Here is a 40515-nt window from a genome sequence, read left to right on the forward strand (position 1 = left end):
CTAAACACGGGGGCTGCGCGGCGGACACGCCGACGTCACCGCAATGCCACGCCATTTTGCAGAACTTGACGCACACAACTCGAAGGATCACCACAGACGGCTTCCATTCTGAACCACAGATGGATTCCAGGGTCTCCGCGATGTCGCTTCGCTCCTGCTCCGCGCTGGATGACGAAGATGAAGTTAGCCCATGGCTAATCGCAGCTCAGAGCATCGACGGCTGCTCCCCAAAAAAAACGGCCCGCCTTTCAGCGGGCCGTTCATATACTAAGTCGGCAGTCTGATCACTGAGCCGGTGCCGGCGCGGGTGCCGGAGCCGGAGCCGGAGCCGGCGCGGGTGCAGGCGCGGGTGCAGGCTCTGCCGGAGCCGGAGCGGGTGTCGCCGGAGCTGGCGCAGGAGCCGGTTCGGCTGGCTTCATCGGCTCGGCAGGTGCTGGGGCCGGAGCCGGTGTGCTGGCTGCGGGCGGTTCGGCAGGCGCAGGTGCCTCGCTACGTCTTCCAAAAACATAATAGGCGACAATTGCCAGGATAACGACGACCAGTGCAATCAGCCAGCCGCTGCCGCCGCCGCGTGGCCGTGCGGTACCCGGTGAGGTGAATGGGTCGTTCGGATTGGGTGTGTTCGCCATAAAAGTGTCCTCCGTGGATGAAAAACATCAAGTAATAGCCATCAACGTACAATCGTTGAATCGGTTTCACATTAGGCGTTGAAAACGCCGAAAACAGGGCAATTCTGATCCGGAATCGCTTGCAGGCATGCATTTCCACCGCAAAATGGGTTTCGATCGAGCCAAACCGAACCTTTTTCAGTTTCTTGGCACGAAGCGCGGCTGGTCCGCCGTCGCGCCACGAGTAAGGGCTGGTCCCGCCTCGGCAATGATTCGGTGTGCAACTCCGCCGTGTCGTTCAGTTGACGGCGGTCACCGTATAGCCGATCTTGCGGAAACCCTCGACCAAGCCTTGCGCTCCGGGAAGGTGCATGGCGCCGACCGCCATGAAGACATTGCCGTGGGCGAGGATCGGCGCTGCACGATCGACCATCACCTTGTTGCGGCTGGTGATCATGGTCTGCTCGAATTCGGCGTAACCCGATTGGTCGTCGACCTGTTCGGGGATGACGGCCCGAAACAGCGGTACATACATGCCAGTGTCGCCACGCCGGTAAAGCACGATCATGGTTTCGTTGACGTCGTTCACCTTGTCGCCAAGCTTCAGCGTATCGACCAGCCCCTTCAGGTGAAAGGCGATCGGCAGCGAAGCCATGGCGCGCAGCTGGTCGGCGATTGTCTCCAGCCCCTCGACCGATTTGCCCGAAGCCTCGGCGTCCTTGGCAAGCTTGACGTCGAGCACCGGCGCACCGCCAGCCTGGCGGGCGACTTCGCATACAGGTAGCGCCACCATCGCCGACAGCAACCAAGGTTTCATCTTGGCGACGGTCGCTGGCGGGATGCCACGCGCATCGAGCGCCTTGTTGACCACCGCCGCATCCTCCGGCGACAGCAGCGACGAAAGCGTCGTCTTGTCGGTGAACATCATCAGATCCGGCTCTTTCAGCAGTGCTGCCATCATCTTCTGCTTGTCGAGCACTTCGGTGGTCTCGATGATGACGGTGCCAGCCGCATCGAATGCCTTCTGCGCGGCGGGTGGCAGCGTGGTGACGCGCGGGTCGGTAACGTGCATGGTGCCGAACAGGAAGGACGGTTTTTCGCCCGATTTTTCGAGCTTCCACAGCAGGCCCTTGCCGTTCGGCGTCGCTGCCGCGTCTGCCTCGATCTTGCGGTAGGCAGCCGGGTCGTCCTTTTGCAGCGCGCTCAGCATATCGCTACCGCCGCAGGCCGAAGTCTCGGCGCGTGCCTTGCCCGCGGCGAGCAGCGCGACGATGAGGAAAGAGAGGAAAAACAGGGCGTTGAGCGCGACGAGCAGCTTCAGCGACATATGGGTCGCGCGGTCGGCGATGGCGATGAGGCGTTTCATGCTGCGCTTCTAGGCGCAAAAAGCGGCAAAACGGTTAACCGGCGCATCAAAATTGTTGCGAGATGGCCACCGACACATGCATCGATCACGCACGAGGATGAGCTGCTTCGTAAATCTCGAGCAGCCTGGCGGTGTCGACGCCGGTGTATATCTGGGTTGTCGACAGGCTGGCGTGGCCGAGCAACTCCTGGATGGTGCGCAGGTCGCCGCCGCGCCCTAGCAGATGCGTGGCGAAGGAATGGCGCAGCGCATGCGGCGTCGCCGTGTCGGGCAGGTTGAGCGCCGAGCGCAGCTTGGCCATGTCGCGCTGGACGATTGCCGGGTTGAGCGGGCCGCCGCGGGCACCGCGAAACAGCAGGCCCTTGGGATCGAGATGCCAGGGACACAAGCGGCGGTATTCGGCAATCGCCCGCAGTGCCACCGGCAGCACCGGCACCAGCCGGGTCTTGCCACCCTTGCCGGTGACGCGCAGCACGGTATCACCAGGTGAGGAAAGATCGGCGCCCGACAGGCCGAGCGTCTCGGAGATCCGCAAGCCGGACCCATAGAGCAGGGTCAGCACGGCGGCGTTGCGCGCGGCAATCCACGGCTCCTCCGCCAGTTGGCCTTCCACCGAGACGACGTGTTTTGCATCGCTTGCGGTCAGCGGCTTGGGCAGCGATTTCGGCTGCCGCGGCGCGCGCAAGGCTGTCGCACCTGCCGCATTGGCGAGGCCGCGCCGTTCCAGGAAACGCAGCAGCGAGCGGATGCCGGCCAGCCCGCGCCCGAGCGTGCGGGCGCCGGCGCCCTCGGCACGGCGGGCAGCGAGAAAGCCGCGCAGATCGGCGGGGCGCAGATCGGCGATGTCGGAAATGCCGGGCGAGCCGCCGCAATGGCCGGTCAGGAAATGCAGGAACTGGCGCGTGTCGCGCTCATAGGCCTCGACGGTTTCGGGCGATAGCCGGCGTTCGCGCGCCAGCATCTTCAGCCAGGCCTCGCGCGCCGCCTGCAGGTCGGGTTTTGCCGGTATGAGGAATTCCTGCATTGCACTCTTCCAGTTCCCCGCCATCTTCCGGCACGCGGGTTAGGAAGCGGTGAAGAGCGGCGTCATTGAAATGACGACGGGCTGGGGTTAGAGCAAGGCAAAGGATTTTCCGCAGATGATCAAGCCGCAAAACCCCGTCCAGATGGCCGTGATCGGTGCCGCGCATGGCATCAAGGGCGAATTGCGCGTCAAGAGCTTTACCGGCGACCCGCTGGCGCTGGCCGATTACGGTCCGCTCTACGCCAGGGATGGCCGCGCCTTCCAGATCGTCGACATCAGGCCCGCCAACACCGTGGTGGTGGTGCGGTTCAAAGGCGTCAACGACCGCAATGCCGCCGAGGCGCTGGCCGGCACCGAATTGTTCGTCGACCGTTCGGTGTTGCCCGATGAGGGCGAAGAGGATGAATTCTACCATGCCGACCTCGTCGGACTGGAGGTCAAGGATGACATCGGTGCCATCATCGGCAAGGTCGTCACCGTGCATAATTTCGGCGGCGGCGACATTCTCGACGTGACGCTGGCGGGGCGCAAAGGCGTGCTCATCCCGTTCACGCAGGCCGCCGTTCCGGAAGTGTCGATCGCCGGCGGCTTTGTCCGCGTTGATCCAGCCGCCGCAGGGTTGGTCGAGGACGAGGACGGCGAGCCTCCCGCTGACGACGGTTTCGACCCCAAGGGCAGGCCGCGCGGGCCGAGGGACGCCGGAGGCAACCGGTGAGTTTTTCGGCTTCGGTGCTGACGCTCTATCCCGACATGTTTCCCGGCGCGCTCGGCCTGTCGCTGGCCGGCCGCGCGCTCGAGACCGGCATTTGGTCGCTCGAAACGATCCAGATCCGCGACTTTGCCAGCGATCGTCACCGTACCGTCGATGACACGCCGGCCGGCGGCGGCGCCGGCATGGTGATGCGGGCAGACGTGCTGGCCAGCGCCATCGACCATGCCTCGCCGGCAGCCGATCCACGTCCGCGCCTGCTGATGAGCCCGCGCGGCAAGCCGCTGACGCAGGCACGGGTGCGCGAGCTCGCCGGCGGGCCGGGTGCGGTGATCGTCTGCGGCCGCTTCGAAGGCGTCGACCAGCGGGTCATTGAATCGCGCGGCCTCGAGGAAGTTTCGATCGGCGACTTCATCCTGTCCGGCGGCGAGCCGGCGGCACTCGTGCTGCTCGACGCCGTGGTGCGCCTGCTGCCCGGCGTCATGGGCAATGCGGTATCGGGCGAGGAAGAGAGCTTTGAAAACGGCCTGCTCGAACATCCGCATTATACGCGGCCGCAGGAGTTCGAGGGCCGGCCGATTCCCGAAGTGCTGATTTCGGGCAATCACAGGAAGATCGCGGCTTGGCGGCGGGCCGAAGCGGAGAGGCTGACGAAGGAGCGACGGCCGGATCTTTCAGCCGCTCAGCCCTTGTCGAAATAGTAGAAAGCCAGGAACAGGCCGACGGCGATGACGAAGCCGCGCACCGCGTTCTGCGGCACGCGCCTAGCGATCCAGACGCCGGCATAGCCGCCCAGCGCGCCACCCGGGATCATGATGATCGCCTGCAGCCAGGCAATGACGCCGCCCGAGACGAAGACGAGGATGGCAACCGCAGCGATGACCACGGCCAGCATGTTCTTCAGTGCGTTCAGCCGGTGATAGTCGCCGGACTGGGTGAGACCGAGCGTCGCCAGCATCATGACGCCCATGCCGGCGCCGAAGAAGCCGCCATAGGCGGCGGTGGCGAACTGCGCCAGCGACCCGACCAGAGAACCCACCGCGGCCTCATGCTCCGGCTTGGGCGCCGGCTTCAGCCATGGCCCGGCAGCAAACAATGCGGTTGCCGCCAGCAGCAGCCACGGCACCAAGGCGCGGAAGGACGGGTTGTCGAGCCCTAGAAGGATGAGCGCGCCAGACAGCGCACCGAGAGCCGAAATGAGGCTGAGCAGCAGTGCGCCGCGCCAGAAATGCTTGATGTCGTGCCAATAGGCGAGCGTCGAGGTGATGTAGCCGGGGAACTGCGTCACCGACGATGTCGCATTGGCGACGATCGGCGGCAGGCCGGCCAGGGTCATGGCGCCAAAGGTTATGAACGTGCCGCCGCCGGCAACGGCATTGACCGCGCCTGATAGAAAGCCGGCGAGAAAGAGCAGGACCGCGTCCAAGATTGGCATGAGGGGTGTCGTCGCTGGAGGAAAATGCTTATCTTCCGGCTTAGGAAGCTTGACGCGCGGGCGCAACCCCCTGGACCACAAGCGATCACGGGATTGCCACAGCGGGCGCCAGCCCAAGAAGCAGCGCAAAAAAGAAACGGCCCAAAAAAGAAACGGCGAAGACGTGACAAAGCGCCGAAATAGCTGTATGTGCGCGCCGAACCGGAAGAAAAATCTGCCAAGAGCGATCTTCTGGCCCGTCAACAATGACGGTGTAGTCGCCCCTGCCCGATGTTCTCGAACAGACGTTCTCGAACGAAGGGCATAGCCGAGCGGTCGATGCGACTGCAAGGCGAGTGTCGGGCGCTCTGACTGTCGGAAGAACAAGAAGTGGATTTTTGAGATGGACATCCTCCGTCAGATCGAGGCCGAGCAGGCCGCCAAGATCGAAGCCAAGCGCAAGCTCCCCGAATTCCAGCCCGGCGATACCGTGCGCGTCCAGGTCCGTGTGACCGAAGGCACCCGCACCCGCGTCCAGGCCTATGAGGGCGTCGTCATCGCCCGCGCCGGCGCCGGCTTCCAGGAAAACTTCACCGTCCGCAAGATCTCCTACGGCGAAGGCGTGGAGCGGGTGTTCCCGGTCTATTCGCCGATGGTCGAGGGCGTCGAGATCGTGCGCCGCGGCAAGGTGCGTCGCGCCAAGCTGTACTATTTGCGAGACCGTCGCGGCAAATCGGCCCGCATTTCGGAAAACACCGGCGTGCGCGCCCGCAAGCTCAACGACGAAGAGCGCGATGCGCTGAACGCCGAGAAGGCGCGCATCGAGGCCGAGAAAGTGGCCGCCGCCCAGGCGCTGGCCGCCGAGAAGGCCGCGCAGGACGCCGCCGAGAAGAAGGCCGCCGACGAGGCCGCCAAGGCCGCGGAAGCAACTGCCGCCGAATAAGGCGTCTTCAAAACTCATGGTTTTGGAAAGGCGGCTTCGGCCGCCTTTTTATTTCACGAGGTGGATTCGATTTTGCCGGTCCGCAATCGATACGGATCGTTCTGTAATTGCCGCCGTTGAAAGCATTGGAATTCATTTTCGTGCCGAGCGGCGCATCAGAGCGGCTTGCAAGGCGCCTGCGGAAAGCTAAAGTCGGCGCCGGATTTCCTGCATGCCTCGGTCGATCGAGGCGGTTCAGTTCCTGGGGAGCATAGTCATGATCAATTCGAAACTGCTGCTGGCCGGCCTGCTGGCTTGCCTTCTCGTGCCGGTCGCGGCTCTGGCGCAGGCGCTGCCCGACCTCGGCGGCAAGAAGGTGGTGGTGGTGACCGAAAACGCCTATCCGCCGCTGCAGTTCATCGATGCCAAGACCGGCAAGCAGATCGGTTGGGAATATGACGCGATGAACGAGATCGCCAAACGGCTGAATTTCAAGGTCGAGTACCAGAATACCTCTTGGGACGCGATGATCCAGGCGGTTTCCGACAATCAGTACAACATCGGCATGACCGGCATCACCATCAAGGACGACCGCAAGCAGAAGGTCGATTTCTCCGATCCGTATATGCGCTCGGAACAGTTCATGCTGGTGCGCGGCGACGAGAAGCGCTTCACCGATGCAAAGACGTTCGCCGCCTTCAAGGACGGGCTGATCGGCGCGCAGGCCGGCACCACGCCCTTCTACACCGCCGTCTACAGCGTGCTCGACGGCAACGAGCAGAACCCGCGCATCAAGCTGTTCGAGACGTTCGGCGCGACGGTGCAGGCACTGAAGGCCGGCGACGTCGACGTCGTGCTCACCGACGGCACTGCCGGCAAGGGCTATGTCGATGCGTCCAATGGCGGCCTTAAGCTGATCGGCGGCCCACTCGGCACCGAGGATTTCGGCTTCATCTTCCCCAAGGGCTCCGACCTGGTGAAGCCGGTCAACGCGGCAATCGCCGCGCTCAAGGCCGACGGTACGCTCGACGCGCTCAACAAGAAGTGGTTCCTTGATTACAAGATGGGGCAGTAGGCCCGCTTGTTGCGCGCATTTCATGACGATTGTGCGCGGGAACTCGCGCTGACTCTGCGCTCGTACACCCCCCTCTGTCCTGCCGGACATCTCCCCCTCAAGGGGGGAGATCGGATTTCGCATCGGCTTTCGCCAATTTTCAGTGTTGCAGAACGGGCCGCGAGGTCAAAGCTGCCGATCTCCCCCCTGGAGGGGGAGATCGCCGGCAGGCCAGAGGGGGGTGTGACAGAACGCTGCCTTCGTGACTCTGTTATCGGTACCGCTTGATGCCGTCGGCGCCTCCCGCCTCAGCCAAATCCGACTTCCCGTGGTGGCTTGCCGTGGCCGTGGCGATCGCCTTGGCCGCCGCCATCTTCATCGCTGCCAGCGACCTCTATGCCCAGGTCTTCGCAACCGTCGCCAAGGGCATCGGCGTCACCATCTTCGTCACGGTGGTCGCCTTCGCGCTGGCTTGCGCGATCGGCCTCGGCGTCGCGCTGATGGGCCTGTCGGGCTCACGCTGGCTCAGCCAGATCGGCCGCTTCTACGTCGAGATCATCCGCGGCGTGCCGATGCTGGTGCTGTTGTTCTGGATCGCCTTTGCCGGGGCGCCGGCCTTCGTCGCGGCATGGAACGCGCTGACGGCGCCGCTGCAAAGCGCCGGCCTCTTCGGTGAGCTGCTGGTACGCGACGTGTCGTTGCTTTGGCGCGCCGTCATGGCGCTGACCATCGGCTATTCCGCCTTCATCTCGGAGGTGTTCCGCGCCGGTATCCAGGCGGTCGAGAAGGGGCAGATCGAGGCGGCCAAGGCGCTCGGGCTGACGCGCACCCAGCGCTTCCGGCTGGTCATCTTTCCGCAGGCGATCCGCACCATCCTGCCGCCGCTCGGCAATGATTTCGTCGCCATGGTCAAGGATTCCTCGCTGGTCTCGGTGCTCGGCGTCGCCGACATCACCCAGATGGGCAAGATCTACGCCGCCGGCTCGTTCCGCTTCTTCGAAACCTATTCGATCGTCGCCTATATCTATCTCATCCTGACCGTCGGCCTGTCGTTGGCCTTGCGGGCGCTGGAGAAGCGGCTCCGCCACCAGCATGGGGAATAGAAGGCAGGCGAAAACGGCGCTACCATCGAGCGGACGCGACCGGGGAGGACCCATGATCATCGACAAGGCCAATGCGGCGCTGGAAGCGGTCTATACGGCCGACACGCCTGAGACGCTCGCCAAGGCCTATGCGCAATGGGCCGCGACCTATGACGGCGAAACCGCGGCGCTCGGCTATCTCCTGCCGTTCCTGATCACCGCCTGGGTGGCGCGCCATGTGCCGCCGGGCGAAGGGCCGCTGCTCGACGCCGGTTGCGGCACCGGCCTGTCGGGGCCGTCCCTGAAGGCACTCGGCTACCACGATATTGCCGGGCTCGACCTGTCGCAGGACATGCTGAAAATCGCCGGCAGCCGGCAGGCCTACAGCGAGCTGAAACAGGCGATGCTCGGCGGGCCATTGCCTTGGGCGGACGGGTATTTCCGCGCCTTTTTCTCGACCGGCGTGTTCACCATCAGCCACGCACCGGCGTCGGGCCTGCATGAACTGGTACGCATCACCAGGACGGGCGGCCACGCCATCTTCACGGTTCGCGACCAGGTGTTTGAAAGCGGCGGGTTTCAAGCCGTGTTTGGCGAACTGGAGCAGGCGAAAAAATGGCAGCCGGTCGAGGAGAGCCCGTGGTTCCGCTGCTACGCAATCGCCGAGCCCGACGCGCTGGTGAAGACCTTCGTGTTCGAGGTGGTTTGAGTGGCGCCTTCTTCCTTCTCCCCTTGTGGGAGAAGGTGGATCGGCGCGCAGTGCCGAGACGGATGAGGGGTGTTGGACGGAATGAGGCGTTGGCGTTCCCTGGAGCACCCCTCATCCGTCGCCTTCGGCGACACCTTCTCCCACAAGGGGAGAAGGGGAAGCCGCGCCACAACCCGCCAATTGCCGAAAAGCCAAAACATTGATATGAGCAGCGCCATGGAAGAGCTTTTTGGCGATCCGGCCTATAAAGGTTTCGTGCTGCAGGACAGGAAACGCCTGCCGTCGCGATTTTCCGCGCGCGTCTGCGGGGCGCTGACCAGCCGACTTAGCTAGGGCAGACTCGCCAGGCTGTTTCGCTGGTCCGACCGGCGTCGTTTTCCCTTTTTAATTCGACGGATTTACGCAAATGAGCGCACCGCGCACCCTCTACGACAAGATTTTCGACGACCATGTTGTCGACCGCCAGGACGACGGCACCTGCCTGCTCTATATCGACCGCCATCTGGTCCACGAAGTCACCAGCCCGCAAGCTTTCGAAGGCCTGCGCATAACCGGCCGCAAGGTTCGGCATCCGGAAAAGACGCTGGCCGTGGTCGACCACAATGTGTCGACCTCGCCCGAGCGCAAGTTCGGCATCAAGAACGAGGAAAGCCGCATCCAGGTCGAGGCGCTGGCCAAGAACGCCAAGGATTTCGGCATCGAGTATTATTCCGAGAAGGATATCCGCCAGGGCATCGTCCACATCATCGGTCCCGAGCAAGGCTTTACGCTGCCCGGCATGACCATCGTCTGCGGCGACAGCCACACCTCGACGCATGGCGCGTTCGGGGCGCTAGCGCATGGCATCGGCACCTCGGAAGTCGAGCATGTGCTGGCGACGCAGACGCTGATCCAGCGCAAGGCCAAGAACATGCTGGTGCGCGTCGACGGCGCACTGCCGGAAGGCGTCACCGCCAAGGACATCATCCTCGCCATCATCGGCGAGATCGGCACGGCCGGCGGCACCGGCTATGTCATCGAATATGCCGGCGAGGCAATCCGTGCGCTGTCGATGGAAGGCCGCATGACGATCTGCAACATGTCGATCGAAGCCGGCGCCCGCGCCGGCCTGATCGCGCCCGACGAGACCACCTTCGCCTATGTCAAGGACAAGCCGCGCGCCCCCAAGGGCGAAGCCTGGGACGCCGCGCTCGCCTACTGGAAGACGCTGCAGTCCGACGAAGGCGCGCATTTCGACAAGGTGGTCGTGCTCGACGCGGCAAAGCTGCCGCCGATCGTCTCCTGGGGCTCCTCGCCCGAGGACGTGGTCTCGGTGCAAGGCATCGTGCCGAACCCGGACGACATCACTGATGAGAACAAGCGCACCTCCAAGCAGCGCGCACTCGACTATATGGGCCTGAAGCCGGGCACCAAGATCACCGATATCGAACTCGATCGCGTCTTCATCGGCTCCTGCACCAATGGCCGCATCGAGGATCTGCGCGCCGCCGCCAAGGTGATCGAGGGCAGACAAGTCAATCCGCGGGTCAGTGCGATGATCGTGCCGGGCTCCGGCCTGGTCAAGGAACAGGCAGAGGCCGAAGGCCTCGACAAGATCTTTGTCGCCGCCGGCTTTGACTGGCGTGAGCCGGGCTGCTCGATGTGCCTTGCCATGAACGACGACCGGCTGAAGCCGCATGAGCGCTGCGCCTCGACCTCGAATCGCAATTTCGAGGGGCGCCAAGGCTTCAAGGGCCGGACGCATCTGGTGTCGCCGGCAATGGCCGCGGCGGCGGCGATCGCCGGCCATTTCGTCGACATCCGCGAGTGGAAATAGGGCAGGCGCGCGCAGTCGGATATGAGGAGCCCGAGCCGCAATGCGGTTCGGGCATTCTTCAGTCGGGCCGCCTGACGAATTCGTGGAATCCCTCACGGCGGCCGGGTTGGTCCTTTGCGACGACCAGCGCCAGTTGGCGCTCGTCGAAGAGTTTGAACCATTCGTCCCATTCGACCAGTTCGTAGCCGCCGGCATTGACCGGGCGTTCGGCCTCATCCTGGTCCTGGTAGGCATGCTGGCCGAAGACCAGCCTCAGCATGGGCTGCGTTCCGGCTTCGGGCGACACGTCGACGATCGCCGGAAAGCCGGCGCGTGCCGCGGCCCATGAGCGAATTGCATCGTGATCGGTCAGCATGATCGTGTCGGCCATCGGAGCGTCTCCTGGTTGCGGTCGTGAAACGCCGCTCGCCGTTCGCGGTTCCGCCCAGCGGCTTTGTCGACGCACCTGTCGTATATTCGCTTTCGCTTAACCGCTTGTTTGGGCTTCCGCTCTAAGGTCCTCCAAGGGGAAGCGAGGGGAAATTACAGCGCTTGGACACCGGCCTGCTCATAGCGCTGCTCAATCCAGGCATCGCCCTCACACTCGGCGCGGCATTTCTCGTGCTGTGGTTCTATCAGCGCCACCGTCCCTATCTGGGCGTGCTGGCGGCGGGCTACTCGGCCTCGGCCGCAGGCTTCCTGCTCCAGTATTTCACGCTGCCGGTCGGCATGGCACCGACCAAGCTCATCTCGATCCTGTGCTTCACCTTCGCCACCTGCTGTCTCGCCGGCGCGGTCATTGCGCGCTATGGGCGGCGCGTGCCTTACCCGGCGGTCGGCATTCTGGCCTGCGGCGGCCTGGCCGCGTTTTCGTGGTTTCTTTTTGCCCGGCCGGATCTCACCTGGCGCATCCTTGCCATCAATTTCAGCTTCGGCGGCATCAGCCTGGCTGTCGCCGCCGAGTTGCGCGTGGTGCGCAACAACGGCCCGACAGAAATGATCCTGTTCGTGCTGTCGCTGCTTTCCGGCCTGAACTTCCTGGCGCGGACGCTTGCCGTCGTCATCGCGCATGGGCCGTTCACCAGCTATGAAGGGCTTTACTCCTCGTCCTACTGGACGACGGCTCTGCTATCGCATGCATTGCTGTCGCTGCTTATTGCGCTTTGCCTGTTCGGCGCCGCCGCGCTCGATGTGATGAAGGCCCTGAAGACCGAAACCCTGACAGACCCGCTGTCGGGCCTGCTCAACCGCCGCGGCTTCGAGGAGCGCGCCATGCTTGTCCTGCAGCACTGTGCCACGGCGCAATTGCCGGTTGCGCTGGTGCTTGCCGATCTCGATCATTTCAAGGCGCTCAACGATCAGCATGGCCACGCGGCCGGCGATCGCGTCATCGCCGACTTCGCTGCCAAGCTTCTGTCGGCTGCAGGTACGCGCGGCGTTGCCGGCCGTATCGGCGGCGAAGAGTTCGCCGTGCTGTTGCCGCTCAGCGACCTTGGCGCGGCAAGACTGTTTGCCGAAGCCATTCGCACGGTCTATTCGGCGGGCAGAATCGACGGACTTCCGCCCGACACGAGAGTGACCGCGAGCTTCGGGGTGGCCGCCCGCACCAGCGACGAAGGGCTGGACCCGCTGATGCGCCGCGCCGACGAAGCGCTCTACAAAGCCAAAAGGAGTGGCCGCGACAGCGTATGCCTGTCCTATCCGCGGCCTGAAACGGTCGTCCTTCCCAATCGGACCAGTGCTGGCTGAGCGTCAGCGGCGGCTTCGAATTAACGTCTTTTTCGCGCGTTGGTGATTTGCTGTTCGGGGGGAAGTGCCAAAACGCCATGGGCAGCGCTAATTTCATCCTGCTGATCAACCTGTTCGTTGCCGGGCTGCTGGCGGCGGCCTTCATGACGATCGCGGTCTATGACGCCGGCCGGGTGTCGGCACGCTGGCTGGCGTTCGGCTATGTGCTCGGCACGGCTTATTTTGCGATCGAGTTCAGCATTCCTGCCTTCGACAATGCGCGCCCCGTGGTTGTCGCCGCCTTTGCCGCCTTCCTTGGCGCTACCGTCGCCTTCAATGGCGGGCTTGCCCATAAATACCGCGTTTCGCCGCCTTGGCCGCCGATGCTGTTCTTCCTGGTCTTCGCCACCCTCGCGGTCCACTTCGTGCAGGACCTGCCACGCCAATCCTTTGTGCGAATGGCGGCCTACCAGCTTCCCTATGCGGCTATGCAGTTCACCGGGCTGGCGATCGTCTTGTCGTCCAGGCAAAGACGCGAGCGGCTCGACTATATGCTGATGGCTGTCCTGGCGGCCAGCACCTTGCAGTTCGCCAGCAAACCCTTCATCGCCCATGCGCTTGGTGGCTGGGGCGCCAATCCGCAATCTTATGCGCAGACCAGCTATGCGTTGGTGTCGCAGTCGGTCGGCACCGTGTTCGGCCTGGCGCTTGCGCTGGTGACATTGGCTATCCTGGTCCGCGACGTGCTCGCCGAGGCGACGTCGAAATCGGAAACCGACACGCTTTCGCGGCTGCTCAACCGTGGCGGCTTCGAGCGCCATGCCGAGATCGCGCTGCGTGACGCCATGCGGCGCGCCGTTCCAGCGGCACTGGTCATTGCCGATCTCGACCATTTCAAGCGCATCAACGATACTTACGGCCACGCGTCGGGCGATCGGGTCATCGAGACCTTTGCCGGGTTTCTCCGCGATGCCGCGGCCGACCATCATGTCGCCGGCCGCATCGGCGGCGAGGAATTCGCTATTTTCCTGCCGGGGACCAATCTAGCCGCCGCCCGGCTCTTTGCCGAGGGCACGCGTAGCGCCTTCGGTGCCACGCCGATCGACTGCCTGCCCGCGGATCACCGCTGCAGCGCCAGCTTCGGCATTGCCGAGCTTGGTCCGGGCGAAAGCTTTTCCGACCTGCTGCGGCGCGCCGACAAAGCGCTCTATCAGGCGAAGGGCAGCGGTCGCGATTGCGTGCGTGTCTCGGCGGGGCCGGCTGTTGCCCTGCCGGCGCCGTCAACCAAGGGCGGCGTGGCCGTCAGCGGCAGGGGCTGAGCTCCGGCATTTCGCCGTCGGAGAGGCCGTACATATAGCTGCGGCCCTTGACGAAAACCGGCGGCCTATAGCAGTCGCCGCCGCGGACATCGTCCGATTCGTTTTCGTAGATCACGTCGGGCTGGCCGGCGCTGGTGTAGTCGGACAATTCCTTGGCCAGCTTGCCCTCGCCAACGAGGATACGCTTGTAGCCGGCGGCGCTGTCGATGACGAGATTGCCGAAGGAATCGGCATAGACGCGGTCATGATGGCGCGTCCCGGCGAATGCCGGTGCGACGACGCCGACGGCGAGCGCCGCCACTAGGAACCAGGGAAGGCGCGATCCTGCTGAATTCGAATGCATGGCGTGCTGCTCCATTGCTGAGAGGCAAGCCTCCTCGAATCAGAAATTAACCTTTTATTAACCTTTGTTAAGAGGGCAACCGCAGCAGGGGCGAGGTCTCGGAAAATATGGTTAATACTCGATCGCCCACCGGCCATCATTCGGCCATGCCTTGTTCCCACCATCCCCAGCATCGGGCGCGACTCGAGAAGCATGAAATCCGGTGGCTTGCCGGAGCATCGCGGCGGGCTCGATACGCGGGGGGAAAGCAGCAAATGAGATTACGCCGCACGTTTCGGATGGCGCTGGCCATTCCGCCGCTGCTGGCTGCCGCCGCCTGCGCGCCGCAGACCAGCGCGCCCAAGCTCGGCAACACGGCCGCCGCTTCCGTGTCGCTTGCTCCCGCCGCTAGCGAACCGACGGCACCGCAGCCGCGCACAGCTACTTACAACTGCGCCGACGGTAGCGTGATAACCATCGAGAATCTCGGCACGTCGGTGCGCGTCCTCGGCCAGAACGGCGCCAGCGCCGAGCTGCCGGCGTCACCGGCCAATCAGACCAGCCGTTACGGCGAGGCGCATGACGCAATCGTGATCGATGGGCGTGAGGCGCTGGTGATGAAGGGCGGTGCATCACCGCTGGCCTGCAAGCGCTGATCCGCCCCTTGCGCCAGCCATATTTTGCAGTGCGGCGACATTGTGCCGGCGCAAGGCGACAGCCCTAATCGATTGAAGCTGAAAGCCTCGCTTTCATCAGACTAAATTACGTTTTCGAAACGGTTTTCCGGCTTTGACGCGGTGCAAAAAGAGCATTAGAAACCGGCTGTCCGAAGTCGCAACCGGAAGCGGTAATGCCGCATTCCCACCTGAGGCTCCAGAGACGCCGAACTGGGGGAGCCATGAGCAAATCACCAGCCACCCGCGAATTTGCCAGACGTGAACGGCCGCTTTCGCCGCATCTGACCGTCTATCGGCCGCCGATCACCATGACGATGTCGATCGTCCACCGCATCACCGGCGGGGCGCTCTATTTCGGCACGCTGCTGGTCGCGCTGTGGCTGATGGCGGCGGCGAGCTCGGAGGCGACCTTCAATGCCGTCAACTGGGCCTTCGGCTCGTGGCTGGGACGGCTGGTGCTGTTCGGCTACAGCTGGGCGCTGATGCACCACATGCTGGGCGGTGTGCGCCATCTTATCTGGGACACTGGGGCAGGGCTGGAAAAGCATACGGCATCGAGGATCGCCTGGGCGACGCTGGCCGGCTCGGTCACGCTGACGCTGCTGATCTGGATTGCCGGCTACATGGCGCGGGGAGCCTGACATGAACGGCAAGAACCCCGACATGCGCACGCCGCTGGCCAAGGTCCGCGGCCTCGGTTCCGCCCGCGAGGGCACCGGCCATTTCTGGCGCCAGCGGCTGACGGCGATCTCCAACATCCCGCTGGTCCTGTTCTTCGTCGGCTTCCTGATCGCACTCAACGGCGCCAGCTATCTCGAGGTGCGCGCCGCACTTGCCAATCCGTTCGTTGCACTGGTGCTGGCGCTGGTGCTGTTGTCGGTGCTCTACCACATGCGGCTCGGCATGCAGGCGATCATCGAAGACTATGTGCATGGCGAAGGCACCAGGCTGGCGCTGCTCGCCCTCAACACATTCTTTCCCGTAGTCGTCGGCGTCGCTTCGGTCTTCGCCCTGCTTAAACTGGCATTTGGAGGCTGATTTTTTGGCCAAGGACGCGAAGAACGCCAACACGGCTTCCGCCTATAGCTATGTCGATCACAAATTCGACGTCGTGGTCGTCGGCGCCGGCGGCGCCGGCCTGCGCGCCGCGCTCGGCATGGCTGAGCAGGGCCTGCGCACCGCCTGCATCACCAAAGTGTTCCCGACGCGCTCGCATACGGTTGCGGCGCAGGGCGGCATCGCCGCCTCGCTCGCCAATATGGGGCCCGACAACTGGCAGTGGCATCTCTTCGACACCGTCAAAGGCTCAGATTGGCTGGGCGACACCGACGCTCAAGAATACATGGTGCGCGAAGCGCCGGCGGCGGTCTACGAGCTCGAGCACTACGGCGTTCCCTTCAGCCGCACCGAGGACGGGAAAATCTACCAGCGGCCGTTCGGCGGCATGATGATGAATTTCGGCGAGGGGCCGCCGGTGCAGCGCACCTGTGCGGCCGCCGACCGCACCGGCCACGCCATGCTGCACACGCTCTACGGCCAGTCGCTGAAGCACAATGCGCAGTTCTTTATCGAGTATTTCGCGCTCGACCTGATCATGGAGCCGGACGGCACCTGCACCGGCGTCGTCGCCTGGAACCTCGACGACGGCACCATCCACCGCTTTTCGGCCAAGATGGTGGTGCTGGCGACCGGCGGCTATGGCCGCGCCTATTTCTCGGCCACCTCGGCGCATACCTGCACCGGCGATGGCGGCGGCATGGCCGCACGCGCAGGCCTGCCGCTGCAGGATATGGAGTTCGTGCAGTTCCACCCGACCGGCATATACGGCGCCGGCTGCCTGATCACCGAGGGCGCGCGCGGCGAGGGCGGCTATCTCGTCAATTCCGAGGGCGAGCGCTTCATGGAGCGCTACGCGCCGTCAGCCAAGGATCTGGCTTCGCGCGACGTGGTTTCGCGCTGCATGACGCTGGAAATCCGCGAGGGCCGCGGCGTCGGCCCGAAGAAGGATCACATTTTCCTGCATCTCGACCATCTCGACCCGGCCGTTCTGCACGAGAGGCTTCCGGGTATTTCGGAATCGGCAAAGATCTTTGCCGGCGTCGACCTGACCAAGGAGCCGATCCCGGTGCTGCCGACGGTCCACTACAATATGGGCGGCGTGCCGACCAATTACTGGGGCGAGGTGCTGAACCCGACGGCGTCGAATCCGGACCAGGTGTCGCCCGGGCTGATGGCGGTCGGCGAAGCCGGCTGCGCCTCGGTGCACGGTGCTAACCGGCTGGGCTCCAACTCGCTGATCGACCTGGTGGTGTTCGGCCGTGCGGCGGCAATCCGGGCCGGCCAGGTGATCGACCGCACATCGGCGATCCCTTCGCCCAACGAGGCCGCCGTCGAAAAGATAATGGACCGCTTCGACCGGCTGCGTCACGCCAACGGCTCGACGCCGACAGCGGTTTTGCGCGAAAAGATGCAGAAGGCGATGCAGGAGGACGCGGCGGTGTTCCGCACCCAGGAATCGCTGGAAAGCGGCTGCAGGCGCATTTCGCAGATCTGGGGTGAACTCGGCGACGTCAAGGTGTTTGACCGCTCGATGATCTGGAACTCCGACCTGGTCGAGACGCTGGAGCTGGAAAACCTGATGGCCAACGCCATCACCACCGTCTACGGCGCCGAGGCGCGCAAGGAAAGCCGCGGCGCGCACGCGCGGGAGGACTTTTCGGCCCGCGACGACGCCAACTGGCGCAAGCATACGCTGGCTCGGCTCAACGAGGCCGGCGAGGTGGCGCTCACCTACCGGCCGGTGCACACCGAAACGCTGCTTAAGGAAGCAGACGGCGGCATCAACCCGGCCAAGATCGCGCCAAAGGCCAGGGTGTATTGAGGTCATGATGAAACATCTGATCGCCTTGGCATTTCTGGTTGGCGTCGGAGTGCACTCGGCGTCTGCCGAGACGGTCTATATCTATGACAACGCTGACAAAATCTCGAAAATGGTGAATGATATTCCCGTTTGGAAAGATGCCGCCACGGCCCAATCGTCAAGTCGAAATTTTTATTCCAAGAACGTCGGGCACATCAGATGTCTGGCAAGGCCTCCGGCCAGTGGCGCACTAAAGCAAATCGGGAAAGCATTTGAAGTGCGCGTATATGCCCGCTGTACCGGCTTCGTGAACGCCCTCTACGTTCATACGGAGAAGTAGAATGGCGTCGGCGGCAGCAGGATATTCCGGCACGCCTCTTCCGGCCAAGCTCGGCCTGAAGGACGGGATGACCGCGGCCTTCATCGCGCTGCCGGCGGAACTGGACGATCTGGCCGACGCCGTCGGTTTTGCCGGTGTCGACCGGCTGGCCGACTGGTCGGCGATTTCTGGCATTCGCCGGAAATATGATGCCGTTCACGCCTTCACCAGGCAGCGTGTCGAGATCGAGGACCGTCTCGGCGACGTCGAAGCGGCGATCAAGCGGGACGGCATGGTCTGGGTGTCATGGCCGAAGAAGGCATCGAAAGTGCCGACCGACGTCACCGAGGACGTTATCCGCACAGAGGCGCTGAAGCTCGACCTCGTCGACGTCAAGGTCGCCGCCGTGAACGAGATCTGGTCCGGGCTGAAGCTCGTCATCCGAAAGGACCTGAGGTAATGGTCGAACTCACGCTTCCGAAAAACTCGAAGATCATGGCCGGAAAAACCTGGCCGAAGCCGGAGGGCGCGACCAATCTGCGCGAATACCGCATCTACCGCTGGTCGCCGGACGATGACGAGAACCCGCGCATGGATACGTATTTCGTCGACATGGACGATTGCGGGCCGATGGTGCTCGACGCGCTGCTCTGGATCAAGAACAAGATCGACCCGACGCTGACGCTGCGCCGCTCCTGCCGCGAAGGCATTTGCGGCTCGTGCGCCATGAACATCGACGGGTCGAACACGCTGGCCTGCACCAAGGGCTGCGACGACATTTCCGGCGCGATCAAGGTCTATCCGCTGCCGCACATGGCTGTGGTCAAGGACCTGGTGCCCGACCTCACCAATTTCTACGCCCAGCACGCCTCGATCGAGCCGTGGCTGAAGACGGTGTCGCCCGAGCCGGCCAAGGAATGGCTGCAGAGCCATGAGGACCGCGAAAAGCTCGACGGGCTCTACGAGTGCATATTGTGCGCCTGCTGCTCGACCTCCTGCCCGAGCTACTGGTGGAACGGCGAGCGCTATCTCGGCCCGGCGACGCTGCTGCAGGCCTATCGCTGGCTGATCGATTCCAGGGACGAGGCGACGGGCGAGCGGCTCGACAATCTCGAAGACCCGTTCCGGCTCTATCGCTGCCACACCATCATGAACTGCGCCCAGACTTGCCCCAAAGGGCTCAACCCGGCCAAGGCGATCGCCGAGATCAAGAAGATGATGGTGGAGCGACGGGTGTAGGCGGCGGGCGAGTTGCAGCCGAGATCGTCTCGTCCGCAGCGATCCTTCGCGCCCCCCTCTGTCCTGCCGGACATCTCCCCCTCAAGGGGGGAGATTAGCAGCTTGGAGGACAGCGCCCTTTCTGCAGCCTTGAAAAGTGGCGAAGCGGTGATGACAGCCAATCTCCCCACTAGAGGGGGAGATGTCCGGCAGGACAGAGGGGGGCGCTGTCCCGCCGAGTTCGAAAGGATAGCAAACTTATGACCGATATCGACCTTCCCATCCTCTCTCCCATCGAAGCCCGCGTGCTCGGCTGCCTTATCGAGAAGAAGGAGCTGACGCCGGACGTCTATCCGCTGACGCTCAATGCGGCACATGCGGCGGCCAACCAGAAGACGGCGCGCGAGCCGGTGATGTCGGTCGAACTTGGCGAGGTCAGAAGAGCGCTTGGCCAGCTCGAGCAGAAGGGCCTGGTCAGGCAGGTGTTCGCGTCGCGCGTCGAGCGCTACGAGCATGTGGTGGCGCAGCGCTTTTCCCTGACCTCGGCGCAGATCGCGCTGCTCGGCCTGTTGCTGCTGCGCGGCCCGCAGACGGCCTATGAATTGCTGGCGCGAAGCGAGCGCATGGCGCGGCTGCCGTCGATCGACGAGCTTCGCGGCAATCTCGATCTGCTGATCGGCCGCCGGCCACCGCTGGTGCAGCAGATCGATCGCGGCCCAGGCCAGCGCGAGGATCGCTATGTCCATCTGCTCAGCGGGTCGCCGCAGCTGTCGGCTGCCGCAGCGCCCCTGCAGTCGTCCTCGCCGGCGTCGGATCTGGAGACGCGCGTGCAGGCCCTCGAGGAAGAGGTCGCGGCATTGCGCGCCCGTCTCGACGCACTGTCCGGCGATGGGCGATAAGGATTTTCGAGACGTCGGGGACGGCCCCTCAGGTAACGTGTTCGTTGCCTACTTTCGATTGGCTGGCGCTGCCCCGCCTGCCGGCGACCTCTCCCGTATAGGGACGAGGAGAGGGACGCTCTTCGACGGTTTCGTCAATCATCAACGTTGCAAGAAGAGTGCCGCAGCTGCGGCCAGCTTCTTTCTCCCCGTCACTTACGGGGAGAAATGCCCGGCAGGGCAATGAGGGGCGGCGCCGACTTCAACAATTGATGGACTCCAACACCAGTTGGAATCTATCAGGCATAAAAGCTCCCTCACCCGAGCCTAGCGTCGAGCGATACTTTGATGGCGCCGAGCGCTTTCGAGACCGGGCATTCGGCCTTGGCCTTCTCGGCCAATTCCTTGAACTTGGCGGCATCGATGCCCGGTACCTTGCCGACCAGGGTGATCGCGCTGCCGGTGATGCCGGTGCCGGGAACCAGCGTTACCACGGCCTTGGCGTCGAGTTCGGCGGCCGGAGTGCCGTTCTCGGCGAGAAAATGCGAAAGCTGCATGGCGTAGCAGCCGGCATGGGCGGCGGCGATCAGCTCTTCCGGGTTGGTGCCGGATTTGCCGCTCTCGTCCTCGAAACGCATCTTGGCGGAATAGGGCGTGCCCTTCAGCGTCCCGCTCTGTGTATCGAGCGTGCCTTTGCCTTCCTTGAAACTGCCTTTCCAAACGGCGTTGGCGGTGCGGTCCATCAATTCCTCCTTGATTGTCGTGATTGAGCCCGTGATCGGCATCCAGTCGACTATAGCGCGCGCCGGAGCGAAGGCCACCCACGCTTTCGTATCGGCGGCAGCGTGACACATCATGTCGAGCGAAAAAAAATTCGAAAAAAATACGCGTGCAAAAATGTCGACTTCCATCTGTCCCGGCCGTCCTGCGGGCGGCCATGGACTTGGTGGCCGGATGGAGGACCACATGAACAACCTGTTTTCTGCTCACTGCACAAGCACCGGCTACAGGGCCGGTGAACAACAAGCCGACTGGTCGCGCCTGCAGCCTTCCGGCTTCGGCCGATTGCTTGCGGCGATTGCCATTATCGGGATTGCGGTATCTCTTCTCGACTATGCTGCGGCCGGTCTCGATTCTGCGGCAGGCAAGGGCTCCGCGGAGATTTCCGTAGCCTCGTCTTCGGCTTCAAGCCAGGAATGGAGATAAAAATGAAGTATGTTTGCCTGGTTTATGGTGAAGAAAAAGATCTCTACGCAATGACGCCCGAGAGGCTGGCCAAGCTCGACGCCGATTCGATGGCCCATGACCGGTCATTGGACCAACGCGGGATGCTGATCATCGCGCAGGCGCTGCAATCGGTGAAAACGTCGAAAACCGTTCGCAGGCGCAAGGGCAAGCGGCTGGTCACCGACGGCCCCTTCGCCGAAACCAAGGAGCAGTTGCTCGGTTTCGTCATGATCGAGGCCGAGAGCCTCGACGAGGCGCTGGAGATCGCGGGCGAGATTCCGCTGGCCGAAATCGGCACGATCGAGGTGCGGGCGATCTATAAGGTGCCCGGGTCATAGAGATGTCTCGATAAGTTCCTCCGCGGAGCGGCGGGGACCAACGACTGGCATGGGCTTTCGTTTTCTTCGTCGGACGCAACTTTTGCGTGTTGAAGCGAAGCAATACTTCTCCTATCGTCGCCCGAGATTGGGGGATTTCGGGGCATGCATATATTGATTGCAGCAATCGGCCTGCTCGGAGCAGCGGGCTTCTGGTGGTACCGGCTGAAGATCATGAACGACGCGGCGCGTGAGGTTGCCGACGTCGTTGGCCGCGTGCAGGGCAATGTGCGCCGCAAGAAGCTGCGCAAGCAGGCGGCACTCTCGCCGCTGACGGCGATCGACGATCCGGTCGTGGCGGCCGCGACGCTGATCACCGCCATCGTTTCCGAGAATGGTCCCATGCTGCCGCAACGCGAAGCCGCCATTCGATCGGTGATTTCGGAGATTGCCGATAAAAAGCAGACCGATGAGGCGGTGATCTACGCCAAATGGGCGGCTTCGCAAATTGATGACGCCACGGTCGTCATCGACAAGCTGGCGCCGTTCCTGCGCGAACGCCTCGACGCGGCTGAAAGGAACGATCTGCTGCAGATGGTCGGCCGTGTGGCGGAAGCCGGCGGGCAAAGCCGGCAGATTTCCGACCAGCGAATGCTGCGGCTGCGCCAGAAGCTGGGCTTCGAGGTCAACTGACCGAACGGCCAGTAACGCGCACTTGCCAAGCCTAAATCGCCTCGCCCTTCAACAGTTTCGGCGTGTCGCCGGACAGGCCTGACGCCTGGCGGATGAAGAACTCCTTCAGCCGCGGCATGCGTTCGACAAGGCCGAGGCCGATGTCGCGCAAAGTGCGCAGCGGGCCGAAATCGTTGGAAAACATCCGGTTCAGCACATCGGTGGTGATGCCCATCTGCACCGTGTCGAAACGCCGCCATTGCTGGTAGCGCTCGAGCACGTCGAGCGCGCCGATGTCCTGGCCGAGCCGGTCGGCCTCGACCACCACTTCGGCCAGCGCCGCCACGTCCTTGAAGCCGAGATTGAGACCCTGGCCGGCGATCGGGTGGATGCCGTGGGCGGCGTCGCCGGCCAAGGCGATGCGCGGCGCGACGAAGGCGCGCGCAATGATCAGCCCGAGCGGCCAGGCACGCGGCTTGTCGGCGATATGGATTTCTCCGAGTTTCAGGCCAAAGCGCTGCTCGAGTTCATATTCCAGGACCAGCGTGTCGCCACTGACCAGTTTCTCGGCATCCTGCGACCGTTCGACCCAGACGATCGACGAGCGGTTGGTGCCGTCCTTGCCCGGCTTGAGCGGCAGCGTGGCAAACGGGCCTGCGGGAAGGAAATGCTCTTCGGCGCGGCCGTTGTGCGGCCGCTCGTGCGCCACCGTGCAGACGATGCCGGACTGGCCATACTCCCATTTTACCGTCTTGATGCCGGCCATGTCGCGCAGCTTCGAATTGACGCCGTCGGCGGCAACCAGCAGCCGCGCCTTCAGCGTCGCGCCGTCGGCAAGATGCACGGTTATGCCGGCGCCGTTGATGTCGAAGGCGCTGACGGCGACGCCTTCGATGATGCCGATGCCGAGTTGTTCGGCGCGCCGGCGCAAGGCGCCGTTCAAATCCTTGTTGGCGACCATATGCGCAAAGGGTTCGCCGGGCGCGACCTCGCCGTCGAAGGTGAGGAACACCGGGCGGACCGGATCGGATGTGCGCGAATCGGTGACAATCATTTCGGTGATTGCCTGCGCCTCCGGCGCGATCTCGTTCCAGACGCCGAGCTGGTCGAGCATGCGGCACGCGGCGGCGGCAATCGCCGAGGCGCGGCCGTCCTTCTGCCAGACGCCGGCGGGTGCTGCATCGACGACGGCGACGGCGAGGCTCGGCCGCGCCTGCTTCAGCGACACGGCGGCGGCCAAGCCGATATAACCGGCGCCGGCGACCAGAACGTCGAGCGAATTCTTGCTGTCGACCATGGGCAATTCCTTTCGCAGCCTGACTGTCGCCGGGCATTCCGCCCTTGACTGCCCGCTGTTCCTGTCGGAAACCGCCATGGTAATTTTGCGGCGAGGTCAAGATGACGGCAGCCATGGACGAGCTTCTCGGCATTCTCGACCTCGAGCAGCTGGAACACAACCTGTATCGTGGTCGCAGCCCCAAGCTCGATTGGCAGCGCATCTTCGGCGGCCAGACCATCGCCCAGGCGCTGGTCGCCGCGCAGCGAACGGTCGAGCCCGAGCGCCACGTGCATTCGCTGCATGGCTATTTCATGCGGCCGGGCGACACCAAGGTGCCTATCATTTACGAGGTCGACCGCATCCGTGACGGCGGCTCCTTCACCACGCGCCGCGTCGTGGCGATCCAGCACGGCCAGGCGATCTTTTCGCTGGAAGCCTCGTTCCAGCAGGATGAGGTCGGCCTGGAACATCAGGTGCCGATGCCGCAGGACGTGCCGGCGCCCGACACGTTGCTGTCGCAGCGCGAATTGCTGGGCAAGTTCGGCGAAGCCGTGCCCGACGGCATCAAGCGCTATTGGGAGCGCGACCGGCCGATCGAGATGAAGCCGGTGATGCTGAAGCATTATACCAGCCGGGAAAAGCTCGAGCCGAAGCAGAACATCTGGATCCGCACCACCGGCCCGGTGCCGGCCGACCGCGCCACGCAGGCGGCCGTGCTCGCTTACCTCTCGGATATGACGCTGCTCGACACCTCGACCTTTGCCCATGGCCGCGCCATTTTCGATCGTGATATCCAGGCAGCCAGCCTCGACCACGCCATGTGGTTCCACCGCAGCCATCCGCTCGACGACTGGATGCTGTACACGCAAGACAGCCCGTCGACGCAAGGATCGCGTGGTTTTACCCGCGGCTCGCTGTTTGCCCGCGACGGCACCTTGATCGCCTCGGTTGCCCAAGAAGGACTCATCCGGCTGAAGCGGCCGCCTGCGGAGTAGGCATTTTTCGAAATTTGCCTATTTTTTAAGCATATGCACTGCCGCGCCTGTGAACAGGCAGCTGCCAGACCTTCTCGATTTCGTTGTTTAACAACAGCTTAACACCCTGCTTCGGCAATTGGCACGGAGCTTGAATCCTAGCGGGCACTCTCCGGCTCTCATGGGGATCGGCGAAGTCGTGCAAACGCGGGGACCCGCAACAGCAAAGGGTGAAACCTTATGAAGATCGTGATGGCAATCATAAAGCCGTTCAAGCTCGACGAGGTGCGCGAGGCGCTCACCGCAGTCGGCATCCAGGGCCTGACCGTCACCGAAGTAAAAGGCTACGGACGTCAGAAGGGGCACACGGAAATCTATCGCGGGGCGGAATACGCGGTCAGCTTCCTGCCGAAGATCAAGATCGAAGTCGCGGTCGCTGTCGACATGGTCGACAAGGCCGTCGAAGCCATCACCGCGGCGGCCAAGACCGGCCAGATCGGCGACGGCAAGATCTTCGTTTTCGGCATCGACCAGGCGGTGCGCATTCGCACCGGCGAAACAGACACCGACGCGCTTTGAGCTGCGGATACGTATTCCAATGGAGAGTTCAATGAATATTCCTTCCACCTTGAAGATAACGGGACGCGCGGCCGTTTTAGGTTCGCTCGCTCTCGCTGCGCTGGGCACGGTTGCTGCGTTCGCGCAGGAAGCGGCACCGGCGGCACCGGCTGCCCCTGCGCCCGCGCTCGACACCGGCAACACAGCCTGGATGCTGACCTCGACGGCGCTGGTGCTGATGATGACCATACCGGGCCTGGCGCTGTTTTATGGCGGCATGGTGCGCAAAAAGAACGTGCTCGCCACCATCATGCAGAGCTTTGCCATCACCTGCCTGGTGACGGTGCTGTGGTTCATGTTCGGCTACTCGCTGGCCTTCTCGGATGGCGGCGGCATGAATGCCTATCTCGGCGGCTTCTCGAAGTTCTTCCACAACGGCATCACCACCTCCTCGCTGTGGCTGCCGGGCGTGGCGAACATTCCTGAGTTCGTCTTCTCGATGTTCCAGATGACCTTCGCCATCATCACGCCGGCGCTGATTGCCGGCGCCTTCGCCGAACGCATGAAGTTCTCGGCGCTGCTCATCTTCATGGGCGCGTGGCTGCTGGTGGTCTACGCCCCGATCGCGCACTGGGTGTGGGGCGGCGGCTTCCTCGGCACAGCCGGCGTTCTCGATTTCGCCGGCGGCACGGTCGTTCACATCAATGCCGGTGTTGCCGGCCTGGTCTGCGCGCTGGTTCTCGGCAAACGTGAAGGCTACGGCACCACCAACATGGCGCCGCACAACCTCGTCTACTCCGTCATCGGCGCTTCGCTGCTGTGGGTCGGCTGGTTCGGCTTCAACGCCGGCTCGGAACTGGCCGCCGACGGCCTTGCCGGTGCCGCGATGCTGAACACCCAGGTTGCCGCTGCTGCTGCGGCGCTCGCCTGGATGTTCGCCGAATGGATCGTCGCCAAGAAGCCGAGCGTTCTCGGCATCATCTCGGGCGCCGTCGCTGGCCTGGTCGCGGTGACGCCGGCTTCCGGCTTCGTCAATCCGACCGGCGCCTTCATCGTCGGCATCGTCGCCGGCGTGCTCTGCTACGTCTCGGCCGTCAAGCTCAAGCACGCGTTCGGCTATGACGACTCGCTCGATGCATTCGGCGTGCACGGCATCGGCGGCATCATCGGTGCATTGCTGACCGGCGTGCTCGCCGATCCGGCGATCAACAGCCTCGGCTCGGGCGCCTCTGTCGGCAAGCAGCTCTACGGTATCGTCTTCACCATCCTGTGGACGGCGATCGCGAGCTTCGTGATCCTCTACATCGTCAAGGCGCTGGTCGGCCTGCGTCCTTCCACCCCGGAAGAGGTCGAAGGCCTCGACATCAGCCAGCACGGCGAAGTGGTGCCGTAAAGGTATTGGCTGGTACCGGCGTTTTGCCGGTGCCGGGAAGATCCCGTCGTGATGCTCCCGAAAGGGCTCACGCCTTGAGGCCCGGAAGATTTCCGGGCCTCTTTTTTGCGCGCGGATGGCCGTGATGGCTCGATCACGGTCGCTTGATCAAGGTGCTCGATCCGCCGGCGGCGTGAAACAGCGGCCGCAGCGGCTCCGAACTGTGGTGGCGGTCGCCCGTTCCGGTGACGCGGAATGCCCATGGTTAATGCGCCCTTAACCTTCCCGCCGCTAGTCTGACAGCCGAATCTGCCGTGTTGCGCGTCCGCGCCCGGCCGGGGCAACGACAGACGAGGAAAAGCATGCGTTCAGGGGCTTCAGCACCGCTTGCGCTGGCCGATACGGAGCACGGCATCCGGTCGTTCGCGAGGCGCCAGGTCGGGCGCCTGGTCGGTGCCGGGCTGTTTGCTCTGGTTGGCTTCGGCGTCGCCGCCCTTGCCACCTGGAACGTCGCCGATCCGAGCTTTTCGCACGCCACCGATAATATCGTCACCAATGCAATGGGTTATGCCGGCGCCGTCTTTTCCGACATTGCCATGCAGTTCTTCGGACTTGCCGCCGTTGCGGCGCTGGTGCCGGCGGTGATCTGGGGATTTCTGCTGTTTACCGCGCGCGGCGTCGACCGGCTGCCGAAACGGGCGCTGGCCTGGTTCGGGTTTTCGCTGCTTGGCGCGGCAATTGCCGGCTGCGTGGTGCCGCCCAAGACCTGGCCGCTGCCGACCGGCCTCGGCGGCGTCTTCGGCGACATGGTGCTCAATATCCCGGGCCTGGTCATCGGCGGCTATCCGACCGGCCTCGTCGCCAGCGTGCTCGCCGTGCTCCTGGCAGCGCCGGCGCTGTGGGTATTCTTGTATGGCTCGGCGCTGATTTCGCGCAAGAACGGCTTTGCGGTCCTCGAACAGCCTGCAGTGCCCGATCCGCAGGACGACCTGCTTTTCGACAATGAAGAGGACGAGGGCGACGAAGGTATATTGGCGCTTGGCGCCATCACCCACTGGTGGCTGTCGCTGCGGGCCTATCTGCGCCGCCGCGCCGCGCGCCGGCGCGAGCGCGACGATTTCGAGCCGGAGATGGAACCGCGCCCCAGCGCCTGGCGGCGGGCGGCCGAACGGGTCGAATCGGCCGAGTTCGCCGAGGCGCGGATGAGCCCGGGCGGGCGCGCCCGCGTCGAGCCGGAATTCTTCGCCGCCATGGTCAACGACCGCAGTGCCTCGATCGACCCTGACGATGCCGACGTCTTCGATAGCGACGACAATGACGACGACATGGATTTCGCGCCCGAGCCGGCCGGCCAGCGCCGCGCGGCGCCGACGGCGAAGGTGCAGAACTTCCGTTCCGACGCGGCGACACGCGTCGAGGCGCCGGCGCCGCGGCCGGCCCCCGGCGCCCGCGTCCAGCGCGAGGCGCAGACTTCGCTGATCGGCTCGGAAAAATTCGAGATGCCGTCGCTGCACTTCCTGTCGGAACCAAAGAACGTGGTGCGCGACGCCAGCCTGTCCAAGGACGCGCTGGAGCAGAACGCCCGCCTGCTCGAGGGCGTGCTGGAGGATTTCGGCGTCAAGGGCGAAATCATCCATGTGCGTCCGGGTCCGGTCGTCACGCTCTACGAGCTGGAACCGGCGCCCGGCATCAAATCGTCGCGGGTCATCGGCCTGTCCGACGACATCGCCCGCTCGATGAGCGCCATCGCCTGCCGTGTCGCCGTGGTGCCCGGCCGCAACGCGATCGGCATCGAATTGCCGAACGCCAGGCGCGAGACGGTCTATTTGCGCGAGATCATGGCCAGCCGCGATTTCGAAACCACCAAGGCCAAGCTGGCGCTGGCGCTGGGCAAGACCATCAATGGCGAGGCGGTGATCGTCGACATCGCCAAAATGCCGCACGTGCTGGTCGCCGGCACCACCGGCTCGGGCAAGTCCGTCGCCATCAACACCATGATCCTGTCGCTGCTCTACCGGCTGACGCCGCAGGACTGCCGGCTGATCATGATCGATCCAAAGATGCTGGAGCTCTCGGTCTATGACGGCATTCCGCATCTTCTGACGCCGGTCGTCACCGATCCGAAGAAGGCGGTGGTGGCGCTGAAATGGACCGTGCGGGAGATGGAGGACCGCTACCGCAAGATGTCCAAGGTCGGCGTCCGCAACATCGACGGCTTCAACGCGCGCGTGCAGCAGGCCGAGAAAAAGGGCGAAAGGATCTCGCGCACCGTGCAGACCGGCTTCGACCGCCAAACCGGCGAGGCGATCTACGAGACGGAGAACCTCGACCTCGAGCCGATGCCCTACATCGTCGTCATCATCGACGAGATGGCCGATTTGATGATGGTCGCCGGCAAGGACATCGAAGGCGCGGTGCAGCGCCTGGCGCAGATGGCGCGCGCCGCCGGCATCCATGTCATCATGGCGACGCAGCGGCCGTCGGTCGACGTCATCACCGGCACCATCAAGGCGAATTTCCCGACCCGCATCTCCTTCCAGGTGACATCGAAGATCGACAGCCGCACCATCCTGGGCGAGCAGGGCGCCGAACAGCTGCTCGGCATGGGCGACATGCTCTACATGGCCGGCGGCGGCCGCATCCAGCGCGTGCACGGTCCCTTCGTCTCCGACGACGAGGTGGAGAAAATTGTCGCGCATCTGAAGCTGCAGGGCGTGCCGGAATATCTCGACGCCATCACCGAGGACGACGACAAGGATGACGACGAGCCGACGGGCAAAGGCAGTGGCGGCGGCGACGGCGGTAATTTCGAGGATTCCGACGATCCCTACGACCAGGCGGTCGCGGTGGTGCTGCGCGACGGCAAGGCCTCGACCAGCTACATCCAGCGCCGGCTCGGCATCGGCTACAACCGCGCCGCCTCGATCATCGAGAAGATGGAGAAGGAAGGCATTGTCGGCCCGGCCAACCATGCCGGAAAACGCGAAATCCTGGTGCCGACGGAGGACGACAAGTTCTAGAGCGCGTCCGCGCCGGCAACTTTGAACCTTTTGGCGCGTTGCAGCGGACGGGCGCCGTGCGGCCCGCCAAACTTAAGCCCAACTGGGGGGCCAGACCAATATAACGAGCAAGCAATCAGATGATGGTGACCGGCATGAAAAACGCAACTCTCGCCCCAAGCAGGGATTTCGCCCCAACCCGCCGGCAGGTGCTCGGCCTCGGCCTGGTCCTGGCCGGTGCGGCGGCCGCCAACCTCGTGCCCGGCTTCCAGTTGCTGGCGTCGGCGCAAGCAGCGGTTCCGGCGACGGCGCAGAAGATCGCCGATCATTTCTCCTCGGTCAAATCGATGAGCGGCGAGTTCGTGCAGTTCGGACCCAAGGGCGAGCAGACCGGCGGCAAGTTCTTTCTGGAACGGCCGGGCAAGATCCGCTTCAATTACGACGGCGCCTCGAATTTCAGGGTGATTTCCGACGGCAAGTCGGTGGTCATCCTCAACAAGAAGCTGCGGACCTCCGACCTCTATCCGCTGTCGAAGACGCCGCTGAAGCTGCTGCTCGACGACAAGATCGATCTGTCGGGCGGGCGCGTCAGAAGCGTCAAGGAAGAGGACGATCTCACCACCATCCAGCTTGCCGACAAATCGGTGTTCGGCAATTCGAAGATTACCATGATGTTCGATCCGAAATCTTATGAATTGCGGCAGTGGACCATCACCGATGCGCAAGGCAAGGACACGACGGTGATGATCTTCAACACCAAGGAGGGCGTCAGCTTCGCCCCCGACACCTTCGCCATCGACTATACGGCGAACCGCGAGCTGAACACCAAGACGCGGTAACTTCTAGCGTTGCGGGAGGCCTTCCGCGCTGGTGCAGCACCGAAGTCGACCATGACAAGGCTCGGCCAAGCGCCGCCTTGTTTTTGCGGTGCGCGGCTGGCAGTAGTTTCCGCGATTGACTTCCGTCGGAGCCATCCGGCGGACCTTGCGTTGTCCGGAACCCCACATGCCGTTTTCCGTCGCTACCTGGAACATCAACTCCGTCCGGCTGCGCATGCCGATCGTCGAGCGCCTGCTGGTCGAGCAGGCGCCGGACGTGCTCTGCCTGCAGGAAACCAAGGTTCCGGACGAATTGTTTCCGGAGAAGGCGTTCCGCAAGCTCGGCTACGAGCACATCGCCTTCCATGGCCAGAAGGGCTATCACGGCGTTGCCACCATAGCGCGCCGGCCGATCGAGGTGGTCGAAAAGCGCCGCTTCTGCGAGATCGACGACAGCCGGCATCTGTCGGTCACCGTCAACGCCGGCGGCAAAACGATCCTGCTGCACAATTTCTACGTACCGGCCGGCGGCGACGAGCCCGACCCGGCCGTCAACCGCAAGTTCAAGCACAAGCTCGATTTCGTTGCCGAGATGAACGCCGTCCGCGCCGAGCATGACGAGCACTCCGGCTCGATCCTGGTCGGCGACCTCAACATCGCGCCGCTCGAGCACGATGTCTGGTCGCACAAGCAGCTCCTCAAGGTCGTCAGCCATACGCCGGTCGAGACGGAAAACTTCGAGGCAATGCGGCTCGCCGGCGACTGGATCGACCTGATGCGGCTCAATGTGCCTTACGAGGAGAAACTCTACACCTGGTGGAGCTATCGCGCCCAGGATTGGCAGGCCTCAAATCGCGGCCGCCGCCTCGACCATGTCTGGTCGTCGCCAAACCTGGTGCCGCATTTTGCCGGCTATGAAATCCTGCGGCCGGCGCGCGGCTGGGAACGGCCCTCGGACCATGTGCCGGTGATCGGGCGTTTCAACCTGGATTAGCTTTGTCTCGCCTTAACAACTCAGCGAAACCTGAAGCTATCCGCGATGTAGTCGGGACGGGCGTTCAGCGTGGCGAAAACGTCCTCCAGGTCAGGCGCCCCCGCCAATATGCCCGACAGGACCAGCGTCGTCGCGACGCCGACGCCGTTGCCGCCGGCGATGTCGTGCTCGACGCTGTCGCCGACGCAGACCACGCTGTCGCGCTCCGGGTGGCCCGCCAGTGCCAGCGCTGCCTCGAATATCTGCGGATTGGGCTTGCCAATGCGCGCCACGCTGCCGCCGAGGCTCTCGTAGAGATCGGCGAGCCGGCCGGCGCCGAAGCGAGGGCCGACGGCAGTCAGCATGATCTTGTCGGGATTGGTGCAGAAGCATGGCACCCGCCGCGCCGCCGCCGGACCAAGAAGCCGGCGATAATGGTCGAGGTCGTAGCGATCGCCCTCGCTGGCGGAAATCAGCACCAGTTCGGCATCGTCGCCGTCCTTGGCCAGGACGAAGGGCAGGCCGTCGACAGCCGAACGGTCATTGTCGCGGCGGATCAGCAGGCATTTTGTCTGCGGGCGCAGGGCTCCGGATGCTGCCATTTGGTGGAAGGAGCGCCACGCCACCTCGCCGGAGGAGACAAAGTGATCCCAGCTTCCCGGTTCGAAACCGAGCTTCAGCAGGCGGCGCTCATTGGGTTGCGCCCGCTTGCCGGAATTCGAGATCAGTACGATGGTCTTGCCGGCGCGCTTGAGTGCCGACAACGCTTCGACAGCACCTGGATAGGCGCTGGTGCCGTCGTGCAGCACACCAAATTGGTCGAGCAGGAACACCTGATAGCGGTCGGTCAGCGCGGCGATGCCGTCGAGGTGTTGAATTGCCTTGGCCGTCATAAAAGCCCCGCTGCGCTTGCGCCCATCAGCGCCAGCCGCGCCGTGCCGGCAGCGGCCTCCTCCGAAAGAGCCGGCACGAGAGCGACGCCAAGCTTGCGCTGCCGGATCGCTGTCCAGGCCGGATTGGCCGCACCGCCGCCGACGCTCCTGACCGATGTCAGCCGGGGGGCGCCGAGTTCGGCAAGCCGGCGATAGCCGAGCGCTTCGATCGCCGCAATACCCTCGAACATCGCTTTCAGATAGTCGGCGTCGTCGGCGGGCCGCGGCTCGAGGCGCGGCGGCAGCGCCGGATCGGCTATGGGGAAGCGTTCGCCCGGCGCCGGCAGCGGGTAATAATCGAGGCCGGTCTTCGTCGCCGGGTCGATTTTTTTGCTGAGTTCGACAATGCGGGCGACGGGGAAATGCTGGGCCAGCACCTTGCCGCCGGAGTTCGAGGCGCCGCCCGCCAGATAGGTGTCACCCAGCCGATGGCTGTAGATGCCGAATTGCGGCGCCGAGATCGGCCGGTCGGAGAGGATCTTGATGGTCAGCGACGAGCCGAGCGCGGTAACGCCGTCGCCCGCGGCACTCGCACCGGTCGCCAGGAATGAGGCGCAGCCATCCGTCGTGCCGGCAACGATAACCACGTCGCGCGGCAGGCCGAACATTTTCGCAGCGCTGGCGGTGAGCGTGTCCGTGACATCGCCCGGCCGCACGATGCGGGGCAGGAATTCCATGCGCACGCCGGTCGCCGCGATCCAGTCCGGCCAGCGCCGGGCCTCGACGTCGTAGCCGGTCTTCAGGGCGTTGTTCTCGTCGCTGACATCGAAGCGGCCGGAAAACTGTCCGGCGATCCAGTCTGCCTGGTGCAGCACAGTGGCGACGCCGGGCAGGTGCTGGAAAGACAGCGCCTTGGCGAGACCGGAGGTCGCCCCAAGTGCAGCGCTCGTTGCCGGTGCCGCGCCGGCTATTGCTGTCAGAATAGTGTCGTCAGCGACCTTGTCGTTGTACATCAGCGGTTCGGCCAGCGGCCGCCCGGCGCCGTCGACCGGCAGCAGCGTGCCCGACGTACCGTCGACGGCGATCGAGCGCACTGCCGCACGATCGATACATTTGAGCAGTTCCGCCAACGCCGCGCCGACCGCCTCCCACCATATGGCGGGGTCGCGGCCGTTCGGCCCAAATCGCTCGAGGGCAATAGCGGAATGCGCGGCAATGGAAAAATCCGGACGCATGGCGACGGCGCGCGCGCCGGATGTGCCGATGTCGATGCCGATGGCAAGCGGGCCAGACGAACGCGGCATGTCAGCTGCCTCCGGCATTGAGTTTCTGACGATATTTTTCGGCGTCCCAGTTGATCAGCTCGTCATTCTCCGCCGCTGTCAGATAATTCAGCTTCGCCGCGACATCGATCCGCGCTGTCACGTCGGAAAGGCAGCGCTGCATGGCGTCGGCACCGGCGCCGGCGTCGCCGCGCATCAACACGCCGAGTCCAGGAAACAGGATCGCCGCGGGTGCGGCGCCGCAGCGCTCGATGACGCGCTTCACACCCTCGTCGGGTCTCGCCACGACCGAGCCTTCGCCGAGAAAGATGACGTGGTCGGGGTAGAGGCTGCCACCCGAAGCCATGCGGCAGCTTTCGGCGTCGATCGCCACCGCATGCGCCTCAACGTCCGCCGGCAATCTGTAGTCGCTGTCGCCGGCGCGCGCCGTCAATGCCGCGATGTCCGGTTCCGCCACCTGGCGCGGCGGCCGCGCCAACAGTCGTGTCACGCGCCGCAGCAGCATGTCGGCCGCGGCGACGGTCTCGGCTGCAACGACCAGGCCGTGATTGCCGAGGATCAGGATATCCACGCCTGGCCGAAGGCGCTCGGCTATACCCTGCGCGAGTGGCAGTCCCGGCCGGCGATAGGGAATATACGCCCATTGATGGCCGTCGAGCCGCCTGGCGGCCTCGGCCTCGCAGTCGGCCTGCACGGCCAGCGAAATGGTCTCGACGCAGTGAACATGCAGAACGATGCGCTGCGGCATCAGCGCATGCACGGTGGTCTCGATCGACGGGCGCAAGCCGCGCGCGTTGAGGGCGTCGACAGTGAAGGCCTGCGGCTGTTCGGCGGCCGGGTCGCGCCGTTCGATGGCGTCGAGCAATGGCGGGATGCCGACCGGCACCATGATGTCCGCGATGAGCGCGTCCTTCAGCCAGGTGCCGGAGGCCTTGATCCAGAGCGTGTCGCCGGCTTTCAGCGAGGTGTTGCCGCCGGCGGCCTGGGTCAGATGCGGGTCGCTGCCGATGGCGGCCGAAAGCGACTGCAGCGCTGCCAGTTCCTGGGCATCCGCACTGATCGTCATCGAAATTCCTCCACAAACCGGCCGCGTGGCCACGGCTTTGGACGTCCCGGTGCCGGGACGAAGACCGACGCTGGTATCGCAGATGCGAGTAAGTTACGTCAACAGTGATGTTATCGCGTCAGATCAGGCTTGCAATCCGAGGCGTGTTGAGTAAGTTGCACCAATTGCCGTGCAAAATGGCAATGCCGTGCAAAATGCTTGGGAGGCAAGCGCATTGGGAGGTAAGGGTTGAGCGACTCCGGCCGCCAGCGCCAGATTGTCGAGCTTTTGCGGGACCGGCCTTTCGCATCGGTGCGCGAGCTGCAGGAGCGGCTTGGCGTGTCGGCGGCGACAGTACGGCGCGACATCGACAAGATCGACGAGGCCGGCGAAGCGCGCAAGGTCTATGGCGGCATCTCGGCGCTCGATGGCGCTTCGCAAGCCGGCGTCGCCTATGCCAGGCCCTATGACGAGAACCGCGACCTCGCCGTCGAGGCCAAGCGGCAGATCGCCGCTCTCGCCGCCACCATGGTGCGCGACGGCGACGCGGTCATCGTGCATGGCGGTTCGACCTGCTTCCATCTCGGCGTCAAGCTCGCCGACCGCAACATCCGGCTCTACACCAACTCGATGCCGCTCGCGGCCTATCTCAGCGACCACGGCCATTGCAGCCTCACCGTCGCCGGCGGCGAACTGCACCGCGAGCCGGGCATCATCCATTCGCTGACGCAGACGGTGCCGTTCTACGCCTCGAAGTTCTTTCTCGGCGCGCAAGGCATCGGCCAGGAAGGCCTTCTGGAATCGCACCCGCTGCTGGTCCGCTCGATCGTCGAGCTCAGCCTCTGCGCCGACCAGATCGTCGTGCTGGCCGACAGCCGAAAACTGTCGATCCACGCGCGCAATGTGGCACTGCCGCTGTCGCGGATCGGCACGCTGGTCACCGATGACGGCCTGTCCGAGACAGATGCCCGCATGCTCGAAGATGCCGGCGTCATGGTGCGGATCGCGGCTTCATCGGGAGGCGCCCAGTGAACATCGCCGTCCTCGATTTCGGCAAGACCAATTCGAAGCTGTTCGTCTTCGGCCAGGACGGACAGATCCTCGACGAGCGCCGCACCCAGCCGAGGTGGATCCGCAAAGGCGGCTTCAGCGTGCTCGACGAGCCAGCGCTGCACGACTGGGCGGCCCGCGCCATCGATGATGCAGTCGACATGCATGGCGTGGAAGGGCTGATGGTATCCGGCCATGGCTGCACCTTCGCATTGGTCGACGAAGCCGCGCTGACGCATCCGATCCTCGATTACGAGCAGGAACCGCCAGCTGAAATCGCCGCGCAGATCGACCGCCGCATTCCGGATTTTGCCGAGACCTTTTCGCCGCGCCTGCCGCTTGGCTTCAACTACGGCCGCCACATGTTGTGGCTGAAGGAGGTGGAGCCCGGTGCCTTCGCCACAGCGAAATCGATCCTCGGCTACCCCCAATATTGGAGCTGGCGGTTTGGCGGCCGGCCGGTATCGGAAGTGTCGCATCTTGGCTGCCACTCGCATTTATGGGCGCCGCGCAAACGCGATTTCAGCTCGCTGGTCGATGCCGAGGGCTGGCGCGGCCAGATGCCCGCCTTCGAGCGTGCCGGCGCGGTGATCGGCGAGCAGCGCTTCGGCCAGGCCGCGAAGCCAGTCGCCATCCATAATGGCGTCCACGACAGCAATGCCGCGCTCCATGCCTACCGCCGGCAGCAGCTCGGGCCGGTGACCGTGGTCTCGACCGGCACCTGGGTGGTCGTGCTCAATCCGGACTGCCCGCTCGACGCACTCGACGGCGAGCGCGACATGCTGGTCAATGTCGATGTCGATGGCGGCCCGGTGCCAACCGTCCGCTTCATGGGCGGGCGCGAATTCGCCACGATCAGCGCCGGCTGGCAGGGCGCAATCGCGCCGTCATCGATACAACGGGTGATCGACGCCGGCATTATGGCGCTGCCGAGCTTCGCGCCCGGCGGCCCGATGCCGCACCGCCGCGGCGAACTGGTCGGGCGTACGCCCAATGCCGAGGAACGCGCGGCCATGGCGCTGCTCTATGTCGCGCTGATGGTCGATCTGTGCCTCGAGCTGATCCATTCGGACAACACAGTGATCGTCGACGGCGGCCTGAACAATGGCGGGCTGCTTGCCGCGTTGCTGGCGCAGTTGCGGCCCGGGCAGGCTTTCCTGCAGGGCGCAACGCTGGAGGGCAGCGCCACCGGTGCTGCCGCACTTGCCTTCGAAAGCGTCGGACGCGAGTTTGCCACCGAAGCGCCGGAGGCGGTGCATGCGGCAAGTTTCAGCGGCCTTGCCGGCTATCGCAACGACTGGCGCGGCCTTGCCGCCGACCGGGCTGTGGCCAGCGCAGCTGCAGGAGGTGCGCGATGAGCGCCGCCGCCCGGATCGAGACGGTGCGCCAGCCGGTGCTGGAGATGCGCCACATCTCCAAGACGTTCGGTGCGATCCGCGCCTTGCACGATGTGTCGCTGACCGTTCACGCCGGCGAGCTGCACGCGCTGATGGGAGAAAACGGTGCCGGCAAGTCGACGCTGATGAAGGTGCTGTCCGGCGCCTACCGGCCGGACCCCGGCGGCGAAATCCTGATCGACGGCGTGCCGGCCGCGACTGGCGACCCGATCAAGGCGCGCGCCGCCGGCATTGCGGTCATCTATCAGGAGCTGTCGCTGGCGCCTAATCTGTCGGTAGCGCAGAACATTTTTCTCGGCAACGAGCCGCGACGGTTCGGCGTTGTCGACCGCGAGCAGTGCAATCGGCGCGCCAGCGAGATCATCGCGCGGCTCGGCGTGACCTTCTCGGCGCGCACTCCGGTCGCAAGCCTGTCGCTCGGCGAGCGACAGCTGGTGGAAATCGCCCGCGCGCTGTCGACCAATGCGCGCATCATCGTCATGGACGAGCCGACCACGTCGCTGACCTCGCGTGAGACCGACCGGCTGTTCGAGGTGATCGCGACGCTGAAGTCGCAAGACATCGCCATCATCTACATCAGCCACCGCATGGAAGAGGTCTACCAGCTCGCCGACCGCGTCAGCGTGCTACGCGACAGCGGCTATGTCGGCACGCTCGACCGCGCCGACCTGAACGCCTCGCGCCTGGTATCGATGATGGTCGGGCGCGATCTGTCGACGTTCTACAAGAAGGATCACCGTCCGCCGGACAGCAAGCGCGCCATCGCGCTGTCGGTGCGCGGCATGTCGGACGGCAATCTCATAAAGAATTGTTCCTTCGACCTCCACAAGGGCGAGGTGCTGGCACTGGCCGGCCTGGTCGGCTCGGGCCGCACCGAACTGGCACGGCTGATCTTCGGCGCCGACAGGCACACATCAGGCACGCTGGAGCTCGGCGGCAAACCGATATCCATCGGTTCGCCGAGCGAGGCGCTCGATGCCGGCATCGCCTACCTGACCGAGGACCGCAAGCAACTTGGCCTGTTTCTCGACATGTCGATCTCCGACAATATCAGCATGGGCGTGCTGGCAAAGGACGCGAAGGCCGGCGGTTTGCGCGACTTCACGGCTGCCGAAAAGCGCGCCGCCAAGGCGGTGTCAGACCTCACCATCCGCACCAGCTCGGTGCAGGCCAATGCCGGCTCGCTGTCGGGCGGCAACCAGCAGAAGGTGCTGCTCGCCCGCCTGCTGGAAACCGAGCCGCAGGTCGTCATCCTCGATGAGCCGACCCGCGGCGTCGATGTCGGGGCCAAGTCGGAAATCTATCGGCTGATCGACAACCTGGCCAAGAAAGGCATCGCCATCCTGATGATCTCCAGCGAACTGCCGGAGGTGATCGGCATCGCCGACCGCGTGCTGGTGATGCGCGACGGCACCATTGCCGGCGAGGTGACGGCGTCGGAGGGCGAGCCGCTGCGGCAGGAAGCGATCATGGAACTTGCAACGGGAGCGGCTCAGCGATGACCGACAAGGTGGCCGACACGATGAAAGCGGACGACCGGGCGGTCGGCAGGAGCACGAGGTGGCGTACCGCCATCGCCGCACTCGGCATGCTGCCGATCCTGATCCTGCTGGCGGTCGGCTTCCAGTTCATCAATCCGCGCTTTTTCACCCAGACCAATCTGCTGATCGTCATGCAGCAATCGTCGATCAACATCGTGCTGGCCGCCGGCATGACCTTCGTCATCCTGACCGGCGGCATCGACCTGTCCGTCGGCTCGATCCTTGCCGCCTCGGCGATGGTGGCGGTGATGGTGTCGCTGGTGCCCGATTGGGGACTGCTGGGTGTGCCCGCGGCCATTCTCGTCGGGCTCGGTTTCGGCGTCATCAACGGGCTGCTGATCGCCTATATCAAGCTGCCGCCCTTCATCGTCACGCTGGGATCGCTGACCGCCGTGCGCGGCGTCGCCCGCCTGCTCGGCCAGGACACGACGGTGTTCAACGCGGACCTGCCGTTCGACTTCATCGGCAACGGTTCGCTGTTCGGCGTTCCGTGGCTGGTAATCATCGCGCTGGCGGTCGTCGTCCTGTCCTGGCTGGTGCTCAAGCGCACCGTGCTCGGTACCTGGATCTATGCCGTCGGCGGCAATGCCGAGGCAGCCAGGCTGACGGGCATCAAGGTGCCGCTGGTGCTGCTCTTCGTCTACGGCGTTTCCGGCCTTCTGGCCGGCCTTGGCGGCGCCATGTCGGCGGCCCGGCTCTATGCCGCCAACGGGCTTCAGCTCGGCCAGTCCTACGAACTCGACGCCATTGCCGCAGTCATCCTCGGCGGCACCAGTTTCGTCGGCGGTGTCGGCTCGATCTGGGGCACGCTGATCGGCGGCCTGATCATCGCCGTGCTGTCCAACGGGCTCATCCTCGCCGGTGTTTCGGACATCTGGCAGTACATCATCAAGGGATTGGTCATCATCGTGGCGGTCGCCCTCGACCGTTACCGGCTCCAGGCAGGAGCAAGAACGTGATGGCCCTTAGTCGCCGGCATCCAACGAGCCGGTTTCATGTGTAACGCACCGTGAGAGGCGCGGGGCATCAGGAGGAAAATAAAACAATGAAGACCATCGCTAAACTGCTCTGCGGCGTCGCCCTTGCGGCCGCCGTCATCGCGCCGGCATCGGCAAAGGATCTGAACAAGGTCGGCATCTCGGTCGGACTGCTCGGCAACCCGTTCTTCGTCGCCACCATCAAGGGCATCGAGGACGCGGCCAAGAAGATCAACCCGAATGTGCAGGTGACATCGGTATCGGCCGACTACGATCTCAACAAGCAGGTATCGCAGGTCGATTCCTTCATCGCTGCCGGTGTCGACGTCATCATGCTCAACGCAGTCGATGCCAAGGCGATCGCGCCGGCGGTGAAGAAGGCGCAGGCGGCCGGCATCGTCGTTGCCGCTTTCGACGTTTCGGCGCCGGGCGCCGACGTCACCGTGATGACCAACAACGTCAAGGCCGGCGAAGAGGCGTGCCAGTATCTGGTCGATAATACCGGCGGCAAGGGCGACTATGTCATCCTCAATGGCCCGGCCTCGTCGTCGATCCTGGAGCGGGTCAAGGGCTGCAAGGACGTGCTGGCAAAGCACCCCGACATCAAGATCCTTTCCGACGACCAGAACGCCGAAGGCTCGCGTGACGGCGGCCTGAAAGTGTTCCAGTCGCTGCTGACGCGTTTCGACAAGATCGACGCGGTCTTCGCCATCAACGATCCGACGGCGATCGGCGCCCAGCTTGCGGCCAAGCAGCTCAACCGCTCGGAGTTCATCTTCACCGCGGTCGACGGTGCACCCGATATCGAGAAGGAACTCGCCTCCGGCACGTCGATGATCAAGGCCTCGGCCTCGCAGGATCCCTATGTGATGGCCGGCCAGTCGCTGACGATGGCGGCTGACCTGCTTGCTGGCAAGAAGCCGGCCGAGCCGACGGTGCTGCTCGACCCGAAGCTGATCACGGCCGACAATTTGAAGGATTACAAGGGCTGGACCGCGGCTCGCTAAGCCTCCCAAGCCTGGTGGGGGGGGGGGGGGGCGGCGCCGCGGTTTTTTGGGGGAGGGGGGTGGGAAAAAACCCGTTGGGATGGGGGGGGGGGGTATAAAAAGGGGAGCTACAAGGGGGGGGGGGGAGTCGAAGAAGATTATTGGGGGGGG

Annotated in this window: 42 protein-coding genes; 32 read left to right on the top strand and 10 right to left on the bottom strand. The window is 64.2% G+C overall.

The genetic code is table 11. The features are described 5' to 3' along the window. Positions 1-906: 906 nt before the first annotated feature. Both NKJ73_RS31450 and NKJ73_RS31455 read right to left on the bottom strand, forming a co-directional pair. Positions 907-1974 carry a TraB/GumN family protein gene (locus NKJ73_RS31450; protein WP_352572226.1) on the bottom strand — a complete coding sequence of 356 codons (1068 nt, stop codon included), beginning with the start codon at positions 1972-1974 and terminating at the stop codon, positions 907-909. A gap of 85 nt (positions 1975-2059) precedes the next feature. After that, on the bottom strand, positions 2060-2998 hold the full coding sequence (locus NKJ73_RS31455) for a tyrosine recombinase XerC (protein ID WP_352572227.1): 939 nt from the start codon (positions 2996-2998) through the stop codon (positions 2060-2062). Positions 2999-3113: 115 nt separating this feature from the next. On the opposite strand from NKJ73_RS31455, the gene rimM reads away from it, so the two are divergent. Both rimM and trmD read left to right on the top strand, forming a co-directional pair. After that, positions 3114-3713, top strand: coding sequence for a ribosome maturation factor RimM (rimM, locus tag NKJ73_RS31460; protein ID WP_352572228.1), 600 nt, complete (start codon positions 3114-3116; stop codon positions 3711-3713). Further along, positions 3710-4408, top strand: a complete 699-nt coding sequence (trmD, locus tag NKJ73_RS31465; protein ID WP_352572229.1) for a tRNA (guanosine(37)-N1)-methyltransferase TrmD — start codon at positions 3710-3712, stop codon at positions 4406-4408. The genes rimM and trmD overlap by 4 nt, the downstream gene beginning before the upstream one ends. On the opposite strand, the gene NKJ73_RS31470 is transcribed toward trmD, so the two are convergent. Beyond that, positions 4390-5142 carry a sulfite exporter TauE/SafE family protein gene (locus tag NKJ73_RS31470; RefSeq protein ID WP_352572230.1) on the bottom strand — a complete coding sequence of 251 codons (753 nt, stop codon included), beginning with the start codon at positions 5140-5142 and terminating at the stop codon, positions 4390-4392. The genes trmD and NKJ73_RS31470 overlap by 19 nt on opposite strands. A 382-nt stretch (positions 5143-5524) precedes the next feature. Between NKJ73_RS31470 and rplS the strand changes: the two genes are divergently transcribed. From rplS to leuC, 6 genes are all read left to right on the top strand, one after another. Further along, the gene (rplS, locus tag NKJ73_RS31475; RefSeq protein ID WP_352572231.1) at positions 5525-6064 is read left to right on the top strand and encodes a 50S ribosomal protein L19; all 540 of its coding nucleotides are present in this window, start codon (positions 5525-5527) and stop codon (positions 6062-6064) included. Between the two features lie 256 nt (positions 6065-6320). Next, positions 6321-7118: a transporter substrate-binding domain-containing protein gene (locus NKJ73_RS31480; protein ID WP_031212709.1), complete on the top strand. Its 798-nt coding sequence runs from the start codon at positions 6321-6323 to the stop codon at positions 7116-7118. Between the two features lie 266 nt (positions 7119-7384). Then, positions 7385-8200, top strand: a complete 816-nt coding sequence (locus tag NKJ73_RS31485; RefSeq protein ID WP_352572232.1) for an amino acid ABC transporter permease — start codon at positions 7385-7387, stop codon at positions 8198-8200. A gap of 52 nt (positions 8201-8252) precedes the next feature. Beyond that, a complete protein-coding gene (locus NKJ73_RS31490; protein WP_352572233.1) occupies positions 8253-8888 on the top strand; it encodes a class I SAM-dependent DNA methyltransferase in 636 nt (211 codons plus the stop codon). A gap of 72 nt (positions 8889-8960) precedes the next feature. Beyond that, positions 8961-9221 carry a hypothetical protein gene (locus NKJ73_RS31495; protein ID WP_352572245.1) on the top strand — a complete coding sequence of 87 codons (261 nt, stop codon included), beginning with the start codon at positions 8961-8963 and terminating at the stop codon, positions 9219-9221. 73 nt (positions 9222-9294) lie between these two features. Beyond that, positions 9295-10704 carry a 3-isopropylmalate dehydratase large subunit gene (gene leuC / locus NKJ73_RS31500; RefSeq protein WP_352450161.1) on the top strand — a complete coding sequence of 470 codons (1410 nt, stop codon included), beginning with the start codon at positions 9295-9297 and terminating at the stop codon, positions 10702-10704. 58 nt (positions 10705-10762) lie between these two features. Here leuC and NKJ73_RS31505 read toward each other — a convergent pair whose 3' ends face one another. Then, positions 10763-11074, bottom strand: coding sequence for a hypothetical protein (locus NKJ73_RS31505; protein ID WP_023679773.1), 312 nt, complete (start codon positions 11072-11074; stop codon positions 10763-10765). A 161-nt stretch (positions 11075-11235) separates the two neighbouring features. On the opposite strand from NKJ73_RS31505, the gene NKJ73_RS31510 reads away from it, so the two are divergent. Together NKJ73_RS31510 and NKJ73_RS31515 are read left to right on the top strand one after the other, a co-directional pair. Further along, positions 11236-12432 (top strand): GGDEF domain-containing protein, encoded by a 1197-nt coding sequence (locus NKJ73_RS31510; RefSeq protein WP_352572234.1) that lies wholly within the window; start codon positions 11236-11238, stop codon positions 12430-12432. Between the two features lie 77 nt (positions 12433-12509). Continuing rightward, positions 12510-13730 carry a GGDEF domain-containing protein gene (locus tag NKJ73_RS31515; RefSeq protein ID WP_023679771.1) on the top strand — a complete coding sequence of 407 codons (1221 nt, stop codon included), beginning with the start codon at positions 12510-12512 and terminating at the stop codon, positions 13728-13730. Here NKJ73_RS31515 and NKJ73_RS31520 read toward each other — a convergent pair. Next, positions 13714-14073: a hypothetical protein gene (locus NKJ73_RS31520; protein ID WP_031212708.1), complete on the bottom strand. Its 360-nt coding sequence runs from the start codon at positions 14071-14073 to the stop codon at positions 13714-13716. The genes NKJ73_RS31515 and NKJ73_RS31520 overlap by 17 nt on opposite strands. A 254-nt stretch (positions 14074-14327) precedes the next feature. Here NKJ73_RS31520 and NKJ73_RS31525 point away from each other — a divergent pair, with 254 nt between their 5' ends. The 8 genes from NKJ73_RS31525 (at position 14328) to NKJ73_RS31560 (ending at position 20025) form a co-directional block, all read left to right on the top strand. Beyond that, positions 14328-14708 (top strand): hypothetical protein, encoded by a 381-nt coding sequence (locus NKJ73_RS31525; RefSeq protein WP_031212707.1) that lies wholly within the window; start codon positions 14328-14330, stop codon positions 14706-14708. Between the two features lie 242 nt (positions 14709-14950). Beyond that, positions 14951-15370 carry a succinate dehydrogenase, cytochrome b556 subunit gene (gene sdhC / locus NKJ73_RS31530; RefSeq protein WP_292663224.1) on the top strand — a complete coding sequence of 140 codons (420 nt, stop codon included), beginning with the start codon at positions 14951-14953 and terminating at the stop codon, positions 15368-15370. A gap of 1 nt (position 15371) precedes the next feature. After that, positions 15372-15767, top strand: coding sequence for a succinate dehydrogenase, hydrophobic membrane anchor protein (gene sdhD / locus NKJ73_RS31535; RefSeq protein ID WP_023679767.1), 396 nt, complete (start codon positions 15372-15374; stop codon positions 15765-15767). A 4-nt stretch (positions 15768-15771) separates the two neighbouring features. Further along, positions 15772-17610: a succinate dehydrogenase flavoprotein subunit gene (gene sdhA, locus NKJ73_RS31540; RefSeq protein WP_023679766.1), complete on the top strand. Its 1839-nt coding sequence runs from the start codon at positions 15772-15774 to the stop codon at positions 17608-17610. Between the two features lie 7 nt (positions 17611-17617). After that, positions 17618-17929 (top strand): hypothetical protein, encoded by a 312-nt coding sequence (locus NKJ73_RS31545; RefSeq protein ID WP_352572235.1) that lies wholly within the window; start codon positions 17618-17620, stop codon positions 17927-17929. 1 nt (position 17930) lies between these two features. Next, positions 17931-18368, top strand: coding sequence for a DUF3052 domain-containing protein (locus NKJ73_RS31550; protein ID WP_352572236.1), 438 nt, complete (start codon positions 17931-17933; stop codon positions 18366-18368). After that, positions 18368-19147: a succinate dehydrogenase iron-sulfur subunit gene (locus NKJ73_RS31555; RefSeq protein ID WP_292663232.1), complete on the top strand. Its 780-nt coding sequence runs from the start codon at positions 18368-18370 to the stop codon at positions 19145-19147. Before NKJ73_RS31550 ends, NKJ73_RS31555 begins: the two co-directional genes overlap by 1 nt. 239 nt (positions 19148-19386) lie before the next feature. Then, positions 19387-20025, top strand: a complete 639-nt coding sequence (locus tag NKJ73_RS31560; protein ID WP_352572237.1) for a YceH family protein — start codon at positions 19387-19389, stop codon at positions 20023-20025. A gap of 296 nt (positions 20026-20321) precedes the next feature. Here the strand turns inward: NKJ73_RS31560 and NKJ73_RS31565 are convergent, their stop codons facing one another. After that, positions 20322-20747, bottom strand: a complete 426-nt coding sequence (locus tag NKJ73_RS31565; RefSeq protein WP_031212702.1) for an OsmC family protein — start codon at positions 20745-20747, stop codon at positions 20322-20324. Positions 20748-20970: 223 nt separating this feature from the next. On the opposite strand from NKJ73_RS31565, the gene NKJ73_RS31570 reads away from it, so the two are divergent. The 3 genes from NKJ73_RS31570 to NKJ73_RS31580 all read left to right on the top strand — a co-directional run bounded on the left by NKJ73_RS31570 (position 20971) and on the right by NKJ73_RS31580 (position 22241). Next, positions 20971-21210: a hypothetical protein gene (locus NKJ73_RS31570; protein WP_031212700.1), complete on the top strand. Its 240-nt coding sequence runs from the start codon at positions 20971-20973 to the stop codon at positions 21208-21210. 2 nt (positions 21211-21212) lie between these two features. Continuing rightward, positions 21213-21569, top strand: coding sequence for a YciI family protein (locus NKJ73_RS31575; RefSeq protein ID WP_352450152.1), 357 nt, complete (start codon positions 21213-21215; stop codon positions 21567-21569). A 144-nt stretch (positions 21570-21713) separates the two neighbouring features. After that, complete coding sequence (locus NKJ73_RS31580) at positions 21714-22241, top strand: hypothetical protein (RefSeq protein ID WP_352572238.1); 528 nt, start codon at positions 21714-21716, stop codon at positions 22239-22241. Positions 22242-22272: 31 nt separating this feature from the next. Here NKJ73_RS31580 and NKJ73_RS31585 read toward each other — a convergent pair whose 3' ends face one another. Next, positions 22273-23517 carry a ubiquinone biosynthesis hydroxylase gene (locus NKJ73_RS31585; RefSeq protein ID WP_352572239.1) on the bottom strand — a complete coding sequence of 415 codons (1245 nt, stop codon included), beginning with the start codon at positions 23515-23517 and terminating at the stop codon, positions 22273-22275. Positions 23518-23618: 101 nt separating this feature from the next. Here NKJ73_RS31585 and tesB point away from each other — a divergent pair, with 101 nt between their 5' ends. The 6 genes from tesB (at position 23619) to NKJ73_RS31615 (ending at position 31214) form a co-directional block, all read left to right on the top strand. Then, complete coding sequence (tesB, locus tag NKJ73_RS31590) at positions 23619-24494, top strand: acyl-CoA thioesterase II (protein ID WP_031212697.1); 876 nt, start codon at positions 23619-23621, stop codon at positions 24492-24494. A 219-nt stretch (positions 24495-24713) separates the two neighbouring features. Beyond that, the gene (locus NKJ73_RS31595; protein WP_023679755.1) at positions 24714-25052 is read left to right on the top strand and encodes a P-II family nitrogen regulator; all 339 of its coding nucleotides are present in this window, start codon (positions 24714-24716) and stop codon (positions 25050-25052) included. Positions 25053-25101: 49 nt separating this feature from the next. After that, positions 25102-26424 (top strand): ammonium transporter, encoded by a 1323-nt coding sequence (locus tag NKJ73_RS31600; protein ID WP_031212694.1) that lies wholly within the window; start codon positions 25102-25104, stop codon positions 26422-26424. A 341-nt stretch (positions 26425-26765) separates the two neighbouring features. After that, the gene (locus tag NKJ73_RS31605) at positions 26766-29423 is read left to right on the top strand and encodes an FtsK/SpoIIIE family DNA translocase (protein ID WP_352572240.1); all 2658 of its coding nucleotides are present in this window, start codon (positions 26766-26768) and stop codon (positions 29421-29423) included. A 134-nt stretch (positions 29424-29557) separates the two neighbouring features. Then, entirely contained in the window at positions 29558-30241 is a 684-nt protein-coding gene (locus NKJ73_RS31610; RefSeq protein WP_031213172.1) for an outer membrane lipoprotein carrier protein LolA, read from the top strand. Positions 30242-30407: 166 nt separating this feature from the next. Further along, on the top strand, positions 30408-31214 hold the full coding sequence (locus NKJ73_RS31615; RefSeq protein ID WP_023680490.1) for an exodeoxyribonuclease III: 807 nt from the start codon (positions 30408-30410) through the stop codon (positions 31212-31214). Positions 31215-31234: 20 nt separating this feature from the next. Here NKJ73_RS31615 and NKJ73_RS31620 read toward each other — a convergent pair whose 3' ends face one another. From NKJ73_RS31620 to NKJ73_RS31630, 3 genes are read right to left on the bottom strand one after another with little or no spacing between them, the layout of a single operon-like run. After that, positions 31235-32086 carry a TIGR01459 family HAD-type hydrolase gene (locus NKJ73_RS31620; RefSeq protein ID WP_023680489.1) on the bottom strand — a complete coding sequence of 284 codons (852 nt, stop codon included), beginning with the start codon at positions 32084-32086 and terminating at the stop codon, positions 31235-31237. Continuing rightward, complete coding sequence (locus NKJ73_RS31625; RefSeq protein ID WP_031213171.1) at positions 32083-33369, bottom strand: FGGY-family carbohydrate kinase; 1287 nt, start codon at positions 33367-33369, stop codon at positions 32083-32085. Before NKJ73_RS31625 ends, NKJ73_RS31620 begins: the two co-directional genes overlap by 4 nt. A gap of 1 nt (position 33370) precedes the next feature. Continuing rightward, positions 33371-34414: a class II aldolase/adducin family protein gene (locus tag NKJ73_RS31630; protein ID WP_352572241.1), complete on the bottom strand. Its 1044-nt coding sequence runs from the start codon at positions 34412-34414 to the stop codon at positions 33371-33373. 228 nt (positions 34415-34642) lie between these two features. On the opposite strand from NKJ73_RS31630, the gene NKJ73_RS31635 reads away from it, so the two are divergent. The 5 genes from NKJ73_RS31635 to NKJ73_RS31655 all read left to right on the top strand — a co-directional run bounded on the left by NKJ73_RS31635 (position 34643) and on the right by NKJ73_RS31655 (position 40365). Then, on the top strand, positions 34643-35425 hold the full coding sequence (locus NKJ73_RS31635; protein ID WP_023680486.1) for a DeoR/GlpR family DNA-binding transcription regulator: 783 nt from the start codon (positions 34643-34645) through the stop codon (positions 35423-35425). Next, positions 35422-36801, top strand: coding sequence for an FGGY-family carbohydrate kinase (locus tag NKJ73_RS31640; protein WP_352572242.1), 1380 nt, complete (start codon positions 35422-35424; stop codon positions 36799-36801). The genes NKJ73_RS31635 and NKJ73_RS31640 overlap by 4 nt, the downstream gene beginning before the upstream one ends. Then, on the top strand, positions 36798-38342 hold the full coding sequence (locus NKJ73_RS31645) for a sugar ABC transporter ATP-binding protein (RefSeq protein WP_352572243.1): 1545 nt from the start codon (positions 36798-36800) through the stop codon (positions 38340-38342). The genes NKJ73_RS31640 and NKJ73_RS31645 overlap by 4 nt, the downstream gene beginning before the upstream one ends. Positions 38343-38362: 20 nt before the next feature. Further along, positions 38363-39340 (top strand): ABC transporter permease subunit, encoded by a 978-nt coding sequence (locus tag NKJ73_RS31650; protein ID WP_502896740.1) that lies wholly within the window; start codon positions 38363-38365, stop codon positions 39338-39340. 86 nt (positions 39341-39426) lie between these two features. Next, a complete protein-coding gene (locus NKJ73_RS31655) occupies positions 39427-40365 on the top strand; it encodes an ABC transporter substrate-binding protein (RefSeq protein WP_352470775.1) in 939 nt (312 codons plus the stop codon). Positions 40366-40515 lie beyond the last annotated feature (150 nt).

The sequence above is a fragment of the Mesorhizobium sp. M0074 genome, assembly GCF_040322975.1.
Lineage (GTDB): Bacteria > Pseudomonadota > Alphaproteobacteria > Rhizobiales > Rhizobiaceae > Mesorhizobium.

What these genes read in the sequence shown, in the direction of transcription:
- NKJ73_RS31630 (WP_352572241.1), bottom strand. Translation starts at nt 34,414, where the DNA reads ATGACGATCAGTGCGGATGCCCAGGAACTGGCAGCGCTGCAGTCGCTT.
- NKJ73_RS31645 (WP_352572243.1), top strand. Translation starts at nt 36,798, where the DNA reads ATGAGCGCCGCCGCCCGGATCGAGACGGTGCGCCAGCCGGTGCTGGAG.
- NKJ73_RS31480 (WP_031212709.1), top strand. Translation starts at nt 6,321, where the DNA reads ATGATCAATTCGAAACTGCTGCTGGCCGGCCTGCTGGCTTGCCTTCTC.
- leuC (WP_352450161.1), top strand. Translation starts at nt 9,295, where the DNA reads ATGAGCGCACCGCGCACCCTCTACGACAAGATTTTCGACGACCATGTT.
- NKJ73_RS31655 (WP_352470775.1), top strand. Translation starts at nt 39,427, where the DNA reads ATGAAGACCATCGCTAAACTGCTCTGCGGCGTCGCCCTTGCGGCCGCC.
- NKJ73_RS31555 (WP_292663232.1), top strand. Translation starts at nt 18,368, where the DNA reads ATGGTCGAACTCACGCTTCCGAAAAACTCGAAGATCATGGCCGGAAAA.
- NKJ73_RS31570 (WP_031212700.1), top strand. Translation starts at nt 20,971, where the DNA reads ATGAACAACCTGTTTTCTGCTCACTGCACAAGCACCGGCTACAGGGCC.
- NKJ73_RS31545 (WP_352572235.1), top strand. Translation starts at nt 17,618, where the DNA reads ATGAAACATCTGATCGCCTTGGCATTTCTGGTTGGCGTCGGAGTGCAC.
- rimM (WP_352572228.1), top strand. Translation starts at nt 3,114, where the DNA reads ATGATCAAGCCGCAAAACCCCGTCCAGATGGCCGTGATCGGTGCCGCG.
- NKJ73_RS31580 (WP_352572238.1), top strand. Translation starts at nt 21,714, where the DNA reads ATGCATATATTGATTGCAGCAATCGGCCTGCTCGGAGCAGCGGGCTTC.
- sdhC (WP_292663224.1), top strand. Translation starts at nt 14,951, where the DNA reads ATGAGCAAATCACCAGCCACCCGCGAATTTGCCAGACGTGAACGGCCG.
- NKJ73_RS31575 (WP_352450152.1), top strand. Translation starts at nt 21,213, where the DNA reads ATGAAGTATGTTTGCCTGGTTTATGGTGAAGAAAAAGATCTCTACGCA.
- NKJ73_RS31615 (WP_023680490.1), top strand. Translation starts at nt 30,408, where the DNA reads ATGCCGTTTTCCGTCGCTACCTGGAACATCAACTCCGTCCGGCTGCGC.
- NKJ73_RS31550 (WP_352572236.1), top strand. Translation starts at nt 17,931, where the DNA reads ATGGCGTCGGCGGCAGCAGGATATTCCGGCACGCCTCTTCCGGCCAAG.
- NKJ73_RS31610 (WP_031213172.1), top strand. Translation starts at nt 29,558, where the DNA reads ATGAAAAACGCAACTCTCGCCCCAAGCAGGGATTTCGCCCCAACCCGC.
- NKJ73_RS31565 (WP_031212702.1), bottom strand. Translation starts at nt 20,747, where the DNA reads ATGGACCGCACCGCCAACGCCGTTTGGAAAGGCAGTTTCAAGGAAGGC.
- NKJ73_RS31515 (WP_023679771.1), top strand. Translation starts at nt 12,510, where the DNA reads ATGGGCAGCGCTAATTTCATCCTGCTGATCAACCTGTTCGTTGCCGGG.
- NKJ73_RS31455 (WP_352572227.1), bottom strand. Translation starts at nt 2,998, where the DNA reads ATGCAGGAATTCCTCATACCGGCAAAACCCGACCTGCAGGCGGCGCGC.
- NKJ73_RS31585 (WP_352572239.1), bottom strand. Translation starts at nt 23,517, where the DNA reads ATGGTCGACAGCAAGAATTCGCTCGACGTTCTGGTCGCCGGCGCCGGT.
- NKJ73_RS31485 (WP_352572232.1), top strand. Translation starts at nt 7,385, where the DNA reads ATGCCGTCGGCGCCTCCCGCCTCAGCCAAATCCGACTTCCCGTGGTGG.
- NKJ73_RS31490 (WP_352572233.1), top strand. Translation starts at nt 8,253, where the DNA reads ATGATCATCGACAAGGCCAATGCGGCGCTGGAAGCGGTCTATACGGCC.
- tesB (WP_031212697.1), top strand. Translation starts at nt 23,619, where the DNA reads ATGACGGCAGCCATGGACGAGCTTCTCGGCATTCTCGACCTCGAGCAG.
- NKJ73_RS31650 (WP_502896740.1), top strand. Translation starts at nt 38,363, where the DNA reads ATGAAAGCGGACGACCGGGCGGTCGGCAGGAGCACGAGGTGGCGTACC.
- NKJ73_RS31625 (WP_031213171.1), bottom strand. Translation starts at nt 33,369, where the DNA reads ATGCCGCGTTCGTCTGGCCCGCTTGCCATCGGCATCGACATCGGCACA.
- NKJ73_RS31520 (WP_031212708.1), bottom strand. Translation starts at nt 14,073, where the DNA reads ATGCATTCGAATTCAGCAGGATCGCGCCTTCCCTGGTTCCTAGTGGCG.
- NKJ73_RS31560 (WP_352572237.1), top strand. Translation starts at nt 19,387, where the DNA reads ATGACCGATATCGACCTTCCCATCCTCTCTCCCATCGAAGCCCGCGTG.
- rplS (WP_352572231.1), top strand. Translation starts at nt 5,525, where the DNA reads ATGGACATCCTCCGTCAGATCGAGGCCGAGCAGGCCGCCAAGATCGAA.
- NKJ73_RS31450 (WP_352572226.1), bottom strand. Translation starts at nt 1,974, where the DNA reads ATGAAACGCCTCATCGCCATCGCCGACCGCGCGACCCATATGTCGCTG.
- NKJ73_RS31505 (WP_023679773.1), bottom strand. Translation starts at nt 11,074, where the DNA reads ATGGCCGACACGATCATGCTGACCGATCACGATGCAATTCGCTCATGG.
- NKJ73_RS31525 (WP_031212707.1), top strand. Translation starts at nt 14,328, where the DNA reads ATGAGATTACGCCGCACGTTTCGGATGGCGCTGGCCATTCCGCCGCTG.
- NKJ73_RS31595 (WP_023679755.1), top strand. Translation starts at nt 24,714, where the DNA reads ATGAAGATCGTGATGGCAATCATAAAGCCGTTCAAGCTCGACGAGGTG.
- sdhD (WP_023679767.1), top strand. Translation starts at nt 15,372, where the DNA reads ATGAACGGCAAGAACCCCGACATGCGCACGCCGCTGGCCAAGGTCCGC.
- NKJ73_RS31470 (WP_352572230.1), bottom strand. Translation starts at nt 5,142, where the DNA reads ATGCCAATCTTGGACGCGGTCCTGCTCTTTCTCGCCGGCTTTCTATCA.
- NKJ73_RS31620 (WP_023680489.1), bottom strand. Translation starts at nt 32,086, where the DNA reads ATGACGGCCAAGGCAATTCAACACCTCGACGGCATCGCCGCGCTGACC.
- NKJ73_RS31605 (WP_352572240.1), top strand. Translation starts at nt 26,766, where the DNA reads ATGCGTTCAGGGGCTTCAGCACCGCTTGCGCTGGCCGATACGGAGCAC.